Source organism: Ralstonia sp. SA306, assembly GCF_054792405.1.
This window is the reverse complement of the sequence record NZ_CP096452.1, coordinates 919149-976819: the sequence shown is the minus strand read 5'-3', so window position 1 is coordinate 976819 and position 57671 is coordinate 919149. Positions and strand designations below refer to the sequence as shown.

Sequence of the window (57671 nt, the reverse complement as noted above, 5' to 3'; positions counted from 1 at the left end):
CGTTGTGCAGGCGCTGATTCCTCAAAGCGCCGAAGTCGTGCTGATGGGCTACCGCGATCAGGTCGCCCAGCTCGACAAGGTGGCGCAGCTGCATCACGCCGGGAAGAAATGCGTGGTCGTGTTCATGGGCGACATCCACTTCAGCGGCTTCCAATATCTGGAGCGGGTCGAGCGGGCGTGCGGCCATCCGGTCGATACCATCCCCGGCATCTCGTCGGCGCAAATCCTGGCGTCGCGCGCCAAGGTGTGCTTTGACGAGACAACCTTCATCACCTTCCACCGCCGTGGTGATCTGACACCGTTCAAACGCCATCTGGTGCATGTGCTTGAAGACCAGCGCAACGCCATCGTGATCCCCTGCCCCTGGGACGAGGCACGTTCGTTCATGCCCTGGCACATCGCCGCGTACCTGCTCGAAAACGGCATCCCCGCGCAGCAGCCGGTGGAGGTATGGGAGCATCTCACGCAAGCCGAGGCCCAATGGCGCGGCACCTTGGCCGAGTGCGCGCATCAGCGCTTCTCCGACATGAGCATCATGCTGATCCGCACCATGAACCCCATCCCCAGTCAGATCGAGCCACCGCCGGAGACGCAATGAGCGCGACCACTAACACCGCCACTGACTACGCCATCGTCCTGGCTGGACACGGCAGCCGCGACCCCGACGGCGTGGGCGAATTCGAGGCGCTGGTCGCGCTCCTGCGCGAGCGTGCCGGTGGCCGCATGGTTGCGCATGGCTTTCTGGAATTCGCTACGCCAACCATCGACCAAGCAGTCAACGCCGTCATCGCCAATGGCGCACGGCGCGTGGTGATGGTGCCCGGCGTGCTGCTTGCGGCCACGCACGCCAAGAACGACATGCCTAGCGAACTGCTCGCACTCAAGCAGGCGCACCCCGGTGTCGACTTCCATTTCGGGGCAGCGATGGACCTGCACCCCAAACTGCTGCAGCTCTGCCGGGAGCGCATCATCCAGGCCGAAGCGCTCTCGGGGCACACCGTGGCGCGCGCCGATACCTGTCTGGTTGTTGTCGGACGCGGCACCTCGGACCCCGATGCGAATTCGGAGATATCCAAGGTTGCGCGCATGATCGAGGAAGGGCTCGGCTTCGGTACCTCGTTCGTCTGCTATTCAGGCACTGCCCGGCCGCTGGTGGCCGATGGCCTCAAAGCAGCCGCGCTGCTTGGGCACAAGCGCGTCGTGGTACTGCCCTACTTTCTGTTTGATGGCGTACTGGTCAAGCGCATCTACGCCGCGGCCGACGATCTGGCAACCCGCCACCCGGAACTCGAGGTGGTCAAGGCGGGCTATCTCGGTGCGCACCCGCATGTGGCCGATGTGTTTCTGGAGCGCGCAGCAGAGGGCATCGAAGGCCGGGCCACGATGAACTGCGCGCTCTGCAAATACCGTGTGCAGATCGTCGGCTTTGAAGAGCAGGTCGGCACGCCGCAGCAGGCTCACCACGGCCTGGTACGCGGACTGCTCGGGCGGGACGAAACAGCGGGCGCCCCCGCTCCCGCTGCGGAATGGCCGCCCTACGTGCCGCACCCGATCGAAGCCGAGAGCATGCGCATCATCGACCAGGGACGCGACTGGTCCGACGTGCCGGACGATCACCAGATCGTGCTCAAGCGCCTGGTGCATACCAGCGGCGATTTCGACATCGTCGATGACCTGTATTTCTCCCCCGGCGCAGTGACGACCGGCATCCGGGCGCTGCTGCGCTGCCGCCGCATCGTCGCCGACGTGACCATGGTGCAGACGGGGCTCAAACGTGCGGTGCTCGACCAACTTGGCATGCAGACATGGTGCGGCGTGCACGACGAGGAAACCCGGTTGCTGGCCGAGGCGCATGGCATTACGCGGTCCGCAGCGGGCATTCGGCGTGCCTGGCAGAAGTTCGGCAACGATGTCGTCGTGGCGATCGGCGATGCGCCCACGGCGATCATGGAACTGGTGCGGCTGGTGCGCGAGCACGGCTGGCGCCCGCAGCTTGTGGTCGGACTGCCTGTGGGCTTTGTCGGCACGCGCGAATGCAAGGACGAGTTACGCCGCCTGCTGCAGGTGCCGCGCATCACCAACCGTGGCACGCGCGGCGGATCGCCGTGGGCAGCGTCGGCCATCAACGCACTGATGATCGCGGCAATCGATCAGGTCCACCGCCAGAATCAGATGCCGTGACCAGCGAAGCGCACCGCCGCCCCTTCGATCTCGCCACGCTGGCCCCCAATGGCCTGCGCCGCGGCCGCACGACCGGCAGTTGCGCCACGGCCGCGGTCAAGGCTGCGCTGTTGATGCTGTTGCGCGGCGAGGTCGCCAGCGAAGTCGAGGTCAGCCTGCCCGACCCCGACTATTACCTGCTGGTGCCGGTGGAGAACGTGGAGCGGCTGGCAGACGGCTCGGTGCGCGCAGACGTGAAGAAGTACGGCGGCGATGATCCCGACAACACCGACGGCGCAACAATCTTCGCCAGGGTGACGGTCAATCACCAAGGCGCGGTGCGCTTTCTTGCGGCCGAGGGCGTCGGCATGGTCACCCAGCCGGGCCTGCGCGTGCCGCCGGGGGAGGCGGCCATCAACCCCGTGCCACGCCAAATGATGCAGATGGCGGTTGACGAGGTGCTCAACGGGGCAGCCAACCCAGGCTTCGATCTAGCCATCGGCTGCGTCGACGGAGAGAAGATCGCCAAGCGTACGTTCAACCCCATGCTCGGGATCGTGGGCGGTATCTCGATCCTCGGCACCAGCGGCATCGTTGAGCCGATGTCGCTCGCTGCGTGGATGGCGTCGATCGAGGTGTACATCCGCGTCGCCCTGGGTGAGCAGCCAGAGGCCATCGCGTTCACCCCCGGCAAGATCGGCCGGCGATTTGCAACCGACACGCTGGCCCTGCAAAAGAAGCAGGTGGTGCAGATCGCCAACTTCGTCGGCGCGTCCCTCGACTATGCCCAGCAAGCGCTGGAAGAGTCGCAGGCGCGTCTGGGAACGCTGTGGGTGCTCGGGCATCCGGGCAAGCTTGCCAAGCTGCTTGATGAGCGAATGGGGGACGCGTGGGACACGCATTCGAGCAAGAGCCGCATGGCCATGCATTCCGTGGCGGCCGTGGCGGCCGACCTGGGCTTTGCCAGCGGACTCACCCAACAGATAGAGAAAGCCAACACCGTGGAAAACATCGTGGAAATCATGCGAAATGAACCGGGCGCGCAAGCGTTCTGGACCGACATCGAACGGCGGCTGGCCGCCCTGATGCAGCCCCGGGTCCCGAGGGTCGACCGCGTGGCGGTCCGCCTGTTTGCCATGGACGGCACACCGCTCGGAGCGGCCGCGTGAGCGCGCTCGGTCATTTCGTTGGCGTGGGCGTCGGGCCGGGCCCGGCAGGGCTGATTCCGGTCGCGGCCCTGGCCGCATTGCAGGATGCCGAGCGCATCTACCTGCCGCGCGCGCGTGGCAGTGAAACCTCGGTCGCGCGCCAGTGCCTGGCAGGCCTGCCCATTCCGGAAGCCAAATTTTGCGAGATCGAGTTCCAGATGGACCCCGACCGCAGCGTGCTGTCGGAGCACTACGGCGAATTGGCAGACGCGATTGCCGGCGAGCTGCGCCAGGGGCGCAACGTCGCCTACCTGACCATCGGCGACTCGATGACATATTCGACCTACGGCTACCTGCTGGCCGCGCTGCGCGACAAGGTACCCGGCTTGCGCCACACCACCTTTCCGGGGGTCACGAGCTTTGCGGCCACCGCATCGGCGCTGTCCTGGCCACTTGGCGAGGGCAAGGAACGGATCCTGATCCTGCCGTGCCCCGACGACATGGCGGCCTTGCGCACGGACATCGAAAGCCATGACATCGTCGTGCTGATGAAGATCGGCGCACGCCTGCCGGCCGTACTGCAACTGCTGAACGCGCTCGGCATTGCCGGGCACTGCGCATTCGCGCGCCGCATCGGGCTGCCCGGCGAGGTGCTGTGTGAGAACGTATCGCGCTTGGATTCCAGCGCCAGCGGCTACCTCGCAACAATGCTGATCCGCAGTACCGCCAGAGAGAAACGTCACGCATGAAAGTCTATTTCATCGGCGCCGGCCCTGGCGCTGCCGACCTGATTACGCTGCGCGGAAGCCGCATCCTCGGCAACGTGCCGATGGTGTTGTATGCCGGCTCGCTCGTGCCGACCGAGATGCTGCAGCACTGCCGACCGGACGCCGAAAAATTCGATACCGCCGAGTTGTCGCTCGACGCACAGGAAGCGCTTTATCGGCGCGCCCAACTCGAAGGCAAGGACGTGGCGCGGCTGCATTCGGGCGACCCGTCCATCTACGGCGCCACGGCAGAGCAGATGCGCCGCCTGGAGAAGCTCGGCATCGCCTACGAGATCATCCCTGGCGTCTCGTCGTTCACTGCTGCTGCGGCGGCGCTCGGCAGTGAACTGACCCGCCCCCTGGTATCGCAGTCGGTCATTCTGACGCGGGTGTCGGGTCGCGCATCGGCCGTGCCGGAACTGGAGTCCGTCCTCCGCTTCGCGGAGCACCAGGCGACGATGTGCATCTTCCTCTCCGGCCAGCGCTTGAAGCAAACCGTGGCCGACCTGCTGGTGCACTACCCGGCCGACACGCCAGCCGCGCTGGTGCGGCGTGCAAGCTGGCCAGACCAGGCGATTCATCGCAGCACGCTTGGCACGCTGATGAGCGAGGTGCAAAACAAGGATTGGCTGCTCACCACGCTACTGCTGGTCGGCCGCGCACTTGCACACGAGGACGGTGTTGAATCCAGTCTCTACGCTGCGGGATTCACCCATATCTTCCGCGACGGCACCGACCGCAAGACGCGGCGCCCGCGCAAGGCTCGTGTAGCCCCAGTCACGCAAGCCGCCGGAGATCCGACATGAAGCCGGTCGCCGTCTGGTTGACGCGCAGCGACGCCCTCCCGCTCGGACACCGGCTGTCGGCCGGGTTGGATGCAGACGTGTATCAGCCCTGGCTGCATGCCGATGAAAGTCCGCGCGAGCACTTCCGTCGGCACTTCCGCCTGCACCGGCAGTGGGTCATGGTGAGCGCAAGCGGCATTGTCGTGCGCTACCTCGACGGCCTGCCGCAAAACAAGTACGAAGACCCCGCCGTGGTGGTGCTCGACGAAGCCGCACGCTTCGCGATCCCCCTACTGAGCGGGCACGAGGGCGGCGCGAATGCACTCGCCTACGCAGTCGCCAGGCTCACCGGTGCGAGCCCGGCCGTGACCACTGCAACCGAGGCGCTCAAACCGCTCACGCTCGGCATCGGCTGCCGGCGCGGCAAATCGGCCGAGGCGATCGAGCAGGCGATCGTGCACGCGTTGGGCGGCCGGAGCCTGACTGAAGTACGGGAGATCGCAACGATTGACCTGAAGGCCGACGAGGTTGGGCTGCTGGCGTTCTGCATGCACCACCAATTGCCCTTGCGCGTGATTGCGCGCGCCGACGTGGCCGCGCGCGCGTGGGTGGGACATTCGTCCGACTGGGTGCAGCAGCAAATTGGCGTGGACGGTGTATGCGAGCCGTGCGCGCTCATCGCCAGCCCGCGTGGCCAACTGATCGTGCCCAAGACCGCACTCGATGGCGTTACCGTCGCCATCGTCGAAGACCACATACTGCCCATTGAACACAACTGACCCATCCATGACCGGCAAACTTTATTTGGTGTCCGTCGGCCCAGGAACGCGCGAGCTGATTCCCCCGATGGTTGAAGCCGCGCTGCAGGCCAGCGAGGTGATCGTCGCCTACGACCTTTACCTCACCTGGATCCAACCCTGGATTGCGGGCAAGACCATCCACACCTTGCCGCTGACCCAGGAGCGCGACCGCGCACAACTTGCCATCGCGCAGGCACGCGCAGGCAAGACCGTGGCCCTGATCTCCAGCGGCGATATCGGCATCTACGCCATGGCGGCGTTGGCATTCGAAGAGATGGCGGAGGACGACCGCTATGACGTGCAACTGATCCCCGGCATCACCTCGGCCAACGCCTGTGCATCGCTGCTCGGTTCTCCGCTGTCGCATGACTTCGCCACCCTGAGCCTGTCCGACCTGCTCTGTCCGTGGGCATGGATCGAAACACGCGCCCGCCACATCGCCCAGGCCGACCTCGCTGCAGTGTTCTACAACGTGCAGAGCAAGCAGCGCCAGGAGGGGGTCTACCGCATCCTCGACATCATGCTCGAACATAAGCGTGCGGAGACCCTGTGCGGTATCGTGCGCAATGCTTACCGCCAAGACCAGACCGTAGAAATCCTCACGCTGGCCGAGCTGCGCACGCGGCGCTTCGACATGCTCACCACCCTCGTGATCGGCAACCGCTTCACCAAACGCAAGCGCGGCTGGATCTATACCCCGCGCGGTTACGGCAACTGGGACGACACACCGGACACGGTTACCGCTGCCAACCTGCCTGTCGGCGCGACCTGGGTCTTCTCCGGCACAAGCGACGGCAACGCGCTGGCGCGGGAGATCGTTGCGGCGGGCCACTGCACCGTGGTCTCGAGCGCCAGCGAATACGGCGCCGAACTGGCCGGACAAGCGTGCCCCGGGGCCACCCCGATCGCGGGCCGGCTAGGCATCGAGCGCCGGCGCGAACTGCTGCGGGGAAGCCGTGCGCGCGCGATTGTCGATGCCACGCACCCCTACGCCACGGAGATCTCGCAGCAATTGATCGCGCTCGCCAAGGAGCTCGATCTGCCCTACCTGCGTTACGAACGGCCGCGCGCCATGAGCCTGCACAGTGCGCAGCGCGCAGCGTCGATCGAAGACGCAGCGCAACTGGCCATGCAACACGGAAAACGCATCTTCCTTGCCACCGGCTCCAAGGACGTCGCGCGCTTCGTGCAGGCGCCAGGCGCGGTGGACCACCAATGGTTCGTGCGCCTGGCGCCGGACCCGCAGCACCTTCAGCGTGCAATCGATGCTGGTATTCCGCGTTCTCACATCGTCGCCATGCAGGGCCCCTTCTCCCAAACGGCCAACGAAACGCTGTGGCGCGACTGGGCGATCGACTGCGTGGTCACCAAAGACTCCGGAGACGCCGGCGGGGTCCGCACCAAGGCGGCAGCGGCGGCAGCGCTCGGTATTGCGCTGATCGTCGTCGACCGGCCCAGCCTCGACACTCCGGCCACGGCCTCTGACTTTGCGTCGGTGCTGGCCATGCTGCGAGGGCTGCACGCATGAGCCAGCCACGCATTCCCGTGACCGTCATCACCGGCTTTCTTGGCGCCGGCAAGACCACGCTGCTGTCAAATCTGATGCGCGACTGCAAGCAGCGCCGCCTCGCGATCCTGGTCAATGAATTTGGCGAAGTATCCATCGACGGTGCGCTTCTTCGCGGTGAGGGCGGCGAGGGCAAGGAAGGCAGTGGGGTTGAAATCCACGACCTGTCCAATGGCCTGGTGGCCTACGACGACGACGCGGATTTCCTGCCGACCATGCTGGCGCTCTGGCAACGCCGCAGCCTGATCGACCACGTGCTGATCGAAACCTCGGGACTCGCCCTGCCGACCGCCGTGATGGAGCAACTGCAGAGCGAAGCGCTGGCCCCCTACTTTGTTCTCGACGCCACGCTGGCAGTGGTCGACACACCGTTGCTGCTGGCGGGCGAATTCCGTCAGGCCACCGCCGGTGCGAACCAGGACCTCGATCAATCCGTGGCCGGTCTGTTCGACATGCAATTGGCCAACGCCGATATCGTGGTCTTGAACAAGATCGACGCGCTGGGCGAGCCAGCCTTGCTCGATGCCGAGGCACGCGTGCGTGCGCTTGCGCCGTCCATCCGCTTCATTGAATTGGCCCAGAAGGCGAAACTCGATACTCGCTTGACGCTGGGCCTGCATCTGCACGAGCCGGCCAACACAGAGCATCGGCACTATGGGCCGATGGCCAGCATACCCGGCCTGAAAATGCGCCCCCTTGCAAACCAACGCCTGCTCGACGGCCACAGCCACGGCAGCCTCGGCGCACACAGCCACGGCCTCAGCACGCACAAGCATTTTCACGAGCAGGACCCGGGGTGGCTGTCATTCCTGCTTCGCAGCACCCAGGCGCAGGACGCCGACACGCTGCGTGAGGCCATCGCCGCCATTGCGCGCAGCGAACCCCTGCTGCGCATCAAGGGCTTCGCGCCCACGACCAGCGGTGAAGGCCGATTGCTTGTCCAAGGCGTACGCAGCCGGATTGAACTGCGGCACGAAGCCGATGCGGCACCGGCGCGGCACGCACAATTGGTCTTCATCGGCTATCACCCAAGCCGCGCGCGCGTCATGGAAAAACTGAACGCGTTGACAGGCACCACGTGGCGGTAAGCGGACGAACCCAAGGAAGATCGCACCATGCAGACAGACCCGACCGCGCACCAGCGCATGACCGAACGGCGAAAGGCCGGCTTCGAAAAAAAGAAGGCCGCGGCAACGCATGAAAAGGGATTGCTGATCGTCAATACCGGCACTGGCAAGGGCAAGAGCAGCGCCGCCTTCGGCATGGGGCTGCGCGTGGTCGGCCACGGCATGCGCCTAGGTGTTGTGCAATTCATCAAGGGCGCGCTGCATACCGCCGAGCGTGACCTCTTGGGCGGCTTTCCCAACTGTGATTTTCTGACGAGCGGCGACGGCTACACCTGGAACACGCAGGACCGCGACGCGGATATCGCAACCGCCCGCAAGGGCTGGGCAGAGGCGTGCCGCATGATCCAAAGCGGCGAGTACGACATGGTGATCCTGGACGAGCTGAACATCGTGCTCAAGTACGACTATCTGCCGTTGGCAGAGGTGCTGGCCGTCTTCGCAGCGCGCCCGCCCGCGCTGCACGTGGTCGTGACCGGTCGGCACGCGCCCGAGGCCCTGATCGAGGCGGCCGACCTCGTCACCGAGATGCGCCTGGTCAAGCACCCTTATCGCGAGCAGGGTGTGAAGGCACAGCAAGGGGTTGAATACTAGAACCGAGCCATGCCTACGCAAACCGCACCCCGCTCCTGTCCCGCGTTGTTCCTGACGGCGCCGGCCTCTCACCAGGGCAAGACCACGCTCACGGCCGGTCTCGCGCGCCATCACCGTAACCTCGGTCGCTCCGTCCATGTGTTCAAGACGGGGCCTGACTTTCTTGATCCCTTCATCCTGGAACGCGCATCTGGCAATCCGGTGTATTCGCTCGACCTGTGGATGACCGGCGAAGCCGAGTGCCGCCGCCGGCTCTACGATGCCGCCGCCAGCGCAGACCTGATCCTCATCGAGGGCAGCATGGGGCTGTTCGACGGTACGCCATCGAGCGCTGACCTGGCGGCGGTGTTCAACGTGCCCGTTCTCCCGATCATTGATGTCAGCGGCATGGCACAGACGTTTGCCGCGGTAGCGCACGGCTTGGCGACGTTTCGGCCCGGCCTGCCGTTTCACGGCGTCGTGGCCAATGGTGTCGCCAGCGCCCGCCATGCCGAGATGCTGCTTGAGATGCTGCCGCCATCGCTACCCTGCGCCGGTGCGGTGATGCGCGACCCGGCGATGGCGCTGCCCGAGCGTCATCTCGGCCTCGTGCAGGCGCAGGAGATCGACGATCTCGAATCGCGCATAGCCACCGCGGCAGCACGCATTGCCGAGACCGGGCTGGCCGAACTGCCCCCGCCCGTGGCGTTTGCGCCGGCAGCGGCTGTGGCAGTGCCACGACTGCTGGCCGGCGTGCGCATTGCCGTGGCCCGAGACCTGGCGTTTTCGTTCCTCTACCCGGCCAACCTGGAATTGCTCAGCGCGTTGGGTGCAGAAGTCGCGTATTTCTCGCCACTGGCCGATGAACCGCTACCTGCCGCCGATGCGGTCTACCTGCCCGGTGGATACCCCGAACTGCACCTGAAAGCGCTCGGTGCCCACGGGGCCACCCGGGCTACGCTGCGCGCACACGTCGCTGCCGGCAAGCCCCTGTTTGCCGAGTGCGGGGGCATGCTTTACCTGCTTGACGCGCTTACTGAGCGAACCGGCACCACGGGCCCGATGCTCGGGCTCCTGCCGGGCCACGCCACGCTGCACAACCGGCTTGCCGCGCTCGGCCTGCAATCGGTCGAGCTCGGTGGCGAGACGCTGCGTGGTCATGCCTTCCACTATTCAAGCGTGCAGACTCCGCTTGCACCCTATACCCATGCGCGCCGGGCCAATGGGGCAGCGCCTGGCGAGGCCATCTATCGCCACGGCAGCATCCTGGCGAGCTATCTGCACTGCTACTTCCCCTCCAGCCCGAGTGCCACCGCCGCGCTCTTCAAGCCATGAACCGACATCGTTATAGCGACAGTGAAATCGATGCAGTCTATCGGGTCATCCGCGAGCGTCGTGATATGCGGCATTTCCGGCCGGACCCGATTGGTCCCGATGTGCTGCGGCGCTTGCTGCATGCTGCACATCTCGCCCCCAGTGTGGGGTTCATGCAGCCGTGGCGCTTCATCCGCATTACCGACCGGCAACTGAGAACGCAAATGCATGCTCAGGTTGATGCCGAGCGCAGACGCACGGCCAGCGCGCTGGGCGAGCGCGAAGACGAGTTCATGCGGCTGAAAGTCGAGGGCATTCTGGACTGCGGCGAAGTTCTGATCGCCGCCCTTATGGACGGACGCGAGCGACATATCTTCGGCCGTCGCACCATGCCCGAGATGGATCTCGCCTCGGTCGCCTGCGCGATCCAGAACCTGTGGCTGGCTTCCCGCGCCGAAGGAATCGGCATGGGCTGGGTGTCGCTGTTCGATCCACAACTGCTTGGCCGATTGCTGAAGTTGCCAGCCGGTGCCCGGCCCGTTGCCATCCTCTGTCTAGGCCATGTCGACAGTTTCTATGACAAGCCGATGCTCGAACAGGAAGGCTGGGCAGAACGGCAATCACTGTCCGACATGCTGCTCGAAAACTACTGGAGCACGGATTGAAGGGATCGGCATCGACGCATGGCCTGATCCTCCGGGATGCCTTCTCTGAGCGCATAACCGGCCAAGCGGGCGAGAAAATCGCTCTCGAATTCCGCCCGGACCCAGCACAGACACGGCTCGTCGCATGTCTCTGGTCACACTGGGCGAAGCCAGGCGAACCGGATCTGCTACTGGGACTACATCGCTGGTGAGGCGTGGCTAGCCGTCACGCTAGGCCGATCCAAAGAGGAGTTTCCATAGGAAGAGTGGCCGATAACCGCTGCCGGCAAAGACGAATAGGCCGTCTTAACAGCAGTCAGTACCTGCGTATATCAAGCTAAGCGCCGCGTGCCCACTTCGCCCGTCTCGTGGGCGCACCTCAATCAATGGGGATTAACGTTGCGTCAAAGCGCGGCCGCCCGACCTGCCCGCTCTTGCGATGCTGAAACGGCTGCGCGTGGCGTCGGCCACTGGCGACGGCACGGTACTGGCAAAAGCATCCGCCCAATGGCCGGGTATCACCGAAACTTGACGCTTACGATGAGCCTGAGCTCGGCTTCGGTGGTATCCAACGCGATGCGTCGCTTCGGGGCCGCGCAAGTATCCCCCCGGTACGCAGCGGGCGTTCAGAGGCTTATTTCAGGGGGCGCACGCTCATGCCGTTACTTAGTGTCGTTGGGGGATACGTGACCACAGTGTCGTGGTCCTGAAGCCCATCGAGTATCTGGGCTTCTTCCGCGTTGCGCTGCCCGATCTGAATGATTCGCTGGGCAGCTTTTCCATTCTTGACGATGAACGTGCACCAGTGGTCGCCGCAGCGGAATAACGCGCCGATCGGCAGCTTGAGCACATCAGGCTGGTCCGAGATGATGATGCGGCCTTGTACGCGGTAGCCATCATTCAATCTTCCCGGTGGGTCCACAAGGTCCGCGACAACATGGACGCGCTGCTCTTCGACCCCCAGCGCCGACACCTTGGTAAACGCCCCCGGACCGACTGTCCGTACCGTGGCGTTGACCGCCAATGGGCCACCCCACTCCACGACCGATACACGCATGCCGGCGCTGATCTTGACAGCATCGGTCGACAGCACGTCGACCACCAGTTCATAGCGCGAAGGGTCAGCTAAGACCATGAGGACCGTACCTGCGAGCACGACGCGCTCACTTTGCTGTTCGATGCGTAGCAGCACTGAGTTGGCCGGTGCCCGGACTTCAACAGGCTGCCCTGCTTCCAACGCCTTCAGATTCGCCATCGCGACACGAACGTCGGCTGCGGCCGACGTCTCCCTCGCGCGTGCTGCGGACAGATCGCTGGCACTGGAGGCAGACATGGTCCGCATCTGCTCCACTTCCTGCCTTGACATGGCACCGCTGCTCAGAAGCGTTTCGCCCCGGGCCAGGTCTCGGCGAGCCTGTTCGTAGTCCGCCCTGGCATGAGCGGCGCGCGCCTGAGCCTCTCGGAAAATTGCCTCTGCCGCATCAACCCGTGCGCGTTGCGATGCCCCCTCGCCAGGCGTCATCGGCACCGGCACCAGAGCGGCGATCACCTGCCCGCCTTTAATCTGATCGCCTTCATGCAGTTCAACGCGAAGCAGTCGGCCTGTGATCGGTGCCGTGATGACGTAACGATCATGCGCACGAATTTCGCCGTCTTCGTCGATCGTGACTTGAAGCGGCCCACGTGTGACGCGCCCTGTGTCCACTGTCGCAGGCGTTGGCCAGAGCGCGTAAGCGAGCGTCAATGCCAACGCAAGCGCGGCACCAGCAAGAGCAAGGGACTTTCGCAGAGCGCCGCGCTTCATGATTCTCTGGCCTTAAGCACTGCGACGATATCCAGCCGTCTGATCTTGCCCGCCACCAGCAGCCCCGAACACACAACCGCCCCACCCGCTACAAGGAATGCGTAAGCGAAGGTCGCGGCATGAACCACGAGCGGAAGGCGGTATAAATCTGTTGCCAGCCGAGTCGAGAGGAGCCCGCACACGCCATAGCCAAGCAGGAGCCCGGCTGGGAGCGCAATGGCGGTGAGCACAAACTGCTCCCCAAGCAGAATCCAAGCGACCTCGGTCTGCGTGAACCCGAGCACGCGCAGGGAAGCCAACTGCTGAACGCGCTCCGAGTAAGCGATTCGCATGCCATTGAACGCCACACCAAACGCAATCACACAGGCAAAGGCGAAGTTGATGGACGTGGACAGACGAACGCTTTCGTCCATGATCTTACGGAAGCTGGCGATGACGGACTGGCGAACTGCCACCGCATTCACCGTTGGCAGCCGCTTGAGCGTCGCATACAGATGCGCAGCCGCATGCTGATCGACGGACAACCTTGCCCCTGACCAGTTTCCGCTCTCCCCCAGCAGTTTCGCCAGCGCTTTCTGGTCCATGTAGGCCGCAACGCCTACCAGATCGCCGGACAGCTGCATCAACGTGACCTGTCTGGTTTGACGCTCGCCTTCAAGCACTTCGATGGTGACCGGATCACCGGGTTTTATACCAAGAACGGCGGCAAGTCTTGCCGAAACCACCAAGCCATCCGGGGGAATATGCAGCGGTCTGCCCTCATCATCAACGAGCCTGTGCAGATCTGCCTTCTGAGCGATTCCGCTCAGCGACACGCGCCGAGACCGATACCCAGCGGATAGCTTGACCGGTACATCGCGAAACCCTTCGACCTTCAGCACGCCGGGCAGACGCTCGATCGCGTAGACGGCGCGGTGAGATAACGGCTGAGAAAAGGCCACCGTCACTTCCTGGCGCTCGATTTGCTGAAATTGCGTATCGAACAAGAAATCGATTGAATCGAAGAAGAACCCGCCGACGACAAGAATCGCGCTCGCGCATGCAATGGCTAAGGAACCAAGGAGCGACTTGACGGGTTGGCGCGCGATATTGCGCGCAATCATTCGCCACACCACGCTGAGTTGCCGATAGATGCCCGCCCGCTCCACCCAGCCCACTGAAAACGCCGGAGGAACGACTGCGCGAAGCGCCTCGACGGGCATCAACCTCATGGCCTTCGCAGTGCTCATGATGGCACCGCCAAGTGCCGTTCCGAAGCTGATGAAGAACGCCCAGGCCATCGTCGAAAGATCGGCGCGAAATTCGAGGTGAGCCAGCCGATAGTACCGGGCGTAGAGATCGGTCAGATACGTCCCTAATGCCAATCCGCCACCAATACCGATAGCAGTACCTGCCGCAGCAACGACGCACCCGAGCTGCAGGTAATGCAAACCTACTGAAAGATCACCGTATCCAAACGCCTTCATCAAGCCGATCTGCGAGCGTTGTGTATCGATCAGCCGGGTCAGGACGTTCTGCAAGAGAAACATCGCGACGAGAAAAAAGATGGCCGGCACATAGGTAGCAGTCACGCGATTCTGTGCGATTTCGTCGGTAATGAACCGATTCGATATCTGGTCGTCCCGGCTGATTGTTCCAAGTCCGCCGTACGGCAACAACATTCGATCAATCTGCGCCATGAGGTGCGGCGCGGGCACGCTTGCATCGAGAGACAACACGAGATCATTGAAAGCGCCGTCCATGCGGAACGCTGCTGAAACCGCATTCGTTCCCATCCACACCACGCCGTAGTGACGGTTGTCGGGAAAGATGGAGCCGGCGCCTGCCTCGTAGACATACTCCGGCGAGATTGCAAGGCCAACAATGTGCAGGCGCTTCCAGCGGCCGTTCAAGATGGCGCTGAAATATTGGCCGGGGCGCAGGCCATTGGCATCTGCAAAGGCCCCGCTGACCAGCACCTCGTCTTCGCGGCCCGGCGAAATGTATCGGCCGCTTTGAAGATGCAACAGGTTCAGCGCAGGCCAGCCGAGTTCCGGGATCGAAACAAGGCGCGCCGTGGCTGGCTCGGAAAGGCCGGGTATGTCGACCGTGACATCTGACACCACGCGTGCGTCCACATGTGACACCCCCGGTAATGCAGCAATGCGCGAAGCCGTCTCCAGTGGTGCGCGCTTCAGATGCACGAAAAGATCGGCAAAGCGGTATGACGCGTAGTAGTCCTGCTGGGCGTTCAACAAAGCCAGATAGGTGCTGCGCATCGCCACAAACGTGGCAACGCCGCATCCGACAACCAAGACCGCCGCCACCACCTGCGCCCGCATTTGCCAGAGGTCTCGCCAGAGTAGCCGGACAAGCATGGTCACCATGCCAGATCCCCCACGCGGGCACGCTGGGCGTTGCGGCGTTGCTCGACAATGGTGCCGCTGCTCATGCGAACGACACGATCCGCCATGTCGGCGATGACGGCGTTGTGCGTGACGATGACGATCAGGGTGCCGAACTCGCGGTTCACCTGTTCGAGCACCTCTAGCACCAGTTGCCCCGTCCGGAAATCCAATGCGCCTGTCGGCTCGTCGCACAGGAGGACATCTGGCCGCTTTGCGACAGCGCGGGCGATGGCAACACGTTGCTGCTCACCCCCCGACATCTGCGAGGGAAAGTGATCCGCCAGCGCCCCGATCCCGACCCGGTTCAGGGCCTCAGTGGGGTCCAGCGGGCGCTCTGCGATGTCCGTCACCAGTGCGACGTTCTCGCGAGCAGTCAGGCTTGGAATCAGGTTGTAGAACTGAAAGACGAATCCAACGTGTTCCCGGCGGAATCGCGTTAGACCTCGTTCCCCCGCGTGGGAAAGATCGTGGTCCCGATACACGATGGAACCGGTTGTTGGTGTATCCAGCCCGCCCATCAGGTTGAGTAACGTGGATTTGCCACTGCCCGATGCCCCGAGCAGCACAACGATCTCACCCGCGCCGAGTTCCAGATCGACGTGTTCCAGGGCGCGCACGCTCACGCTTCCCATTGGATAGACCTTGCTGACGGCCTGAATATTGAACACCGTTTCCACGACACACCAGTCGGCTAGGGCGGCTGGCGAATAAGCCGCTCAGATGTTCGGCGCTGCCCAGAAAGCGACGTCCAGCGTTCTGCGATTGCCCTTCCGACTTGCATGCCTGCCGCAATTGCAACATCCACAGAATCAAAGTCCGGAGAGACGTGGTGGAAGCGCTCCAATTTGGGATATTCCAGCGCGGCTGACTTGGGCGAGCAGACAAAGCCGGTGTAGGCGTACTTGAATTCATCGCACCGCCCAACGACCGCCAAGATATGAATAGAGCAGCCCCGGTACTGTTCAATTGCCCAGGCCGACATATCGATCTCCTGCAAAGCATACGGGGCTGTCATGCATGCCAGCCTCATCAAGCTCTGCCCCCGCATGTCTGGGCAGGGTTTTCCGGGCGAAGAAGAGAGGGCCAGCGCACGGGTTCTTTCAGGCTACTTGTATTTGCCCGCCAGACGTTGACTTACCTCAATCAGTACAGATGCCAGCGCTGACGGGCCAACGTATCGGTAATCCGCCGCGTATTCAGTGCGTTGATATCCCACTCCAAATGCGCACTGTCGATGACATGCGCGACGACCGGTCCGGAACCAGGCGCTGCCCATCGCATTCCCGACTCAAAGCATGTGGGTCTGCTCATCGCCCTGCCCTTGTCCGTGCGGCTTTGGCGGACGATGCGATTGAATCCGGTCGCCGCCAGCGCAGACGCTTCGCTTGCACAAGGTACTGCCAATCCAGTTTGGCAAACCCATAAACGAGCGCCAGAAACACGACCTGCGACACGACGAAGTACACACCCATATACGCGCCGTCGATCTCCGTTTCCACATCCAGATAACGGGCACCAATCTGGGCAATGCGCGTCCAGGTCAGGTAGCTTATCCAGCGGCCAACGAAGAACGGAAGCCCGATCAACCAAAGCCGCATCCCAGTCAAGCCGTAGGCTATGAAGATGTAATTGGACGGGAACGGGCTGAAGGCGTACGCGAGCATCAGCCCGACCGTCATACCTTTGCGGTCTTCGAGCCAGGCGCGTACAACGTCGATGTTCTGACGATCCGCCTCGCGCATCCAGCGATTGCGTACGAGCGAGCAGGATAGCCGCGCCAGAACCAGACGGCCGAGGGTTGCCGCGCAAGCGGCAATGCCCGCAAGAAGCACCGGGTTGGCATCAGGCCGTGAGAAGCCGATCCATGACATCACCATCCACGTCGGCGGTGCGAAGGCCGGCATCACATTCAGCAGCAGGACGGTCGCGAACAATGCGAGCAGGTTTGTCATGACGATCAAGCCTCTCCTCCGAGCACATGGAACAGTTCGTCTTCTTGTGCGCAATGCAGCCGCAGGATGGCATCGAGCCCATACAGCAAGCGTTGCAGCTCCTGTGTCACAGCGGCGTCAGGGCCGTCGGAGGAAACATCCGCCACGATCCGGCCCAACAGGTTTGTCACGCGGAATATCTCGCGATGCATGGCGCTCATGGCAGCCATCGGGTCATCCCCACCAAGCAGGCGGGCGACGTCCGGATAGAGCTGGGTATCGTCGCGGCGCTCATGCGGCACCAGTACGTCTGCCAAGGACTGGTTGAGCGATAGCAGCGCGGCTTTTGCCGCACCACCGGCCATATGGGGCAGCGAGTCCGCGACCACGCGGATCCGGCTCAGGATGGGTTCCAGCTCTGCGTGTTCGGCCGTGAGGCGCTCGACGTCTGCAGAGACGAGTGACCGGGTTGCCTCGTCTTCTGTTGGCCGCAGTGCTCGCAACGCGCTGGCGATCGCCAGTACATCAATGACCTCTTGCAGCATTGCGCCCGGCAAAGGCGCCAGATAACCGAGTGCAGCGACAACCATAGCGGCCAGCGATAACGACATGCCGATCATCACGCTCTGCAGCGCGACGCGGCGTGTGCGGTGCGCTATCCTGACCGCGTCAACGAGCCGATCCAGACGGTCCACCAACAAGACAATGTCTGCAGCTTCCGAAGAGGCCGCAGCGCCGCGCGCACCCATTGCCACGCCAATGTCCGCAGCAGCGAGCGCAGGCGCATCGTTGACGCCATCGCCAACCATGACCACCCTGCCGTCGGCGCGTGCACCCCGGATCACCGCAAGCTTGGCCGCCGGAGACAGGGCCGCATAGACCTCCGTCACCCCCAACATGGATGCGACGGATTCGGCAACGTCTGCCCGGTCCCCGGTCAACATCGCCTGCCGTGTGATGCCCTCTCGACGCAAGAGCCGCAGCGCGCGAGGTGCCTCAAGGCGAACGCGGTCAATCAACTGCAATGCGCCCACCAGTTCACCATCCACGCCGACAAAGACAGCCGACGCACCGGCATAGCTCACGCGCTTGACGAACGCTTCCACCCAGCGCGGCATATCAGACGAACCCAAGACATACGGCAACGCGCCGATGGAAACGACATGCCCTTCAACGCGGCCGCAAACGCCGGCTCCCGGACTCTCGACAACGGCACTCGGAAGTTTCAGCGTCGCGCCCTGTTCGCGCGCGGCCTTGGCGACGGCTTCTGCCGTGACGTGATTCGATGCCTGTGCGAGTGAACCGGCCAAGCCCAGCACAACATCGGATGCGTATTGCGGGGCGCATTCGACGTCGACCAATCGTGCATATCCGCTGGTCAGGGTGCCCGTTTTGTCGAAGAACAGCGTGTCGGCCAACGCCAGTCGCTCCAATGCGCCGCCGCCTTTGACCAGTACGCCTCGCTTGGCGCAACGCGATAGCCCTGAAACGATGGCGACAGGCACTGCCAGGATCAATGGGCACGGCGTGGCCACGACGAGCACGGCAAGGCAACGCGCCGAATCACCGGTAAGGATCCAGCTTGCCCCCGCCAGGAGAACGGCGACGCCCCCAAAGGCAAAGGCGTACCGGTCAGCCAACCTTACGGAGGGGCTACGTTCTGCCTGCGCTGCACTGACCAGCCGGACAACGCCCGCAAACGTGCTCTTTTCGGCAGACGCACTGGCGATCATTTCGAAAGCGGCGCCCACATTCAGCACGCCGCTGCAAATGGCATCTGCCGCCTGGCGATGGCGGGTGAGGGATTCTCCTGTCAACGTGGATTCATCCAGATCGGCAGGCTCGGACAAGGTGCCGTCCACCGGCACGACTTCGCCGTGCCGCACCAGCAACCGGTCACCCGCTTGAACCTTCTCCAGGCTGACCTGATGCCACTGCCCGTCGTCGAAGCGATTGGCCCGCTTGGGTGCATGGCCAAGCAGCGCAGTCATCTCGCGCTGCGCACGCGCTTGGGCAAAGTCTTCCAACGCGCGCCCGGTCGCGAGCATCAACGCAATGACCGAGGCGACCAGCACCTCGCCCGACAAGAGCGCAAAGGTAATCGACGTCACCGCCAGAACATCCACCCCGGCCTGGCGTCGCATCAGTGACTGAACAATCGTGACGACCAGGGCCACCCAGTTCGGCACGACGCCAATCAGCCAGAGTTGCCGCGCGAGCACATCGGCACCGAGGTACCGCGCCCATAACCCTGCCGCCAAGGTCAGCACCGACAAAGCAAGCAATGCAACGTTGGCAAGCAAGCGCGCGGAGTGCATCGCTGAGGCTCTTGTCGGCGCAGTTTTCATGTGGGCTAGATCATGCGGCGCAGCAGCCGATCCTTCAGGATGAACTCATGCCAGAGCGCCGCGGCGGCATGCAGCCCGACCACGATATAAACGACCGTCGCGCCCGACTCATGAATTTCCTTGGCCAAGTGGGCCAACGACTTGTCCAGCGCCAACGCCAGCGTCAGATTCAGTCCGAACGGTTGAATCGGCTTGCCTGCCAAAGCCAGCGCCAGCAAACCCAAAACGGGCATCCCCACCATCAGGACGTAGAGCACGCCGTGCGTGAGTCGCGCGACAAGCTGAACCAGCGGTGTGCCCGGCACGGGAGGCGGTGCCTGCGTGCCCACCCGGGCCAGCAAGCGCAACACCATCAGGGCGAGCACGGAGAGCCCTGCTGTCTGATGGACCATGAACAGAGCGGCACGCTCGGCGCTGCCTTTCGGAAAGAAATCCATGATTTCGATGGCCACGACGGCGATCAACACCGCCAGAACCACGAGCCAATGGAGCGAGCGCATGGTGAGGGAGTATTTCGGTTCAGATTGCATAGCGTTATCCAGAATGTGTTGAGTAAGGGGTGAGGCTGGAGCAGGTCAATCGTCAAAGTCCCACATCCGGTGCAGATCGAGCTGGAGGCGGCTGTCTGCCTCCAGCAGGTCGACGCGGGCGAGCCGCTCGGCAAGCAGAGCCTCAGCCAGACTACGGCGCGTTGCCAGTAGTTCAGTCAAGCCCGACTCACCTGCGCGATATGAACGGGTTGCCCTGTCTGATGCGCTTTTCTGCAGCGTAACCGCTTCCATCTGCGCTTGCGCGCTCGCTCGTTTGCCTTGCAGGTTGCCATAGAGCACGTCGAATTCGGCACCCAGCCGACGCTCAGAACCCAATCTACGCCGAGCTGCCGCTTCCGCATCGGCCGCCGCCGCAGCAGCCGTTGAGCGCCGATGCGCCGAACCGATCGGCATGGCAACGCTTACGCCCATGATGCGTTCCGCACCGCCGCGCTCCACCGTAACAAACATGCCGACGGTCGGGTCAGGCCGACGCTCCAGATCTGCACGCTTGGCCATTTGTTGTGCCTGGGCCTCTTCTGCCATCGCAAGACGGTATTCGTGGCTGTCTTGAATGTACTGTGTCCGTAATCGATCTGGTGGATCTTGCGGCAATGCGGGCAGCGCGGTGTCGGGGCCAGACGTGGGGTGGCCCAACCCCGGAAACCGGGCTTGCAGCTCCGCCTGCGCCGTCTGTTCCGTAGCAACGGCTGTCGCCAGCGCAGCTTGCGTGCGCGCCCGATCGGCGGCGGCCAATTCAGCATCCAGGCGAGAGGCATCGCCCAGTTGCACCCTCCGGGCAGTCAGCGCCGCCAGATCAGTGGCCGCTTTGGCATTCTCCTGCGCCGCCTGGCGTGCCTGCCCTGCACGCACGGCGGCAAACCAGAGGGCCAGAATCTGGCGCGATGCCTCGTGGCGCGCATCCTTGACGGCCAGCTGCCCAGCCTCGGCGGCGGCATCGGCAAGCTGCCCATCGGCCTGCGCTTTGCCCCAAAGCCGCAACGGCCGCTCCACAGCGATCTGCCCTTCGGCATGGCGCTCTGAGGGGTCGCGTACCTGGCGCCCTTGGCCAATTGCGCGCACCACAGTTTCCGCTGTGCCAGCGCGGATGCCTTCTGCCCGAGCCAGTACGGCATCGCGGCGGGCCTCTGCCGCAAGCACGTCGGGCGACTGCGCGACGGCCTCGCGCACTGCGCTCTCCGCCGGCAGATAGGTCGGCGGGATTTGCGCTTGCGCTGCGGCACTCCAAAGCAGCATCGCGCTAGCTCCCGCCAATACGATGCGAAACATGTCCAACCTCATTGTGAATCTCCCTGCCCGGCGGCCGCACGCGGCCGAGGCAACCCAAAACGTTCAAACAGCAGGGGCAGAAGAAGCAGCGTCAGCGCAGTCGAAGAGATCAGCCCGCCCGATACGACGATCGCCAGCGGCCGCTGAATCTCTGACCCCGGCCCGCTGGCCAGCAGCAGCGGAATCATCCCCAGTGCGGTAATGCAGGCCGTCATCAGGACGGGCCGCAGGCGGTCTCGCACGCCGTCGCGCACGGCTTGCGCCATGCTCAAGCCGGACTCCAGCAGCGTGTTGAAGTGCGAAACCAGCACCACGCCGTTGAGCACAGCAATACCGAGCAATGCGATAAAGCCAACGGAGGCCGGCACCGACAGGTATTCGCCTGATATCCGTAGCGCCGCAATGCCGCCGACGAGCGCGAACGGAATGTTGGCGACCACCAGCACTGCCTGCCGCACCGAGCGGAACGTCAACATCAGCAAGAGAAAGATTGCGCACAGGGCCAATGGGACAACCAACGCAAGGCGCGCTGCGGCGCGTTGCTGGTTCTCGAACTGGCCGCCCCACACCACCCGCAATCCTTTTGGCAACGTACCAATACCGCTGACTGCTGCCTGGGCTTCCTGCACGAAACCCGCCAGGTCACGACCATCGACATTGGCCTGGATCACGGCAAACCGGGCGCCGTCTTCGTGGTTGATGCGCACGGGCCCATCCACGCGTTCGATACGTGCCAGAGAGGTGAGCGGCCATGCTTTGCCATCAGGCGCCGTTACCAGAAGGTTGGTCAGGTTTTCGGGCGCCTGCCGCAAGCCTGCTCCGCCACGCAGGATCAACGGCGTGCGGACGATGCCCTCGGGCACCACGCCAATCCGGTCGCCCTCGATCAGGGCGCGCAGTTGCGCCTGGAGGGCGTCGCCGGAGAAGCCGGCCTGACCGACCGCAGCGCGGTTCAGTGACACTTTCAGGTATTGCACGCCGCTGTTGCTGGGCGCAATCACCTCTGCCGCGCCCGGGATGGTGCGGACCTTGGCAGCAATGGCCTGCGCGGCTGCGTCGATGGCAGCAAGGTCGCTGCCGAACAGCTTGATGGCAACGTCGCCACGTGTGCCGGTCAGCATCTCCGAGACACGCATCTCAATGGGCTGCGTGAAGCCGTAGATCACGCCCGGGAAGCGCTCCATCACGCGCCGGATCGCAATCGCGATGTCTTCCTTGCTGCCGCGCCACTGATCCTTGGGCTTGAGTACCAGGAAGGTATCGGTTTCGTTCAGCCCCATCGGGTCAAGGCCGAGATCATCCGAACCCGAGCGTGCGACGATCGAGCGTATTTCCGGCACCTCCTTGAGCAGCGCCTGCTGCACGCGTTGGTCCATGTCCAGCGAGGCCGTTAGCGAAACGGACGGTGCTTTCTGCAACTGCACGATCAGGTCGCCCTCGTCCATCGTCGGCATGAATGTCTTGCCGACCGACATGTACAACACCACGGCCAGCGCCAACGCCGCCCCGGCCAGGCCGAACACCATGCGGCGATGCGTTGTCGTCCATGCCTGGATGCGCGCAAAACCGCTCGCGACCTTTCGCATCAACCAGGGCGGCTCATCTGCATGCGCAAGCAAGAGCAAAGAAGCGAGCGCCGGGACCACCGTAAAGGCAATGACCACGGACGAGGCCAGCGCCAGCACGATGGTCAGCGCCACCGGCCCGAAGAGCTTGCCCTCCAGACCTTGCAGTGACAGCAGCGGCAAGAACACGATGGCAATAATCGACACGCCCGACAGCATCGGTACCGCTACCGTTGCCACTGCATGGCGGATGACCGCACCGCGCAGGGCAGGATCGGTCTTGTGGTCTTGTGCGCGCGCCATGGCCGTCTCGATGTTCTCGACCACGACTACGGCTGCATCCACGAGCATGCCCAGTGCAATGGCGAGCCCCCCAAGGCTCATCAGGTTGGCCGTCAGGCCCACATAGCGCATCAGGAGAAAGGTCGCCAGCATCGACAGCGGTAGTGTGGCCGCCACGACCAGGGCCGACCGCACCCCACCCAGGAACAGATACAAGGTGATGACGACCAGCACGCTGGCCTCAATCAAGGCGCGAACCACGGTATTGGCCGCCCGTGTTACCAGCTCACCGCGGTTGTAGAAGACGTGGGTCGACATGCCCTTCGGCAACTGGGGCCCTAGCACATCCAGCCGCTCCTGCACCGCCTCGACCAGCTTGCGGGCATCGCTGCCGCGCAGGCCCAGCACCAGCCCTTCAACCGCTTCACCGTTGCCGTCTTTGCTGACAGCGCCGTTGCGGGTGGCTTCACCCAGCCGCACGGTCGCAACATCACCAACCGTGACCGCAGGGGCGGAAGTCAGGCTCTGCGCCGGTACCACGACAATCGCACGCAGATCATCCAGCCCGCGTATGCCACCTTCCACGCGCACGACCCAGTGCTCGTCTCCGCGGTCCAGCCGCCCTGCCCCGTCGTTGCGATTATTGGCGTCCAGCGCCTGACGCAGTTGCTCAAGGGTGACGGAGCGTGCGCGCAACCGGGCCGGGTCGGGTGTTACCTCATAGCTGCGCACCTCGCCGCCCAAGGCGTTGACGTCGGCCACGCCTGCCACGGTGCGCAGCGCTGGCCGGATCACCCAGTCCAGCACGCGGCGCCGCTCGGCCAAGGAATAGCCATCGCCCTCCACCGTGAACATGAACATCTCGCCCAACGGCGTGGTGATAGGCGCCAGGCCGCCCACTGCGGTCGACGGCAGATCACGCGCCAAGCCGGCCAAGCGCTCCGATACTTGCTGGCGCGCCCAGTAGACGTCTACCCCCTCTTCAAAATCGACGGTCACGTCGCTGATGCCGTATTTGGATACCGAGCGCACGATCGTCTTGTGCGGCAGGCCGAGCAGCTCCTGCTCAATAGGCGTCGAGACCCGCTGTTCGACCTCCTCCGGGGTCATGCCCGGCACCTTCAGCACGACCTTGACCTGCGTCGGCGAGATATCGGGAAACGCGTCGATCGGCAGGTTCAGATACGCCCACACGCCGGCCACAGCGAGCACGCCAGCCGCGATCAGCACCAGCACGCGTTGGCGCAAAGAGAACTCAATCAGGCGGGGCAACATCACTGCTCTCCCGCCAGCAAGCCCTTGAGCGCGCCGACACCTGTCACCGCCACGCGTGTACCCGCTGGCAGGTTGGCACGGACGACGGCGATGGCGTCGTCTGTACTGGCGACTGCGACATCCTGGAAGCGGAAACCCTTGTCGGTCGCGACGAATACGCCGGGCACACCCCGCACGTAGACCAGCGCAGCCACAGGAACCCGCAGCAGGCCCGGCGCGTTTGCATTGGCCGCGCTGCGCAGCTTGAGCGTGACGTTGACGCTCTCTCCGGCACGCAGGTCCCCACGTCGCTCCAGCGACGCACGCACGCGCACACCAGCAGTGCCATCACCGGAAGGCGCAACACCGATGACGGTGCCGCCCGCGCCGCGTTGTGCGATCTCGACCCGGTCGCCTGGGGCCGGCACCGGTATGTCGCGGCCAACGAGCAGGTCCAGCTCCAGAGCCGCCGGATCAACGATCCTGAAAAGCGGTGCCGCCGCGTCTACTCGCGCCCCCGGAACGGCGTTGACTTCGGACACCACACCGCCACGGCTGGCAACCAATTGCGCCTCACCACCGGGGCCGCTGAATGCGATGCCGGAGGACGCCAGCTCTGCCCGGCGCGCCTTCACCATGGCGCTGGCTTCAGCGGCCCGCGCCTGCGTGGCCTGCCAGCGGCTTGCAGCGATGATGCCGTCGTCGTACAGCGCCTTGTCGCGCGCGAGCGACTGCTGCGCGAGCCGCGCCTGGGAGTTGGCTTCCGTCAGTGCGCGGCTGGTTTCGAAGAGCTGCGGGCTCAGAAAACCGGCCAGCGGCTGGCCCGCCCGGACGGTTTGCCCGACCGACACCAACACCCGGGGCACCATGCCCGCGTATGGGGCGGCCACCACATATTGTGCATCCGGCTTGAAGACGACACGCGCATGCGTGCCGACCTCCAGCCCTGACGAAGCGGCGACTGGGCTGAAGCGCACGCCGAGGGAGCGCGCCTGCTCAGCCGATAGCGGCACCACCTGGGGGCCTGCTTGGGCAGCGGCCTGCTCAAGGGGAAACGCGATCAGCGCAATACACGCACTGGCCGCGACGATTCGTTTGAAAGACATGCCTGACTCCAATCCTCGGAGGCAGCGCCACGGACGCCACCTCTGATTGCCGCGCATACGCGAGCGACCTCAAGATCAACCGTCGCTCTGCATTTCCATGCGACGCGAACGACAAACTCTTACGGTGGATGGCCGATGGAAAGTGGAGTTGCTACCACCGCGTAGCGTCAGGCGTGCGCCAAGAATCAGAAGACAACACTTCTGACACATTCATCATCGCCAATGCAGACACGAGAGGCTTGTTGCAAGTCAACAAGTTGCGGAGCAACCCGCCCGCCGGCCGTCAACCGGGTACGGATCAGAACTGCAGCGGAGGTGCCTGGGCAGGAGGCGGCCGATTGATGCGATCGCGCCAGCGCGCTCGAACGGGCGTTGGGCGATAGGCGGGACGAAATACTGCGGCGAAAGCAAGCGCCGCAAGCAGGAGGAACGTCAGCGCGGATACTCCCGGCGCCGCCGCTGCCCAAAGAAATGCACCCAGGTCCGCAGGGCCAAGGGCGGGCTCGACGTCCACCTCGAAGGGCTCGTGGTTCGTCAATGCCCAGTCATGAGGGGCGGCGTCGACCGATTCCTTGATGGAAGCGCGGTGGGCAAATGGTAAAGATTGGAAATGAGAATCAACCGCAGCAGGAAGCGCGGTGTGCACGTGCAGGCCAAATTGTTTCGGTGTTCCGAGATGGCCGTGCAGAAGCGGGCTTAGCAGCTGCATCAACACGATGGTCAACAACAGCATTGCCCGAAGCGAGATGCTTGCGGTCGCACGTGGCATTTCAAGATTGTAACGCAATGTGCCTTTCGTTTAGTGCTTGATATCAGCCCGCGTCCATCGGAGACAGACCCACCACAGCATGCGTCAACGCATATGCCGACGAATACTCCAGCTCACCGGACGCTTGCGCGTGAATCGTAAACAGCGGCTGCCCAACACTGACCTGATCGCGCAGTCGCACATGCATTTCCACCCCCGCGACTTGACGCATCGGTGCGCCCGCAAGTTTTGCGATGCGCGCAAGGTGGCGATTGTCGATGTTCGTGACGATGCCATTTTGCTCGGCAACGACGTCTCGGCGGAAGACGGCTTCTCCGGGGATGCGCAAGCCGCCCTGTGCCTCGCAAATCGCCTCGAACTTCCGCCATGCGGCGCCGCTATCCAGCAGGCCGGTTGCCATGTCGAGCCCCGTTCCGGCAACCGCTGCGCCGCAGAACTCCAGCAATGCGCTGGCGAGCAGTAAAGACCGTTCCCGCAAGTCGAAAGGCGCCGTAGGAGACCGCTCAAGTACAGCCAGAACGTCTCTGGCTTCCAGCGCGGGGCCAATTCCACGGCCAACGGGCTGCGCGCCGTCCGTGCGCACCATCAGCACCTGCACCCCAAATGCCTGGGCCACGCGCTTGAGCAGCATTTCAAGGCGCTCGAGGTCTTCGACACTGCGGACTTTGGCCGTCGGGCCCACGGGCACATCGATCAACACATGCGTGGACCCGGCTGCAATCTTCTTGGAAAGAATGGACGCCACGAGCTGTGCATCGCTGTCGACGTCGAGTGCCCTTTCCACGCGAATCAGCACATCGTCCGCAGGGCTGAGGCTCAACGCCCCGCCCCACGCAAGCGATGCCCCAACCTGCCCGACAACGCATCGCAGCTCGGCAGCGGTCAGGTTGACCCGGGTGAGCGTTTCCATCACGTCTGCGGTACCCGCCGGCGAGGTGATGGCGCGTGATGAGGTTTTGGGCAGCAGCAGCCCCGCCGCCGCACAGATGGCAACGACGATGGGGCTGGTGCGATTGCCGGGCAACCCGCCCACGCAGTGCTTGTCTGCCACGACGGCGCGATCCCACTGCAGGCGCTCGCCCGAGTCGACCATGGCTTGTGTGAGGTCGATGGTTTCCTTGATGGTCATGCGGCCCGATGCACAGGCACTCAGGAAGGCTGCGATATGGACATCGGCGTAGCGCTCGTTCGAAATGTCCGCGATGATCTCGTGCAACTGCTTGGCGTCCAGATGCCCACCATAGATCTTGGCCCGCAAGGCGCGCAGGGACTCGAGCGACGGCGCATGCCTGACACAGATCTCGTCACCCGGGCGCGCCATCAATGCATCGACCGCGCTGGCTGACAGGCTCACCTCATGCTTTTCCAGCAGCCCCGACCCGACCAGGTTCAGCGTGGCGATCGTCGATCGCTGCCCGATCTGGACTTCCACACGGGCCTGCGCGGTAAAGCCCTCCGACCGGCAGATCGCGCTGTCCGGGTGCATGTAGATGACATGCTCCTGCCACGTGTCAATGCCAAGCGCCTTGAACCGGAGGCACCCCTGCGGCACAACGGCTGCGTCAACCGCGAGCATGGAGAGGGTGCTCATGACACGCGCATCAACCGGCGAACCGGAAGTGCCCGCTGTGTAGCGTGATCTCCTTGGAACCGGTCTGCTCGAACAGCATGCGTGCGACTTCTTCGATATCACTGCGGTGCACTTTGAATGCACTGAGCAGATCGTCCGACTGGCAGGAGCGCGCGCCAAAATGGTCTTCAAGGGCCTCGGCCGTGATTGCATAGCTTGCGGAGCTGCCATCGACCGACGCGCTGCATTGCAGACGCGGACCCGCTGCGCAGTATGTCGGGTCGTCAGGCAGGAACCTGATCTGTTTCATGATGGCCTCCAGATACGAAAGCGCCCTCATCAAACAAGCATCTGCTTGCTCGAAGGCATGGGTAAATCAAAGATGCGTGAAATGGCGTCGACCAGCGGCTCTGTGAGTGCAATCTGGTTCGAGGGATGCGGGATGGTGTCGCACGTGACCACCTCTGCGCTGGCGGCACACAGTTGGCTATACGCGTTGTCGGCAAACACAGCGTGTACCCCAACGCAAACCGGCTTCGGCTGACCGGCGCGCCGCAGCAAGTCCGCTGCGGCGAGCATCGTGCGCCCGGTCGAGATGATGTCGTCGATCAGTACAGGCACACAGTGCGTTGGAATATTCGGCAATTCTGCGATTTCCACGTGCCACGCGCTGTGCCGCGTCTTGGTCAATGCTGCCCATGGGGCTTGGCAAATGCCGGCCACATGCGCGACCCACTGTCTGCTTTCTTCGTCTGGCCCGATCAGGAACGGCGCCTGTACATGGGTTTGGATCCATGCGGCAATGGCAGGCGCGGCTTCCACGGCGGCCGTCGGCATGCAATAGACATTCGACAAATGCGAAATGCGATGCAAATGCGGATCCACCGTGACAAGCCAGTCGAATACGGGATTCAACAAGGCAGCAAAGTGTTCTGCAGCGCGAATCTCGCCCGCTTTGAAGATGACGTCCTGCCGCATGTAGGGCAGGTATGGCGCAATCAATCCAACGCGGCGCGCGCCGCCCTCGCGTGCGGCAATCGCCAGCCACAGCAGCGGCAACAGTTTCTCGTCGGGATGATCGAGTGTGCACACAATGGCAACTTCGGCGCCGTGCACGGGCGTGCACAGGCGCACGTAGGATTCCCCGTCCGGAAAGTGGCTCACGGCGGCATGCCCCAGTTCCGCGCTCAGCGGGGTGGCAAGTCGCATGGTGGCGGCTTCGCAGCCGGGCATGGCAATCAGCACACGCTGCGAAGCCAGACCAACAGCCGGCGCGGTCATGAACCCTCCAGATCGTAGGACTGGCGATACTCCGGCATGCGGACTGGCCACTGTAGTTCGCGCTCGATGCGCTGACGCAACGCGTCGCTGGCGGACGGCTCGCCATGCACGATGAAGGTCTGCCGTGGCGGCCGCGTAAAGCCCCGTAACCAGGCCATCAGTTCATTGGCATCCGCATGGGCGGACAGATTCTGAATCTGCTCAACCGAGGCCCGGATGGCGACCTCACGTCCGTGCACGCGCAACGCCCGCTGACCGGCCAGCAGCGCCGCGCCCCGTGTGCCGGCCGCCTGGAACCCAGACATCAGGATGGCGTTGCGCTTGCCGCCGCCAAAGCTCTTGAGGTGATGCAGCACCCGGCCACCCGTCGCCATACCGCTTGCCGCAAGGATGATCTTAGGCGCGCGATCGCTCCCCAAATGCCTCGACTGTTCGGGGCTCTGCACCGGAACGGCCAACGCACAAGCTGCCTGGCAGTCGGCAGCCCCGATATGCAGATCGTCAACATGATGCGAAAACACCCCGGTCGCCAGTTCGGCCATCGGGCTGTCGAGGTAGATCGGCACGTGCGGAATCCGATGTTCGCGGATCAGCATGTAGAGGCAGTACAGCAGCTCTTGCGTACGCCCCACCGCAAAGGCAGGAATCAGCAGCGTGCCGCCCTGCCCGATTGTCCGCTGCACAACCTGCTGGAGTGCATCGAGCGGGTCACCCTCCGGATGCACGCGATCGCCATAGGTGGATTCGACCAGCAAGGTATCGGCCTCCGCAATGGGTTCGGGTGGCCGCATGACGGGATCGACCTGCCGCCCCAGATCGCCAGAAAAAACAATGCGACGGCCCTCGGCCAGCAATGTCGCCGTTGCGGCACCGATGATGTGTCCTGCACGGTGGAACTCCGCTTCCACGCCCTCGGCAACGGGAAAGCGCTCGCCGTAATCAACGGGATGCAGACGGCGTAATGCCCTGGCAGCGTCCTTTTCATCGTAGAGCGGCAAGGCGGGATGATGGCGGGAGAACCCCTCGGCATTGGCGTAGTGCGCATCCTCCTGCGCAAGCCGAGCGCTGTCAGGCAGCAGGATGTTGCACAGTTCCGCCGTGCCTTTCGTACAGTAGACCGGGCCATGGAACCCATTTCGGACCAGCAGCGGCAGGTAGCCGCTGTGGTCGATATGGGCATGCGTGAGTACGACCGCATCGATGTGGTGCGGATTGACGGCGAGCTTGTCCCAGTTCCGCAAGCGCAATGACTTGTAGCCCTGAAACAGCCCGCAATCGACCATGACACGGCGTGCGCCGGTCTCAAGCACGTACTTCGAGCCGGTCACCGTGTCGGTGGCGCCAAGAAATTGCAGCCGCATGCCACACCCCTCACGCTCAGCGAATCGTGACGCGCTGCTGTTGGGACGCTTCCTTCTTGGGCAGCGTCACGCGCAACAGTCCGTTCTCGTACGTTGCGTCGACCTTGGTTTCATCGACCGCCGCATCCAGCGTGAACATGCGCTGCATGGAGCCGCTGTAGCGCTCGCTGCGGATGATGCGCTCGCCTTCCTTCTCCTCGGAGTTGCGTTCCACCTTGGCCGAGATCATGACCGTGCCGCGATCGACCGTCACCTCGATGTCTTCCTTCTTCGCACCCGGGATTTCTGCGACAACGTTGTATGCCTTGTCGGACTCGGTCACGTCCACCTTGAACGGCAGCGCGCCATCCATGCCGCCGCGAAACGAGCGCAGGAGCCCTTGGAAAATGTCGCCAACCGGCTCGATGGCGAACGGGTCATAACGCTTGAGTTGACTCATGGCTGCCTCCTGATGATTGGGCCCCGGGGATCTTCGGGCTAACAGATTCATCGTGGCACGGCCGTGCCGGAGCGCCTTGCGGCAGATCAACGGCGGCGCACTGTGGCCGCCGCACAGGCGCCGTGGGATTCGTACCCAGCACATTGCTTCTGAGGCGCCGGCCACCTTGTCAGGCTTTTCTGACATGGAAACCCGCAGCTCCGACAGCATTCTCAGCACAGCCTGCATGACGACGGCGAGCACGCTGCCAATACTGGTGAAACGCCAACAAGCAACGCTGCGTCTTGTCGAATCGCCCCCGGGAACCCGACAACGAGCCAGTACAACGGAGCGCGCCATGAGCCAGAACATCGAATGCATTGCCCAGTGGATTGACTCGCGCGACTCCGCCGCTTTCGACACGGTGCTTCCTGTTGGCGCGCACCTTGTGGCGGAACGCGATGGATACGAACATCACGGCATCTATGTCGGAAACGGGCAGGTGATTCACTACGCCGGCTTCGCTCACCGTCAGCGCCGCGGGCCGGTCGAGTGCATCTCCATTGGCTGCTTTGCGTGCGGCTTTGCAGTGACCATCCAGCGCGACGCCAGTCCCTGCTACGACGGCGAAGAAGTCGCCCGCCGTGCCGGGTCACGCCTGGGGGAGCGCGACTATCGGCTGCTGACCAACAACTGCGAGCACTTCTGTTCGTGGTGCTTGTTTGGAGAGTGCCGCAGCGCACAGGTGGAGGCGTGCATGAAAAGCCCCGCGCGGGCTGCGCGCACGCTATTGAAGCTGATGCTGCTGGCACTTTTCGCCGAATGCCGCACTGCACAGCCACCGGCTCAGGCCGTATGACGCCGGAGAGCACCATGCCCCAATACGACACCTCGCTGCGCGGTCTGGTAGCCAAGTGGTTTGGCATAAGCGACACACCACATCTGCGAATCACGCGCCTGCATTGCCCCGGCGTTGATTGTGGCTGCGTGCAGGCAGAGTTGACGACATCCGCCCGCCCACTTGCGATCGTCTTCTTCCGTCACCAGGCGGGTTGCTGGAGGCTGTTTCCGCCATCGCACGTACGCCGCCACTAGCGGCAATGCGAGTCTTCCTGCTGGAAGGCAACGCCGACTTGCGGACTGGTTGATCCGCATCAACCGTCTTTCCGGCCCAAGCACGAACATCAAGGTTCGATCAGACGTTGGTTGACGCACGACCATGCGAAGGTGAAGAAGTGAAAGAGAGTATGCAGCCACGGCAGCAAAGGTTCTCGCTCTGGTACGCCGTCATCGTCGCGTTGACCGTGCTCGCGTTCCAAACGCTGTTCATGTCCGAGCAGGTCGACACCCTCCCCTATAGCGACTTCAAGCTCCTGCTGCATGCGGGCAAGATCAAAGACGTCGCCATTGGTGATCAGGACATCACCGGCACCTTCTCGACGGAAGGCGTCGAGGCGTTGCTGACTCAGCAGCAGATCGATGCCATCCGACGCACGGGCACGGGCAAGGGCGACCATCCTTTCCAGACCCTTCGCGTGAATGATCCGGCTCTGGTTCAGGAACTGGAGGCGGCCAAGGTGCGCTTTGTCGGTCGGCCGGACAACAAATGGTTGAGCACGCTCCTGTCATGGATTGTGCCTGCCCTGCTGTTCTTCGCTGTCTGGAACTTTCTGATCCGGCGCATGGGCGGCGCCGCAGCCGGTGGGCTGATGGAAATCGGAAAAAGCAAGGCAAAGGTCTACATGCAAAAGGAAACCGGCGTGACCTTTGCCGACGTTGCCGGCATCGACGAAGCCAAGGAGGAACTCTCAGAAATCGTGAGCTTTCTGAAAGAGCCACTGCGGTATCAGCTCCTGGGCGGCAGGATCCCAAAGGGCGTGTTGCTTGTGGGTGCGCCCGGCACGGGCAAGACCCTGCTTGCCAAGGCAGTTGCCGGTGAGGCGGCCGTGCCATTTTTCAGCATGAGCGGCTCGGAGTTTGTCGAGATGTTCGTCGGCGTAGGTGCGGCGCGCGTGCGGGATTTGTTCAGTCAGGCCGAATCCATGGCGCCGTGCATCATCTTCATCGATGAACTCGATGCCTTGGGCAAGACGCGCGCGTTCAACCTGGTCGGCGGCAATGAAGAGCGCGAGCAGACGCTGAACCAGCTTCTGGTCGAGATGGACGGCTTTGACAGCAACAAAGGCGTCATCATCATGGCCGCGACGAACCGGCCCGAAATACTCGACCCTGCCCTGCTTCGTCCCGGACGGTTCGACCGCCATGTCGCCCTGGACCGGCCGGACCTCAAGGGACGAGAACAGATACTCAAGGTCCACGCCAAGAACGTCACGCTGGGGGCCGACGTCGACCTGAGCAAGATCGCCGCGCGAACGCCGGGCTTTGCCGGTGCCGACCTGGCCAACCTGGTGAATGAGGCGGCGCTTCTTGCGGCGCGTGAAGGTAAATCCGCCGTGGAGACCGTCGACTTTGACGAGGCGCTTGACCGCATCGTGGGCGGCCTGCAGAAGAAGAACCGTGTGATGAACGCCAGGGAAAAGGAGACGATCGCCTACCACGAAGCAGGTCATGCCATCGTGGCCGAGCACCGGCCCCTGGCCGATCGCGTTTCGAAGGTTTCCATCATTCCAAGAGGTATCGCCGCCCTGGGCTACACACAACAGACCCCCACGGAGGACCGCTACCTCCTCAAGCACAGCGAATTGCTGGACCGGATCGATGTGCTGCTGGGCGGCTACGTTGCCGAGCAGATCGTGTATCACGACGTATCTACCGGTGCGCAGAACGACTTGCAACGGGCAACTGACATGGCCCGTCAGATGATCACCCAGTTCGGCATGAGCGAACAGCTGGGTCTGGCCACCTACGAACAGACACCCAACCCGCTGCTTGCCGGTGCCGGCTTGATGCAGCGCGAGCGCAAGGAATATAGCGAAAACACAGCTCAGTTGATCGATGCGGAAGTCCGCAAGGTGTTGTCCGATGCCAGCGCACGCGTGACCGCCACGCTGGAAGGCCAGCGTGCCAAACTGGAAGCGCTGTCGCGCATGCTGCTGGACAAAGAGGTGGTTGACCGCCACGACCTGGACATGATCCTGTCTGGCAATGTGACCCCGATGCCGCCTCCGAAATCAGAAGTGGGGTCCTCCGCCAGCGCTCCGGCACCGCTGCCCGCGCAACAGCCGCATTAGTCCACGGGACACGGGCAACGCTATCCGACAGACACGTGTGGTCAAGGTAGCAGCGCTGTGCTCAATGGTTCGATGGCAGAGGTTTCGTCCAGATGGAACAGCGCGTCAAACTGCGCGCCGATGGCCGCGTCGAAGTAATGCGAGGCGTACTCGGTCTTCGGCAGGTACAGCACACCGATTGCCCGTTCCAGCATTGGCTCGCGAAACACCTCTGCCGCCGTATCTCCAAGCGGCAGGAAGAAGCGATCCAGCCCGGTGCTATGGAACAGATGCTCCCAACTGTCTGGCCGCGCTGGCCGTACCCATTTCCGCTCGGCCTCGCCGTCCCACTCGGATGCGGCGCATACGTGGCCCGTATACGTAGTAAAGCCCACAAGCAATGCGGCACCGCCCACCTGCTCACGCACGAGTTGCCCAAGATTCCACTCACGCCGGTTGGCGGATTCCGTTGCCCGTGCATCGCCCACATGCGAGTTGTGCGCCCACACGACGATCCGCCCGTCACCGCCACGGCGCTGCCGATACGCAGCCAAACCAAACAGCGTTTGCGCCATGTGGGCATCGCGCAGGTTCCACGTATTGACGCGGTGCCCGAATGATTCGCGGTAGTACGCTTCTGCATTGACGACGACGACGGCGTTTTGCTCGGCAAAGAAATGCGAGTCGATGGCACCGAGGCCGTCCTGCTCGATCAACCTGGCCTCGCTCGCCCGAAGCCGTCGCAGTTGCTCGATCACCTCGCGTTGCGCAGGCAACCTCAAACCTGCAGCAGCTTCGTAGCCGTACGTCATGGGTTCACGCACGTGGTCCAACGCCGCATAGTGCATGCGTGCCACCGCTGCCTGCTCCGGGTCGGTCTTCTGCAGGTATTCGACGACAGCCTCGGCTGACCTGTACAGGCTGTACAGATCCAACCCATAGACGCCAACACGTTCCGAGGCGGCAAGGGCCGCGTTGTGCGCATGCAGCCAGCTGATGAAGTCGAGCATCTGCGGATTGCGCCACATCCACTCAGGAAACCGCTGGAAATCGCCCAGCGCCTCGGCGGCCGTGTCGGTGCCATCGCCCTGAACATAGCGGTTGATGCGCCACACATCCGGCCAATCTCCTTCGATGGCGACAGCGTCAAAGCCGCCTTGCGTAATCAACTGCTGTGTGATGTCTGCGCGTGTCTGATAGAACTCACGTGTTCCGTGCGTCGCCTCGCCAAGAAGAACGTAGCGCTTTCCACGTGCCATCTCCAGCAGCCGGTCGTAGTCGGCAGCGCTGCCGGTGAGGCGGCTGGCCACTTCACGTACACCAAGGAAAGGTGTGAGAGGTGTGGACATGGGCGATGCACTCCATGGACGTAACGGCAGTATCTGCAGTCTAGGCAGCCCCGCCGCACGCTGATTGCGCTATCGCAAACGACGGCCCCCCGGTAGGCGTACCGCCGTGCGCGCGTTCTGGCGCGGATGTTGCCCATGCGTTGACGCCCGTCAATCGCTGTCCTATCCAATCGCCCAATATGAATCGGGGCCCCGCCCAGTTTGCGACGTGTGGCCGCCATTCTTTGCGGAGGCAGCCAATGAAGGTGCAATGGGTAAAGCAGCTGGCCATTGCCCTGGCACTCCTGCTCTTGTTTGGCCGCCCGGCAGTGCCGCAGCCAGACGCATTGGAAAACGATCCGCAACCGGCTACCGCGGCACAGCTCGATCAAATGCTGGCGCCCATCGCGCTGTATCCGGATGCGTTGGTCGCGCAGATCCTCATGGCAGCCACGTATCCGCTTGAAGTGGTGCAGGCCGATCGCTGGGTGCGTGACCCCGCTCATGCTGCCCTTGGTGGCGACCAACTGGCCGAAGCCCTGGCGCCGCTGCCGTGGGATCCGAGCGTGAAGTCTCTGGTGCCGTTTCCCGGGCTCTTGCACATGATGAACAGCAACCTTGATTGGACAGAACACGTGGGCAATGCGCTTCTGGCCGACGAGGGCGCCGTCATGGACTCGATCCAGCGTTTGCGCAGCCGGGCTCAGGCCAACGGCACCCTGGGGTCGACAACGCAAGCCGTCGTGTCAACGCAGGATGGCGCCATCATCATCGAGCCTACCAACCCGAACGTGGTCTACGTTCCGGTCTATGACCCTTACCTCGTCTATGCACCGTGGCCATATCCCGCTTACCCGCCATACATCTTTCCCGACATCTGGGGCGGGGCGATCATTAGTGGCATCGGGTTTGGTTGGGTGGGTTTTTCGGTGGTCGTTCCGTTGTGGGGCTGGAGCCATTGGAACTGGCACGGTCGCCACATCGATATTGACCGGGGCCGCTTCGGCAGCATCGACCGCCATCGTCCCCCACCCAGCGGCATCTGGGCCCATGACCCGGGGCATCGCCATGGCGTGCCATATCCGCGAGCATCGCGGGGTCGGTTTGGCCCGGGCACTGCCATCTCGCCGGACGCGCGACGCGGTTTTCGCGGCTACCCAACGCCCCCGAGCCCGCCAGCGGGCTCCGTGATACGTCCCTCCCCAATTTCGCCTGCGCATCCGGCAATCCGGCCGCCGCCGGCCCGGCCGACGCCTGCTCCCGGTGCACGCTCCTCCCGGCGCCAGTCACCTGGCTACCCGCCCACGTTCGAGTCGTTCGGGCGCGGAGCCGATGTGCGCGGACAGGCCCAGCGTGGGCAAGCCAGCCGCATGTCGCCCGCAATGCCGCAACCGCAACCGGCTGGGCCGCGCTCTGGTGGCTTTGCACCCCATGGCGCGGCGGGCGGCGGAACCAGGAGACGATGATGCGCACGATCTGTAGAACGCTGCGCCTGCGCCGCCTAGCCGTGCGACTCGCAATGCTGGCTGCCTTTGCGAGCACCCTTCCAGCCTGGGCCGACAAGCCCACACAGCAGGCATTCTCTTCGCCCGAGAACGCTGCCGAAGCATTGGCATCCGCATGGCGCTCGGGCAATGCGGATGCCCTGCTCGTCCTGTTCGGTCCGGCCGGGGCAACGCTCGTGAAATCCGGTGACCCCATCGGCGAACAGATTGCCCGAAGCAAGCTGGCCTCCGCGTACGACGAGGCGCATCGAATCGAACGAGACGCTGAGGGCCATGCCGTCATCCTCCTGGGCAAAGACGAATGGCCCTACCCGATCCCGCTGGCAATGCGGGGCACGCGCTGGCGCTTTGATACGAAAGCCGGCGCACAGCAGATCATCGATCGACGCGTTGGCCACCACGAGGCACACGCAATCCGCGTCTGCCGAGCGTATGTCGAAGCGCAACTGGCCTATGGCGTTTCGCACCGCACCGGAGATGGACGCGCCGAATTTGCCCAACGCCTTGGCAGTTCACCAGGCAAGCATGATGGCCTGTTCTGGGTGCCATCCGCCGGAGAAGAAGAGAGCCCGCTGGGGCCGCTTATCGCGCTCGCCGATGCACGGCGCCAAGACACGTCGGGCGCGGGCAAAGTCATCCCCTTTCATGGCTACCTCTTCCGGGTCCTGACCCAGCAAGGAAAACACGCACCGGGCGGCGCGCGTGGCTATGTCGATGGTGGGCAGATGACAGGCGGATTCGCGCTGGTCGCTTTTCCTGCAACGTTTGGGGCATCGGGCGTCATGACGTTTATCGTGAGCCAGGATGGCGTCGTGTACCAACGGAACCTCGGCCCGCATACCGCCGAGATCACGCGGCACATGCGCGCGTACGACCCCGACGAGAGCTGGAGCCCAGCATTACCGTGACGCTGCTGCCTGGCCGCCGGCAACTCTGAAGGTGACGACATCATGGAAGACGCGCCTTACTTGGCCGCCGCCGTAAACGCTGCTCGCCGTGTCGGCCGTGATGCTCGGTATCGCGGCGCATCTGTACGCAAGCCTGGCCCGACGCGCACTGCTACGCGCAGACTTGATTCAGCCCAAATCGTGTCGCGCTGCGGGGGGTACTCTGAGAATTGTCCACCGCGACTGCGTTGCAGGTTCTGGTCTGCAGCAGGCCGGAGGAATTCGCCCTCATAGGAGTCAACATGAAACAACGCTCTCAATCCGAACGAGTGCGGCCGGCACGCTGGAGCCCATTTGCCGTCGAGCCGATCCACAACCGGTATCGGCAACCCGACAAGGCACCGGCTGTAAGCTGCTGCCCCGTTTGCGGCGCCGTCTATCTCAAGGGCCGCTGGCTGTGGCGCAGTCCACCGCCCGGGGCCACCTCATTGATCTGCTCGGCATGCCAACGTGCCGCCGACCAGATGCCTGCGGCCCGAATCCACCTCTCAGGGGAGTTCGAGACGGCCCATCGGGAAGAGATCCTGACACTCGCCCGCCACCGCGAGGCAGATCTGCGCGCGGATCATCCGATGGAGCGCATCATGGCCGTCGAAAGCACGAGCAGCGGCACTGACATCCTGACGACCGGGTTTCATCTGGCGCGCGACATCGGCCACGCAATCCACCATGCATTCCACGGACACCTGACGTTTGACTATGGCAATGCAGAAACCGAACTGCACGTGAAATGGAGTCGGTAAAACTCCGGAGGCGTTCCGCAACGCCTCCTGCTGCCTTTCACACAGATTGGTCATCCAGCCAAGAGATCATGGAGCCGCCCTTGCAAGCCAAGCGGCGGTCACCCCGGTCCAATCCCGCCCAGGCAGGCGCGTATCAAGACACTGAGACCTCTGCGTAGCGCTGCTCGATCTCGGCGGCGCTGCCAAGTTCGGTACCGGCATGGCTCAACGCTGCTGCTGCGGCGGCCATGCCGTATCGAAATGCCTCCTGCATCCCCACATTCCGGTTAAGCGCCCAGACCATTCCGCCCACGAAGCTGTCACCCGCCCCAATGGTGCTGAGGAATGACGTTGCGACAGCCCCTGCGCGTACAACCTCTTCCTGCGTGACGAGCATGGCCCCGCCTGCGCCCAGTGTGAGCGCAACGGCATGCGCATGCCCATTGCGGACAATCTCCTGGGCGGCCTGCAGGCAATCCGCTTCTGTCTCCAACGCGCGCCCAGTCAGTTGCCGAAGCTCGCTCAGGCTGGGCTTGATCAGGTATGGCGCATGTAGCAACGCAGCACGCAATGCCGGACCTGAGGCATCCAGTACGACGCGGCTGCCATGAACCTTGGCCTGATCAATGACGCGCGCGTAGAAGTCTTCTGCTACCCCGAGGGGCAGGCTTCCGCTTAGCACGAGGTAGCGCGGCGCAGGGTGCAGCGCACCCAGGTAGTCCAGGCAGCGCTGCCATTCCGCTTCCGAGACGACCGGCCCGGGCATCACGAACCGGAATTCCCGGTGGCTGCACAGTTCCGTCACGGAAAAGTTCTCACGCGTCTCCCCTTCGATCCCGAGGGCGACGAACGGCAGGCCCTCTGCCGACAGGAGACGCCCCAATCGCTCGGCCACCGGGCCGCCGGCAAGGTAAATGGCCAGGCAATCCCCGCCCAGCCGATGGACAACGCGGGCGACGTTGATTCCACCTCCTCCGGGGTCACTGCGGGCCGGGGCGCAGCGCATCTTGTGTGTGTCCGTCAAGCACTCCACCGACGTGGCGATATCGATTGCGGGATTGACCGTGAGCGTGACGATTTCCGGCATTGCGTACCTCCAGGGGGCACGACGGGCAGCATGACAAGGCCAACGTGTCCGGGCGATTTTTCGCGGCGCGGAGTAATCAGCCCTCGTTTGATACGGCACAAAATCAGTGCCATCCATCATGCCAGTATTTATTGGACTGGCCGAATCACCCTTGCTGCCTGTTGAAAACATAGGAGACGCAACCGCCATGAAAACCGCTTCCCAAAACCACGACCACCTGACCGCGAAGGAGATCAGAGAGGTCATCGGCCCGTTCGAGATGGAGGTGCTGACTCGCATTCTCGCAATCGAACCCAGCATCCAGGACGTGCAGCTCGCCTATAAGTGGCTCCGTTCGGACGAGCATCTCATCCGCGGCATGGATATCGAGCTGACCGGCAAGGCCAAAATGATCTATGAGCTCCTTGACGCCGAGTTTCCCGACTTCGACGCATCGGGGCGTGGCGTCTAGTTTCTTTTCCAAAGATCCCCGAACCCCGCCGCTAGGGAGGCTCACATGGTCAACGACACTGCACACGTTGTCTGGTTCGAAAACCTGCGACGGACCGACGTTCCACGGGTCGGCGGCAAGAATGCGTCGCTCGGCGAGATGGTGGCCAACCTGGCTGGCAAGGGCGTCAATGTTCCACCGGGCTTTGCACTCACTGCCGATGCTTTCAGGCACTTTGTCGAGGCAAATGACTTGCAGCCGATCATGTGCTCCGCGCTCACTGACTTCGATGACGGCAAGCTTCCCCTGGCCGAGGCGGGGCTCATCATCCGACGGGCCATGCTTCGCGGTGAGTGGCCAAGTGAGCTTGCTAAGGCAATCCGCCTTGCTTACGGCGAACTGAACCGCCGAACGGGACAAATCGACCTGGACGTTGCCGTGCGATCCAGCGCCACCGCCGAGGATCTGCCCGATGCCAGCTTCGCCGGCCAGCAGGAGACGTATCTCAATATCAAGGGCGAGCGCGTCTTGCTTGACGCTTGCCGGCGCTGCTACGCGTCGCTTTTCACCGACCGCGCGATCAGCTATCGCCAAGCGAAGGGGATCGATCATCTGAAGGTCGCGCTATCGGTGGGTGTCCAGCGCATGGTGCGATCAGATCTGGGCGGCGCAGGCGTCATGTTCTCCATCGATACCGAGACGGGCTTTGACAAATCCATCCTGATCAATGCGGCCTGGGGGCTGGGCGAAAACGTGGTGCAAGGAGAAGTTGATCCCGACGAATATGAGGTGTTCAAGCCACTCCTGTCGGAACCATCGCTATCCCCGATCGTCGCGAAAAAGCTTGGCGGAAAAGGTCTCAAAATGATCTACACAAGCGATAGCGAACAGCCGACGAAGAACGTTCCAACATCGAAAGCCGAGCGTGCGGCTTTCGTCCTGAGTGACCAAGAGATTTTGACTTTGTCGCGCTGGGCCTGCGTGATCGAACAGCACTATGGCCAACCGATGGATATTGAATGGGCAAAGGACGGGCTCACCAACGAGGTGTTCGTCGTGCAGGCTCGGCCCGAAACGGTGGAGTCACGTCGTGAAGCCGGTGCGGTAAAGACCTGGCACATGAAGAGTGCGGGGCGCAAGATCCTGTCCGGTGTCAGCATCGGAGAAGCCATCGCTGCCGGCAAGGTCTGCATCATCGAAAGCCCCCGAGACATGGGGCGTTTCATCGACGGCGCCATCCTCGTCGCCCAGACGACGGATCCGGACTGGGTGCCTGTCATGCGACGGGCGGCAGCGATCATCACTGATCAGGGTGGCCGCACATCGCACGCGGCGATCGTCAGCCGCGAGCTTGGGCTTCCCGCCATCGTCGGGGCCGGTAACGCGACGCATCTGCTGCATGACGAGCAGGAGATCACCGTGTCTTGCGCAGAGGGCCGAGAAGGGTTCGTCTACGAAGGCATTGCGGACTTTGTGGTCGACGAGATCGACTTTGGCGATATCCCCGCGACGCGCACCAAGGTCATGCTGAACCTCGCCAATCCGGCGGCGGCGTTTCGCTGGTGGCGGATCCCTGCCGACGGGGTCGGGCTCGCACGAATGGAGTTCGTCGTGAGCAACCATATCAAGATCCATCCGATGGCCCTTGCCCGCTTCGATACGCTCAAGGACGAAGGCGCCAAGCAGACGATTGCAGCATTGACGACGGGCTACAAAGACAGGACGGAGTATTTCGTCGATCGCCTTGCGCGTGGGCTGGGGCGGATCGCGGCGGTCCAGTATCCGCACCCTGTCATTGTCCGCATGAGCGACTTCAAGACCAACGAGTACGCGCATCTGATCGGCGGAGCCGAATTCGAGCCGAAGGAAGAAAATCCCATGCTCGGATTCCGTGGTGCGTCGCGGTACTACTCCCCCCGCTATCGGGAAGGCTTCGCGCTCGAGTGCCGGGCCATCCGTCGTTTGCGCAATGAGATGGGCTTCAAGAACGTCGTTGTGATGATCCCTTTCTGCCGTTCAACAAGCGAAGCGGACCACGTGCTTGAGGTGATGGCTGACAACGGTATCCATCGCGGAGAAGCCGGTCTTCAGATTTACGTGATGTGTGAGATCCCATCGAACGTGATCCTGGCGAAGGCCTTCGCGCAACGTTTCGACGGCTTCTCCATTGGCAGCAACGATCTGACGCAACTGACGCTGGGCGTTGACCGTGACTCTGCCGATCTTGCCGCGCTTTTCGATGAACAGGACGACGCCGTAAAGTGGATGATCCGCAGTGTCATTGCGAGTGCGCACGAGGCCGGTGCCCATGTCGGCCTGTGCGGTCAAGCACCGAGCGACCACCCTGAGTTTGCTGCCTTCCTTGTCGAGTGCGGCATTGATTCCATATCGGTGAGCCCCGATAGCTTCATCGCGGTCAAGCGCAGTGTGGCGGCTGCGGAGAGCACTGCAACGAAAGCCTCGTGATACGGATGGTGCTCAACACGGCCCTGATCCGTCGCCGCGCTTTTTCACCCGTACCGCCGTCACCTTATATTCGGGCGCGTGCACCAAGCGGTCGCGTACGGGGGATGTCAATCGGTTGATCAATAGATCGGCGCGGTGGAAGCTGCAGAACAGTTGTCCAATTTGCATCGCACGGCTGATATGCAACGGCAGGATCGCAGATCCATACCTGCTTGACACCTCGACCACGTCGCCTTCCATCAAGCCATGGCGTGCTGCATCCGCTGGTGCCATATCCAGTGTGTCCGATGGCCTCAGCGCCGCGTTGGGGGTGCGGTAGCTCATCGTGCCGGCGTTGAAGTGCTGCAACACGCGGCCTGTGGTCAGAAGGAAGGGATAGTCGTCGTCTGGTTGCTCGGGCGTGGGCACGTATGCGATAGGGGCCAGCGTGGCGGTCTTGTTACCGAAAAAACGGTCCTGATGGAGTACGGGTGTTCCGGGATGCGTTTCATCCGGGCATGGCCAGTGCAGATCTTCGCCATCGAGGCGCGAGTATGCCAAGCCGGCCCCTAGCGGCCAGACCGAACGCACTTCGTCCCAGATCTGCTGAGCGCCCTCGAATTCGAAACCCTTCGACTTGCCCATGCGGGCAGCGAGCGCCTGGATGATCCACCAGTCAGAACGTGCCTGCCCGGGAGCCGCAGTGACGGCGCGAACACGCTGTACGCGTCGATCCGAGTTCATGAAGGTGCCTTCTTTCTCGAAGGCCGATGCCGCCGGCAGAAACACCGTGCCGAACGTTGCAGCAGTCTGGTTGATGAACAGGTCTTGCACGATCACCAGATCCAGGGCGCCAAGTGCGGCTGCCGTTGTGGACGCATTAGCCAGGGAGAGATAGATGTCGTAGCCCATTACCCACAGCGCCTTGAGTCGGCCCGCGCGGGCAGCGTCCATCATTTCCAGAACATCCAGCCCCCGTGTTGCAGGCAGTTGGGTTCCCCACACTTGTTCGAATCGAGCGCCCGCCTGGCCAATTGACTGGGCGCCCGTGAGCGTGGCGGGGTCGCATCCCATCTGTGCCGCGCCTTGTACGTTGTTCTGTCCGCGCAATGGATTGATGCCGCTGCCAGGCCGACCAAGGTTGCCCGTCAGCAACGCCAGGTTGATGAGCGCCATCACTCCTTCGCTGCCTTGCAGGTGCTCGGTTACGCCCAGGCCATGAAAACACATGGCGGGCCGCCCTTTGGCGTAGATTCGGGCGGCGGCGCGAATGGCCGGCGCCGAGACCCCACACAACCCGGCAACGCTCTCCGGAGAATAGGCAGCGACATGCGCGGCGAAGGTATCGAAGCCGCTGACCCGCTCGGACAGAAACACGCGATCAACCCACCCTTCCTCGATGATCACGGCGGCCAACGCATTGAACAGCGGCACGTTGCAGCCCATGCGCACAGGCAGGTGCACGTCAGCCAACTCTGCCAGCTCTGTACGGCGCGGGTCGATGACCACGAGCTGCGCGCCCGCCAATACAGCCTGTTTGATGCGCGCACCGACCACCGGATGGTTCTCGGTCGGATTCGCACCGCAGATCAGGAACGTGCTCGCATGCTCAATATCATCGAAGGTGTTGGTGGCTGCGCCAATGCCAAGCATCGTCTTCAGCGCTTTCGCACTTGGGGTATGGCAAACGCGCGCGCAACAATCGACGTTGTGGGTGCCCAGTACCACGCGAGCAAACTTCTGGGCCAGATAGTTCTCCTCATTGGTCGCACGCGACGATCCGAGTACGCCAATGGCATCTGGCCCGTTCGCGGCGATGATTTCCTGCAGCCGCGCCGCCGTGAAGCCAAGCGCCTCATTCCAGCCCACCGCTTGCCACCTCCCATTACGCCGCAGCATCGGTTGGGTAACACGGTCCGGGGCGTGGTTGTACTCAAACGCATACCGGCCCTTGAGGCACAGATGCCCGCGATTGACAGGGCGATCGGCAGGTCGCACGGCGACGACCTGACCATTGGCCGTCCCCGCCTCCATTTGGCAGCCGACGCCGCAGTATGCGCAGGTTGTACGAGTCCAAGCCGTTGGCTTGACGCCGGACCGTTTGTCGAACAAGGCACCGCTCGGACAAGTGTCTACGCAGGCGCCGCAACTGACACAGCCTGCGGTGAGTAACGTCGGCCCTTTGCCGACCGCGATGTGCATCGCATCGCCGCGCCCGGTTGTCTCCCAGATGAACTGCCCCTGGACCTCCTCGCAGATGCGCACACAGCGCTCGCAATAGACACAGCGCTCCATGCCGACGCCAAGGTAGGGATGGCTGTCATCCTTGAAGAAGAGTCCGTCCTCCTGCTTACCGCCAGGGGGTACCCCGTATTCGGCCAACAGGCGGTGAAACGGGTGTTTCGGGTCTGCTGCATACGCCGTTCGCGGATAGCGTGCGGCGATGAGTTCCAAGTTGGTGCGGCACAGTGCGTCGAGTGCATTGCTGCGGGTCTGCACGACCATGCCCTCAGCCACTTCTGCGGTGCAGCTTGCAACAGGCCGCGGTTGGCCTTGCACCTGCACAAGACACAGACGGCACGCGCCAGAAGGCGTCAGACGTTTATCGTGGCACACGTGCGGAACGGCCTTCCCCGCCGCCGACAGCGCGTCGATCAACAGGGAGCCGTCCGCCGCTTCCAATGGAATACCGTCGACCGTCAGTCGCACCATGCTTGTAGCTCCGACGGATAGTGGCGTCGCACAGACTGGACAAACTCGGCCAGCCCTCGGCCATGCCCGCAAAGGCTGGTCGCTTCCAAGGCCTCAATCAAGCGGCGGAAGCGGTCCGCATCGATTGGTAGACGGTTGGCCGCCGCATCTGCCATGGCTGCCAGAACGGGCACACCAAGATGACAGGGCGTGCACTTGCCACAAGACTCGCGAGCGCCAAAGCGCAAGACCTGCGCAACGATGCGTGGGATGGATGAGTCGTCGGCAAACGCGATGACGCCGCCGTGCCCCACGGCACAGTCGATGGACTGCATCTCTTCGTAGCCAAGCCGGATGTCGAGCAATGTCGGCGGGACAATGCCGGCCAGAGGCCCCCCGACCATCAACCCCTTCAGCTTGCCACGCCGCAACCCTTGACCGAGCCGCTCGACCACATCCGCCAGACTGATGCCGAACTCGACTTCGTAGAGCCCGGGGCGGCGAAACAGAGAGTTCAGAGACAACAACTTGGTCCCTCGGCTGTTTGAGAAACCGAGGGCGGCATAGGCGGCCGCGCCATGGGTCACGATCCAGGGAATCGCGCACAAGGTCTCAACGTTGTGCACGAGAGTGGGAGCGCCAAACAGTCCGCGCTCGCTGATCTGTGGTGGTCGTGGCCGCACTTCCGGGCGTCGACCTTCCAGCGCGTTCAGCAGTGAAGTTTCTTCTCCGCAGATGTAGGCACCCTGCCCCACGACCAGTTCAAGCTCGAGTGTCGGGCCGAGCCAGCCGGCCGCGCGCGCCTGTTCCAACGCATGCGACACGACGCGCACCGCTTCCGGATACTCTTTGCGGATGTAGATGTAACCGCGTCGCGCGCCTACGGCGTGTGCGGCAATCGCGGTGGCCTCAATGACGCGAAACGGGTCATCTTCCAGCAAGAACCGATCAGAGAACGCCCCGGGGTCACCTTCGTCCGCGTTGACGACCACATACTTGGTTTGGGCGCGTGCGTTGGCAACGGCTTGCCATTTGATGCCAGCGGGGAATGCGGCGCCGCCTCGCCCTCGCAATCGGGACGCCTCCACCATGTTCACCAAAGCTTGCGGCGCCATCTGCCGAGCCTTTTCGAGCGCGGCCCCGTCGCCGCGATAGGTCGGCAGATCACGCACACCGCCGCGCAGCACGTTGCCCAGCAGAACCGGCTGGCTGGCATGTTGGCCGACGTGCGGTCGAATATCGTGCATGCCGTCACTTGGTGCGTCATAGCACTTGCCAAGGCAGTAGAGCGCAGGTGTCTGTGTGGCCGCGATCTGCCAGAGGTCCGGCCTATCAGCGCGAGCAGCGAAGCACGCCAACCCCGCACAAGCGCACTCGCTGATCGCAGTGTGCTCAAGGTGATAAAAGCCGCTCGGGGCCAGATGCCGTTGCCGTGGCATCTTCATGGCCTGGCTGGAATCTCGGTTCGTGAGCGACGTCGGCGTGGCCTCTGGGGTAGACACGACGTCGCTGCCGTTAGCCTGGTTCGCGCCTCCCCGCCGTTTATGCCGGTGCAGGCGCCTGCGCAGCACGTCTCGCATAACTGGCTTCATCTTCGTGGCCGAACAATGGAAGGACAGAATCATTGTTCGCCAGCCTAGCGCGCGCAGCTTGATGCCGGTCAAGCCGCCGGTTGATACCGAGTCATTACGGTGCTGCCGAAAGGTCGGATTGGTGTTTTGCGAGGCACATTTTTTCGAGAAATTCCCGCTGGCCATGCGACGCCCTGGCCGCCGTAAATGCACGGCCTTTCTCTGACAGAAACGTCCGGGCTGCCCGTGTCCGTGCGGAGTCTCTCAGCGCTTTCATGATCTGCCGCGCGACTTCCGCACCTGTGTGCTGCTTATGCCCGTTGAATGGGCACCATCCCGCTTTCCGTTATGTGCCTGCAAGCCTATATTTGGCCTCAGGGGGGCACGATGGACACGTCACCGATCATCCACAAAACCGCTGACGACTGGCGTGTCGAACCAAACCTTGTCGACTATGAAGCCGAGTGCCGCAGCTTTTCTTGGGACGCCATCGGTCGTGAGTTGACGGGACTGCCTTCCGGGGTGGTCAACATTGCGTGGCATGCAGTGGACCGCCACGCAGTCGATGGTGCCGACGAGCGAATTGCGTTCCGCTTCCTCGCTGCTGACACGCCCGGCCGCCCGGTCAGCTACGCACAATTGCGCGCGCAGACCAACCGCTTTTGCAACGCACTGCGCGCGCTGGGCGTTGGCAAGGGCGATCGGCTCTTCATCCTCTCGGGGCGTATTCCGGAACTCTATATCGGCCTGTTGGGCGCCCTGAAGAATGGCACGGTGGTCTGCCCTCTGTTTTCCGCTTTTGGCCCCGAGCCTATTGCCACCCGCGTCAACCTCGGTACGGGCACCGTGCTACTGACAACCGATGCCCTCTATGCACGCAAGATTGCCAAATGGCGCGACCGCATGCCAAGTCTCAAACATGTGCTGCTGGTGGCGGAGGACGGCGGCACGACGGCTGAGCCTGGCACGCTTGATGTCGCTTCTCTGCTGCGCAGCGCATCGGACCTGTGCGAGATCACGCCGACGACGGCCGAGGACATTGCGCTGCTGCATTTCACTAGCGGCACCACCGGCACCCCGAAGGGCGCGGTCCATGTGCATGGTGCAGTCGCGACGCACTGGGCAACGGGCAAGTACGCGCTGGACCTGCACGCCACCGATATCTACTGGTGTACCGCCGATCCTGGCTGGGTGACCGGCACCTCTTACGGCACCATTGCCCCGCTGCTGCATGGCGTGACCTCGGTCGTGGACCAGGAGGAATTTGATGCTGAACGCTGGTACGGCATCCTGCGCAACGAACGTGTCAGCGTCTGGTACACCGCGCCAACCGCGATCCGCATGCTGATGAAAGCGGGCGCGGACACGGCAAAGCGATACCCGCTCACACAGCTTCGCTTCATCGCCAGCGTCGGTGAGCCATTGAACCCGGAGGCTGTCTGGTGGGGCAAGGAGGTGCTGGGGCTGCCAATCCACGATAACTGGTGGCAAACCGAGACGGGCGGCATCATGATCGCCAACACGCCAGCGTTCGACATCAAACCAGGATCGATGGGCCGGCCCCTGCCCGGCATTGAAGCCGCGATTGTGCGGCACCGTGAAGATGGCGGTGTAGAGGTCATCAATGAGCCCAACATGCAAGGGGAGCTCGCGCTCAAGCGAGGGTGGCCGTCCATGTTCCGAGGCTATCTCAACAATGAAGAGCGCTATCGAAAGTGTTTTGTCGGCGAGTGGTATCTGACTGGTGATCTAGCTGAGCGCGATGCAGACGGCTATTACTGGTTCGTTGGCCGCGCCGACGATGTCATCAAGTCCGCCGGGCACCTGATCGGCCCCTTTGAGGTCGAAAGCGCACTGATGGAGCATCCGGCTGTGGCCGAAGCCGGCGTGATCGGCATGCCGGACCCGATCATTGGGGAGCGGGTTAAGGCCTTTGTCTCGCTCAACCAAGGGTTCGAGCCCACCGAAGCACTGCGCATGGAATTGCTTGCGCACGCCAGGACGCGCCTGGGTGCTGCGGTCGCCCCTAAAGAGATCGCCTTTCAGGAACAACTCCCACGCACACGCAGCGGCAAGATCATGCGGCGCTTGCTGAAAGCCCGAGAGCTCGGCCTTCCCGAGGGCGATACATCAACGCTGGAGGGTGGAACATGACCGTCATCGACCATCCGCCACCGCCGCCGCCTACAGGGCCTGTCCCCTACGACCGAGCCTTCGCACAGGCGCTGCTGCGCGACATGATGCGCATTCGCCGTTTTGAGGAGAAATGCGCGGAGCTTTATGGGGCGGGCAAGATACGCGGCTTCCTGCACCTATACATCGGCGAGGAGGCCGTTGGCGTGGGTGCCTTGCGTGCGTTATGCGCGGAGGACAACGTCGTTGCGACCTACCGTGAACATGGCCATGCCCTGGTGCGTGGCATGGACATGGGTGTGCTGATGGCCGAAATGTACGGCAAGTGCGAGGGCTGCGCCCGCGGACGCGGTGGGTCCATGCACCTGTTTGACCGCAAGACCCGACTGTTTGGTGGCAACGCCATTGTTGGCGGGGGGCTGCCCATCTCGGTGGGTCTGGCGTTGGCGGAGAAGATGCAAGGCGCCAACCGTATCACCGCCTGCTTCTTCGGTGACGGTGCGGTGGCTGAAGGCGCGTTTCATGAGTCGATGAATCTGGCCGCGCTGTGGAGGCTCCCCTTGCTTTTCTGCTGTGAGAACAACCTCTATGCCATGGGCACCGCCTTGGAACACCATCAGGCGCAGACCGACCTGTGCGCTAAGGCCGCTTCCTACGCCATGCCTGCGAAGTTTGTGGACGGCATGGATATCGTCGCCGTTCATGAGGCCGCGAAAGACGCCGTCGCGTATGTCAGAAGCGGTGCCGGGCCAGCCTTCCTGGAGTTTCGTACGTACCGCTTTCGGGCTCACTCGATGTACGACCCTGACCTCTACAGGCAAGCGGCGGAGGTTGAAGCCTGGAAGGCACTCGGTCCAATCCACACGTTCACGGAGCGCCTGAAGGCCGAGGGGAAATTGGCTGAAGACGAGTTTCTTGCCCTCGATGCCGAGATCAATGCCGAAGTGGCCAAAGCTGAGGCCTTCGCGGACGCTGGCACCTGGGAAGCCGAAGATGACTTGCTGAAGGACCTCTACACGCCTGCCGGAGCCGCGCCATGAGCCGCCGCCTCAGTTACCGCGACGCGTTGCGTGAAGCCTTGCGGGAAGCGCTCCTAGGTGATCCGCGCGTGTTCCTCATGGGCGAGGATGTCGGCCGGTATGGCGGCTCCTACGCAGTTTCCAAAGGGCTGCTGGCCGAGTTTGGTCCCGAGCGCATCCGCGATACACCGCTCTCGGAACTCGGATTCACTGGTGCCGGCATCGGTGCGGCACTGGGCGGCATGCGACCCATCGTCGAGGTGATGACTGTCAATTTCAGCCTGCTGGCACTCGATCAGATCGTGAACACAGCTGCGCTATACCGGCACATGTCGGGCGGACAGTTCTCGGTGCCGCTGGTCATTCGCATGGCCACGGGCGCTGGTCGCCAAGTGGCCGCACAACACTCGCACAGCTTCGAAGGCTGGTATGCCGGAATTCCAGGGCTCAAGGTGGTGGCCCCCGCCACAATCGAGGACGCACGCGGCATGCTTGCACCCGCCTTGGCCGATCCTGACCCCGTACTGATCTTCGAACATGCCGCGCTTTACAACATGGAAGACGAACTTCCCGATGTCAGTGCGGTTGACATCCGCTCTGCCTGCATCCGGCGACCCGGAAAGGACGTGTCGATCATCACTTACGGTGGTTCACTCCACAAGGCGCTGCAAGCAGCCGAAACGCTTGCTGCCGGTGGCATTTCCGCCGAGGTGATTGACCTGCGCTCGTTGCGCCCGCTGGACGATGCCACGATCATGATGTCGGTCGCCAAATGCCGCCGTGCGGTCATCGTTGACGAAGGATGGCGCAGCGTCAGCCTGGCCTCCGAAATCATGGCGCGCATTGGCGAGCAGGTGTTCTACGAGTTGGACGCGCCGGTGGCCCGGGTCTGTACTGCCGAGGTGCCGATTCCTTACGCAAAGCACATGGAAGAAGCCGCACTACCGCAGCCAAACCGGATCGTCGATGCGGTCAAGCAGATGCTGGCATGACGGTCCCTTCAAGCGTTGCGACCTCCGTGGAGACCGCATGATCGAATTTACGCTGCCCGCTCTGGGCGCCGACATGGACGAGGGCACGCTGCTCGAATGGCTGATCAAGCCCGGCGACACCGTGAAGAAAGGCCAGATCGTTGCCGTGGTCGACACAAGCAAGGCGGCGATCGACATCGAGAGCTGGCACGAAGGCACCGTTGCCGAATTACTGGTCGAGCCTGGCACGAAGATTCCGGTCGGGACGTTGATGGCAACATTCCTGGAACCGGGCGAAGCGCCTGCTGCCGTCGTGCATTCGCGCAAGATTCCGGTGACTACGGGCTCACAACCATCCTCGGGGCGGCGCCAAATGGTCTCGCCCGCTGCTCGCCAGGCGGCGCGCCAGCGCGGCATCGACATCGGCTCCATTGCCGGCACCGGCCGCGAAGGCGCCGTCACGCTGGCCGACGTTGAGCATGCCGCGCGAGAAAGCGGCACCGCCGGCACCGCCTCAAGCGACAAATCAGCCGACATACGCAAGACCATTGCTGCCGCAATGACGCGATCCAAACGCGAGATCCCGCACTACTACGTCGCCGAAACCATTCCCTTGGCGACCATGTTGGCTTGGCTTGCAAAGGAGAACAGTGAGCGCCCCTTGGCGGAACGTCTATTGCCTGCCATCGCTCTCATCAAGGCCGTTGCCCTGTCACTCAAGCAGTTTCCCGAGTTCAATGGCTTCTTTCGCGATGGTGCCTTCCAAGCGGCAACTGCCGTCCACGTTGGGGTGGCAATCTCGTTGCGGCAAGGCGGGCTGGTAGCGCCAGCGCTATTGGACGCTCATGCGAAACCTCTCACACAGTTGATGCAAGAGCTGACCGATCTGGTTAGGCGCTGCCGGGCCGGATCATTGAAAAGCTCCGAGATATCCGAACCCACAATCACCGTGACCAACCTGGGCGACCAGGGTGTCGCGCAGGTGTTCGGCATCATCTACCCACCGCAGGTGGCGTTGGTAGGTTTTGGCCGCATAGCCGAGCAGCCGTGGGCAGAAAACGGCAAGTTGAAGGTCATGCCTGCTGTTACGGCAAGCCTATCGGCAGATCACAGGGTGTCTGACGGGCATCGCGGCGCCCTATTCCTGACCGAATTACGCGAACGGTTGCAGCATCCGGAGGCATTTGATCAATGAGCGACGCTGAAATTCGCGCGATCGTGCTTGCGGCACTCCTTGCAATCGCCCCCGAAATCGACACCGCCGAACTCCGCCCCGACCGGCCATTGCGCAGACAGGTGGATCTCGACTCCATGGATTGGCTGAATTTCCTGTTGGGATTGCACGACAAACTCAAGGTTGAGATTCCCGAATCCGACTATGCGCGCCTGGTAACGCTGGATGATGTCGTCGCATATCTCGTCAGGGCACGAGAAAACTTGCATGGCCAGTAGACCTTGCCTGTTACCAACAACCGCAGGCGCTGCCACCGCCGGTTGTCATGCAGCGCATCGGCGTTTCGATCCCGCTGCTCTGACCATTTCATGCATGTCCCGAAGGGCATTGAGAAGCGCGACATACACGTCCACATCAGATGCCTGGTCGATTGCAAGCTCCTGCCCTTGCATCTTCACCTCGACGTGAACGAAATAGGGACCGCCGCAAAGCGGTTCGGCTCTTTCGGAAGCCAACCTCACGCTGCACCTTTCGACGCTGCATGGCAGACCATTGAGCTTGTTGAAAAATCGCCTCACGGCTTCCTTGATGGCATCGGAGGGAGGCAGATGCCGGAACTGAATCTCGACTCGTCGAGTGTCCATGATCTAGACGAATATAAAACCGAAGTTCAACAGCGAAGCGGAACCAATCGGGGGGTTCTCTTGCGGATGAACCAGTTGATCAGGCAGCGATCGCGCGCTCGACTTCATGCCTCGCTTCAGGCTAACCAGCGGAATATCTGCGCTGCCTCATATTGATACGCTTGCTTGCAAGCTAAGGTTGAAGCCTACAGAGGTGAGTCAACGCGAGTAAGCAGCCTGGGATGAAATACACATCAGCCCGATGGCGCTCTGCATGTCAGGAAAACCTGACAAGGTCCGAAGCCAGCGCGCGCGGTCAAGCCCCACATTTCGGAAAAGCGTGCCGCGTGCGCCGGTTCTAGTTATCGGAGAGTGATTTTGAGCGACCCCGGGAGCAATCCCCGCATCTTCCTGTCGACCGTCGTGCCGCGACCGAATCAGAAGCGGTTGGTCATGGCGGCAATGCTGGCGTCTGTCGTGGTCTTTGTGGCCGTATTGCCGTTCGCTCAGTGGCAACTGGCGCAAGTTTGGGGGTTCATTCCCGTCTATGAATCCGCGGTCGTCATCAACGATCTTGTCACCGCTGCGATGCTGGTCGGGCAGTTCACCCTGCTCCGCTCGCCGGGGTTGCTGGCGCTTTCATCCGGCTACTTCTTCACCGCCACGGTTGCGGCGGTGCACATGCTCAGTTTCCCCGGGCTGTTCTCGGCATCGGGGCTTCTGAATGCAGGCCCGCAAACGACAGCGTGGCTCTATATGTTCTGGCACGGCGGGTTTCCGCTCTCGCTGATCGCCTATGCCCTTCTGCAGGAAAACGAGCGCACGCGGCATATCCGGTTGCGGCACGCACTCTCCCCCGTTCTATGGGCGGCCGGCGTCGTACTGCTTTTGACTTACGGGCTGACTGCGCTGGCTACGCACCCGTCGCTCTTGGCAGCCATCATGAGCGGGCATGGATATACCGGTGCAATGTCAACGACAGTCGGCATTGTGTGGATGCTCAATGTGCTGGCCGCTGCGATTCTGTGGCGGCACCGCGGCCACTCGCTGCTGAATCTATGGTGTGCAGTTGTCGCCGTCACATCGGCATTTGAAGTGGCACTGTCTGCCGTGTTCAACCACGGTCGGTTCGACCTCGGCTTCTACGCCGGCCGCGCCTACGGCCTTGTCGCGTCCAGTTTTGTCCTTGTCGCGCTGATCATCGAACATGCCAGGCTCTACGCCATGCTGGTGAAAGCACTGGATAACGAGAGCGCAGCGCGCGCACGCGCGTTGGAGAAGACGCAACAATTGAACGAAGCGAACGAGCATCTCGAACAGCGCGTCAAGGACCGCACCGCTCAACTCAGCGTCACGAACGGCGAGCTTCGACAGGAAATCATCGAGCGTAAGCGCGCCGAACAGGCGCTTGAGCGCTCGAGAGAGGAACTGCGTGAGTTGGCAACGATCAGTTCACGGGCCGGCGAAGAAGAGCGGCGGCGCATTTCCCGCGAGCTTCACGACGAGCTTGCCCAATCGCTGGCAGCGCTTAAGGTCGACATGCAGATGTTGGAGCACAAGCTTGACGCCACGAACAAGCCGGCTGCCGAACGCTTGAGTTCAATGGAGCAAGCTGTGGACGACATGATCGGTGCGACACGGCGGCTCGCTTCCGATTTGCGCCCGTCCATGCTCGACGATCTAGGTCTTGTACCTGCGTGCAGATGGCTCGTTGATTCGTTTCAACGGCGGCACCGTATTCGGTGCGAGCTGACGATTGCGCCCGAGCACTTTGAGCTACCCGAGCCTTTCGCATCCACTGTGTATCGCGTGCTGCAGGAGTGTCTGGTCAATGTGGCACGCCATGCTGGTGCGTCGGTTGTACAGGTGCGGCTGATCTATGAGGCCCCCACCGTCCAGCTTTCCGTGCGGGACGATGGCATCGGCTTCGACCCTGCGCATCCGAGAAAAGACCTGTCTTTCGGGCTTGTTGGCTTGCGTGAGCGCGCCTATCTCGTACAAGGGAGCTTAAGCATCGACTCATCGCCCGAAACCGGAACATTGATCGAACTGACCATTCCACAAACGATAGCCGCAACTCCGCAAACACGGCTGCCAGCAGCCGATGACCAACCCAGGGCAATGTAGTTCGGCATTGCGGCACTGCTCGCTGCGGCCAGCTCATGCCAACCCATGGCTGAGCGCGTACCGGACCAAGGCGACATCATTCTGCAAGTGCATTCTTTCCAGAATGCGCGCTTTATATGTGCTGACAGTTTTTTTGCTGATGCAGAGATCGTGCGCAATCGTCGCCAGCGACTCGCCTTTCGATAAGCGCAGGAAAATATCGAACTCGCGGTCACTGAGCCGCTGATGAAGCTGCCTGTCGTCTGGGTCGCCGAGATTGTGCACGAGTAGCTCTGCCACGGCCTGCGTCATGTATGTACCGCCCGAGGCGGCCTTGCGGATAGCCTTCTCTAGCTCCTTGACCGCCCCCTCTTTCGTCAGATAGCCGACGGCCCCTGCTCGGAATGCGCGTAGCGCGTACTGGTCCTCAGCGTGCATGGTCAAGACCAAGACTTTGAGCTGCGGAACATCCCTGCGAACCTGGGCGATCAGGTCAATGCCGCTGCGCCCTGGCATCGATAAGTCCAGCACGATGACGTCGGCCGGTGTACCGCGCACCAGATCGATGGTTGATGCACCGTCAATTGCCTCGCCAACAACTTCGATATCGCAGGCATCGCTCAGAATGCGGCCCAATCCCTCACGAAAGACGGCGTGGTCATCCGCTATCAGCACCTTGATCATCGCGTCTCCCTTAGATCTGCGCTCCCATCATTTCATGGTAGGTGGCGCGGCAATTCGCATACAACGCTTGCCATATGGCTTTCTGATCAATGTCAGGAACAGGAATGTGCGCTGCTTGTGGCAACGCGACGAGGCCTCAAAACGCTCGCCAATCCTGCTCGGGCAACAGCAAGATCGTTTGCGTGATCGCGAGGGGAACGCATGGATCCGACGGAAAATGGAGCACAACATCGCGGGCATAGGCCCGTTGATGTCCATCAAGATGCGGTTCGCATCCGCGTCCAGAATGGTTTCTCCCAGTCCCCCCATAGGAGAAAGCATCATGGCTGAATCCGACACCAAGCCCGCCGTGAAGACCGGAACGGAAGCTTCGCCCAAGCAACCGGGCTCCATGCAACCCTGGCGCGCGTTCGACAACCTACGGCATGAGGTTGCGCGTGTCTTCGATGATTTCGACCGCGGATTTCATCTCTTTCCATTTCATCGTGCTGCGCTCGATATCGCGCCATTCTGGCGTCGCGAATGGGCTTTGACGTCCGCACCTGCCGTAGACGTTGTCGAAACCGATACGGCTTACGAGATCAAAGCCGATCTGCCAGGCATGGAAGAGAAAGACGTCGAGGTCAAGCTGGCCAACGGCGGCTTGACGATCAAAGGCGAGAAGCAGGAAGAGAAGGAAGAGAAACAGAAAGACTATTACCTGCATGAACGCCACTTCGGGGCATTCGAGCGTTCATTCCGCATGCCCGATGGCGTCGACGCAGACAAGATCCAGGCCAGCTTCAAGAATGGGGTGTTAACGGTGACACTCCCCAAGACGGACGCAGCGCAAGCCGCTTCCAAGACGATCCCCGTCAACGGGGGCTGATGTCTCGGATGGCTTGCCGTAAGAACGGCGGGGGACGTAGAGCGGCAAATCGTTGCACTGTTCGCACTCGTACTCGCACTCGTACTCCGTCGCTTGCGGTCTTACTCGCGGCCCGAGCTCCTACGCTCCGGCCGCGCCATCCGGTTGACAGAAACCGACCTTGAAATTCTCTGCTGCGCATGATGGCGTGGTGGCGCCCAACATCGGGTCAAGGAGTTCAAGCGTGACCTTGCCATTGGATATTTCATTCCAGGACTTTCCGCACTCCAAAGCGATCGAGGCGGCTGTCATCAAACAGGCGAACAGCCTGGGCGCCGTTCAGGCGGAGATCGCACGTTGCCGCGTCAAGTTGATTCAAGCCCCACGACAACAGACACATAACCGACCCGTCAGGGTGCACGTTGATGTGATGACACGCCACCACCGCCACCTCTCGGGCCAAGCCCTCAGTGACGACGCCCGTGAGGCACTTCGCGAAGCGTTCAGAGAAATCGAGTTCGCATTGCGAAGTGAAATGGTCCCCACGCAATCGAACGCGCTCCTCGAAGCCAAGGGGGGAATATGAGTTTGACCGTTCAAGCCGGGCGCGGTTGGGTGGACGTTCGTACAAAACGGCGAAGCGACAAGCGTTGGGATTGCGAATGCAGGTTCGTTTCGCCTAATGGGAAATGCTCGTCCTGGGTTTCCGCCGCCAGCGCTGAAGGCTATGTCTCCCGAGACCTCGCATTCAGTGCGGGTGTCCTGCTCGGCCGCGAACTCGCCGCGCGCTATGCGGCAAGGGTGCAGCCGGCTCCGCCAAGCATGTATCAATGAAATGGCATGGCAAGGACTGCGCACGTCCTGCCGCTCCACGCCGTTATAAGACGCGCTGACGTGGTACTTGCCACACTGCAGGGACGTAGAGCAGCGGGCCTTCCGATATCGCAGTCAGAGACACCGCGCCGTTTGCGGAACGAATACGTGTGTCGACATCTGAAACGTATGCCCCCCTGCTCGATCAACATCAAGCGCAGCTTGCAGTCAGCCGCGGGGGGGCGGGTCAAGCTTTGCTCACGATCAAATAGGCTTCCAAGCCGTCTTCTACAGTGATGACAAGACACCTCGACACGCAGGACTTGCCATGATCGTTCCCGCCTTCGTCCACCATCAGATCGCTACAGCGGCACCCATTCGGCACATCAACGAAGACGCATTGGAAACGGTCTTTCTTCCGGATGCCAGTTCCTGTCTGCTCCCGGATCCGGCGCTTGCCGTTCTGGCAAAAACAGCCGCTAACTGGTTTGCGCCGTCGTTGGCGAACAGGCTTCATGTTAGCGCCGAGCATGGGCGCATTCGCGTCGCTGGCCACGTGAACAACGCCCGCCCGCTGGCCTATTTGAAGATGACCCTGCTCCGCTTGCCTGGCGTCGGCGGGCTGGA

Annotated in this window: 49 protein-coding genes (2 of these 49 cut by a window edge); 27 read left to right on the top strand and 22 right to left on the bottom strand. The window is 62.7% G+C overall.

Going from position 1 to position 57671, the window contains the following annotated elements; translation table 11 throughout:
* The 11 genes in view from M1D44_RS20975 to bluB are tightly spaced (at most 27 nt apart) and all read left to right on the top strand, a layout consistent with a single transcriptional unit that may run on beyond the window.
* On the top strand, positions 1 to 598 hold the 3' portion of the coding sequence (locus M1D44_RS20975) for a cobalt-precorrin-7 (C(5))-methyltransferase (RefSeq protein ID WP_316852341.1). Its footprint begins 110 nt before the window's first position; only the last 598 of its 708 coding nucleotides appear in the window; its start codon lies beyond the left edge, outside the window; the stop codon is at positions 596 to 598.
* A complete protein-coding gene (locus M1D44_RS20970) occupies positions 595 to 2181 on the top strand; it encodes a precorrin-8X methylmutase (RefSeq protein WP_316852340.1) in 1587 nt (528 codons plus the stop codon). The genes M1D44_RS20975 and M1D44_RS20970 overlap by 4 nt, the downstream gene beginning before the upstream one ends.
* Positions 2178 to 3329: a cobalt-precorrin-5B (C(1))-methyltransferase CbiD gene (gene cbiD, locus M1D44_RS20965; RefSeq protein ID WP_024978867.1), complete on the top strand. Its 1152-nt coding sequence runs from the start codon at positions 2178 to 2180 to the stop codon at positions 3327 to 3329. Before M1D44_RS20970 ends, cbiD begins: the two co-directional genes overlap by 4 nt.
* Positions 3326 to 4057: a precorrin-2 C(20)-methyltransferase gene (gene cobI, locus M1D44_RS20960; RefSeq protein ID WP_316683064.1), complete on the top strand. Its 732-nt coding sequence runs from the start codon at positions 3326 to 3328 to the stop codon at positions 4055 to 4057. The genes cbiD and cobI overlap by 4 nt, the downstream gene beginning before the upstream one ends.
* Complete coding sequence (gene cobM, locus M1D44_RS20955) at positions 4054 to 4881, top strand: precorrin-4 C(11)-methyltransferase (protein ID WP_024978869.1); 828 nt, start codon at positions 4054 to 4056, stop codon at positions 4879 to 4881. The genes cobI and cobM overlap by 4 nt, the downstream gene beginning before the upstream one ends.
* Positions 4878 to 5639 (top strand): cobalamin biosynthesis protein, encoded by a 762-nt coding sequence (locus tag M1D44_RS20950; protein ID WP_112187896.1) that lies wholly within the window; start codon positions 4878 to 4880, stop codon positions 5637 to 5639. The genes cobM and M1D44_RS20950 overlap by 4 nt, the downstream gene beginning before the upstream one ends.
* A 7-nt stretch (positions 5640 to 5646) precedes the next feature.
* Positions 5647 to 7188 (top strand): precorrin-3B C(17)-methyltransferase, encoded by a 1542-nt coding sequence (gene cobJ, locus M1D44_RS20945; RefSeq protein ID WP_316852339.1) that lies wholly within the window; start codon positions 5647 to 5649, stop codon positions 7186 to 7188.
* Complete coding sequence (locus M1D44_RS20940; protein ID WP_316683061.1) at positions 7185 to 8315, top strand: CobW family GTP-binding protein; 1131 nt, start codon at positions 7185 to 7187, stop codon at positions 8313 to 8315. Before cobJ ends, M1D44_RS20940 begins: the two co-directional genes overlap by 4 nt.
* Positions 8316 to 8342: 27 nt before the next feature.
* Positions 8343 to 8945: a cob(I)yrinic acid a,c-diamide adenosyltransferase gene (gene cobO, locus M1D44_RS20935; protein WP_024978873.1), complete on the top strand. Its 603-nt coding sequence runs from the start codon at positions 8343 to 8345 to the stop codon at positions 8943 to 8945.
* 9 nt (positions 8946 to 8954) lie between these two features.
* A complete protein-coding gene (locus tag M1D44_RS20930; protein WP_316852338.1) occupies positions 8955 to 10259 on the top strand; it encodes a cobyrinate a,c-diamide synthase in 1305 nt (434 codons plus the stop codon).
* The gene (gene bluB / locus M1D44_RS20925; RefSeq protein ID WP_316852337.1) at positions 10256 to 10903 is read left to right on the top strand and encodes a 5,6-dimethylbenzimidazole synthase; all 648 of its coding nucleotides are present in this window, start codon (positions 10256 to 10258) and stop codon (positions 10901 to 10903) included. The genes M1D44_RS20930 and bluB overlap by 4 nt, the downstream gene beginning before the upstream one ends.
* 613 nt (positions 10904 to 11516) lie before the next feature.
* Here bluB and M1D44_RS20920 read toward each other — a convergent pair.
* The 16 genes from M1D44_RS20920 to M1D44_RS20845 all read right to left on the bottom strand — a co-directional run bounded on the left by M1D44_RS20920 (position 11517) and on the right by M1D44_RS20845 (position 30799).
* Positions 11517 to 12686 carry an efflux RND transporter periplasmic adaptor subunit gene (locus tag M1D44_RS20920; RefSeq protein ID WP_316852336.1) on the bottom strand — a complete coding sequence of 390 codons (1170 nt, stop codon included), beginning with the start codon at positions 12684 to 12686 and terminating at the stop codon, positions 11517 to 11519.
* Positions 12683 to 15052, bottom strand: coding sequence for an ABC transporter permease (locus M1D44_RS20915; protein ID WP_316852335.1), 2370 nt, complete (start codon positions 15050 to 15052; stop codon positions 12683 to 12685). Before M1D44_RS20915 ends, M1D44_RS20920 begins: the two co-directional genes overlap by 4 nt.
* Positions 15046 to 15750 carry an ABC transporter ATP-binding protein gene (locus M1D44_RS20910; RefSeq protein ID WP_112187879.1) on the bottom strand — a complete coding sequence of 235 codons (705 nt, stop codon included), beginning with the start codon at positions 15748 to 15750 and terminating at the stop codon, positions 15046 to 15048. Before M1D44_RS20910 ends, M1D44_RS20915 begins: the two co-directional genes overlap by 7 nt.
* A 14-nt stretch (positions 15751 to 15764) precedes the next feature.
* Positions 15765 to 16055, bottom strand: a complete 291-nt coding sequence (locus tag M1D44_RS20905) for a hypothetical protein (protein WP_316852691.1) — start codon at positions 16053 to 16055, stop codon at positions 15765 to 15767.
* A gap of 325 nt (positions 16056 to 16380) precedes the next feature.
* Positions 16381 to 17025, bottom strand: coding sequence for a hypothetical protein (locus M1D44_RS20900; RefSeq protein ID WP_316852334.1), 645 nt, complete (start codon positions 17023 to 17025; stop codon positions 16381 to 16383).
* Between the two features lie 5 nt (positions 17026 to 17030).
* Positions 17031 to 19322 (bottom strand): heavy metal translocating P-type ATPase, encoded by a 2292-nt coding sequence (locus M1D44_RS20895; protein WP_112187876.1) that lies wholly within the window; start codon positions 19320 to 19322, stop codon positions 17031 to 17033.
* Between the two features lie 35 nt (positions 19323 to 19357).
* On the bottom strand, positions 19358 to 19882 hold the full coding sequence (locus tag M1D44_RS20890) for a cytochrome b (RefSeq protein ID WP_024978882.1): 525 nt from the start codon (positions 19880 to 19882) through the stop codon (positions 19358 to 19360).
* A 45-nt stretch (positions 19883 to 19927) separates the two neighbouring features.
* Positions 19928 to 21184: a TolC family protein gene (locus tag M1D44_RS20885; protein ID WP_316683056.1), complete on the bottom strand. Its 1257-nt coding sequence runs from the start codon at positions 21182 to 21184 to the stop codon at positions 19928 to 19930.
* Entirely contained in the window at positions 21181 to 24294 is a 3114-nt protein-coding gene (locus M1D44_RS20880) for an efflux RND transporter permease subunit (RefSeq protein WP_316852333.1), read from the bottom strand. The genes M1D44_RS20885 and M1D44_RS20880 overlap by 4 nt, the downstream gene beginning before the upstream one ends.
* Positions 24294 to 25379, bottom strand: coding sequence for an efflux RND transporter periplasmic adaptor subunit (locus M1D44_RS20875; RefSeq protein ID WP_316852332.1), 1086 nt, complete (start codon positions 25377 to 25379; stop codon positions 24294 to 24296). The genes M1D44_RS20880 and M1D44_RS20875 overlap by 1 nt, the downstream gene beginning before the upstream one ends.
* Positions 25380 to 25677: 298 nt before the next feature.
* The gene (locus tag M1D44_RS20870) at positions 25678 to 26166 is read right to left on the bottom strand and encodes a hypothetical protein (protein WP_235193249.1); all 489 of its coding nucleotides are present in this window, start codon (positions 26164 to 26166) and stop codon (positions 25678 to 25680) included.
* Between the two features lie 25 nt (positions 26167 to 26191).
* On the bottom strand, positions 26192 to 27739 hold the full coding sequence (locus M1D44_RS20865) for a thymidine phosphorylase family protein (RefSeq protein WP_080693721.1): 1548 nt from the start codon (positions 27737 to 27739) through the stop codon (positions 26192 to 26194).
* Positions 27740 to 27749: 10 nt separating this feature from the next.
* Positions 27750 to 28028 (bottom strand): DUF1488 family protein, encoded by a 279-nt coding sequence (locus tag M1D44_RS20860; protein WP_024978888.1) that lies wholly within the window; start codon positions 28026 to 28028, stop codon positions 27750 to 27752.
* 29 nt (positions 28029 to 28057) lie between these two features.
* Entirely contained in the window at positions 28058 to 28999 is a 942-nt protein-coding gene (locus M1D44_RS20855) for a ribose-phosphate pyrophosphokinase (protein ID WP_112187864.1), read from the bottom strand.
* On the bottom strand, positions 28996 to 30360 hold the full coding sequence (locus tag M1D44_RS20850) for an MBL fold metallo-hydrolase (protein WP_316852331.1): 1365 nt from the start codon (positions 30358 to 30360) through the stop codon (positions 28996 to 28998). Before M1D44_RS20850 ends, M1D44_RS20855 begins: the two co-directional genes overlap by 4 nt.
* 16 nt (positions 30361 to 30376) lie before the next feature.
* Positions 30377 to 30799 carry an Hsp20/alpha crystallin family protein gene (locus M1D44_RS20845; protein WP_024978891.1) on the bottom strand — a complete coding sequence of 141 codons (423 nt, stop codon included), beginning with the start codon at positions 30797 to 30799 and terminating at the stop codon, positions 30377 to 30379.
* A gap of 337 nt (positions 30800 to 31136) precedes the next feature.
* Here M1D44_RS20845 and M1D44_RS20840 point away from each other — a divergent pair, with 337 nt between their 5' ends.
* Entirely contained in the window at positions 31137 to 31637 is a 501-nt protein-coding gene (locus M1D44_RS20840) for a lecithin retinol acyltransferase family protein (protein ID WP_112187862.1), read from the top strand.
* Positions 31638 to 32025: 388 nt separating this feature from the next.
* Complete coding sequence (ftsH, locus tag M1D44_RS20835) at positions 32026 to 33969, top strand: ATP-dependent zinc metalloprotease FtsH (protein ID WP_316852690.1); 1944 nt, start codon at positions 32026 to 32028, stop codon at positions 33967 to 33969.
* 41 nt (positions 33970 to 34010) lie between these two features.
* Here the strand turns inward: ftsH and M1D44_RS20830 are convergent, their stop codons facing one another.
* Entirely contained in the window at positions 34011 to 35297 is a 1287-nt protein-coding gene (locus tag M1D44_RS20830; RefSeq protein ID WP_316852330.1) for an erythromycin esterase family protein, read from the bottom strand.
* A 239-nt stretch (positions 35298 to 35536) separates the two neighbouring features.
* Here M1D44_RS20830 and M1D44_RS20825 point away from each other — a divergent pair, with 239 nt between their 5' ends.
* The 3 genes from M1D44_RS20825 (at position 35537) to M1D44_RS20815 (ending at position 38471) form a co-directional block, all read left to right on the top strand.
* Positions 35537 to 36742: a DUF3300 domain-containing protein gene (locus M1D44_RS20825; protein WP_439004453.1), complete on the top strand. Its 1206-nt coding sequence runs from the start codon at positions 35537 to 35539 to the stop codon at positions 36740 to 36742.
* Positions 36739 to 37689 carry a DUF2950 domain-containing protein gene (locus M1D44_RS20820; RefSeq protein ID WP_316852328.1) on the top strand — a complete coding sequence of 317 codons (951 nt, stop codon included), beginning with the start codon at positions 36739 to 36741 and terminating at the stop codon, positions 37687 to 37689. Before M1D44_RS20825 ends, M1D44_RS20820 begins: the two co-directional genes overlap by 4 nt.
* A gap of 281 nt (positions 37690 to 37970) precedes the next feature.
* Positions 37971 to 38471 (top strand): BCAM0308 family protein, encoded by a 501-nt coding sequence (locus M1D44_RS20815; RefSeq protein ID WP_316852327.1) that lies wholly within the window; start codon positions 37971 to 37973, stop codon positions 38469 to 38471.
* A gap of 133 nt (positions 38472 to 38604) precedes the next feature.
* Here the strand turns inward: M1D44_RS20815 and M1D44_RS20810 are convergent, their stop codons facing one another.
* Positions 38605 to 39537 (bottom strand): 1-phosphofructokinase family hexose kinase, encoded by a 933-nt coding sequence (locus M1D44_RS20810; protein WP_316852326.1) that lies wholly within the window; start codon positions 39535 to 39537, stop codon positions 38605 to 38607.
* A 187-nt stretch (positions 39538 to 39724) separates the two neighbouring features.
* Between M1D44_RS20810 and M1D44_RS20805 the strand changes: the two genes are divergently transcribed.
* Both M1D44_RS20805 and ppsA read left to right on the top strand, forming a co-directional pair.
* A complete protein-coding gene (locus tag M1D44_RS20805) occupies positions 39725 to 39988 on the top strand; it encodes a hypothetical protein (protein ID WP_024978900.1) in 264 nt (87 codons plus the stop codon).
* Between the two features lie 45 nt (positions 39989 to 40033).
* Positions 40034 to 42433 (top strand): phosphoenolpyruvate synthase, encoded by a 2400-nt coding sequence (gene ppsA / locus M1D44_RS20800; protein WP_316852325.1) that lies wholly within the window; start codon positions 40034 to 40036, stop codon positions 42431 to 42433.
* 12 nt (positions 42434 to 42445) lie between these two features.
* Here the strand turns inward: ppsA and fdhF are convergent, their stop codons facing one another.
* A complete protein-coding gene (fdhF, locus tag M1D44_RS20795) occupies positions 42446 to 45124 on the bottom strand; it encodes a formate dehydrogenase subunit alpha (RefSeq protein ID WP_316852324.1) in 2679 nt (892 codons plus the stop codon).
* Complete coding sequence (locus M1D44_RS20790) at positions 45112 to 46860, bottom strand: complex I 51 kDa subunit family protein (protein WP_316852323.1); 1749 nt, start codon at positions 46858 to 46860, stop codon at positions 45112 to 45114. The genes fdhF and M1D44_RS20790 overlap by 13 nt, the downstream gene beginning before the upstream one ends.
* 201 nt (positions 46861 to 47061) lie before the next feature.
* Here M1D44_RS20790 and acsA point away from each other — a divergent pair, with 201 nt between their 5' ends.
* From acsA to M1D44_RS20765, 5 genes are read left to right on the top strand one after another with little or no spacing between them, the layout of a single operon-like run.
* The gene (gene acsA / locus M1D44_RS20785; RefSeq protein WP_316852322.1) at positions 47062 to 48828 is read left to right on the top strand and encodes an acetate--CoA ligase; all 1767 of its coding nucleotides are present in this window, start codon (positions 47062 to 47064) and stop codon (positions 48826 to 48828) included.
* Positions 48825 to 49847 (top strand): pyruvate dehydrogenase (acetyl-transferring) E1 component subunit alpha, encoded by a 1023-nt coding sequence (gene pdhA, locus M1D44_RS20780; protein ID WP_316852321.1) that lies wholly within the window; start codon positions 48825 to 48827, stop codon positions 49845 to 49847. The genes acsA and pdhA overlap by 4 nt, the downstream gene beginning before the upstream one ends.
* Entirely contained in the window at positions 49844 to 50818 is a 975-nt protein-coding gene (locus M1D44_RS20775) for an alpha-ketoacid dehydrogenase subunit beta (RefSeq protein WP_316683047.1), read from the top strand. The genes pdhA and M1D44_RS20775 overlap by 4 nt, the downstream gene beginning before the upstream one ends.
* A gap of 37 nt (positions 50819 to 50855) precedes the next feature.
* Positions 50856 to 51992: a dihydrolipoamide acetyltransferase family protein gene (locus M1D44_RS20770; RefSeq protein WP_316852320.1), complete on the top strand. Its 1137-nt coding sequence runs from the start codon at positions 50856 to 50858 to the stop codon at positions 51990 to 51992.
* On the top strand, positions 51989 to 52249 hold the full coding sequence (locus M1D44_RS20765) for an acyl carrier protein (protein ID WP_316852319.1): 261 nt from the start codon (positions 51989 to 51991) through the stop codon (positions 52247 to 52249). Before M1D44_RS20770 ends, M1D44_RS20765 begins: the two co-directional genes overlap by 4 nt.
* 45 nt (positions 52250 to 52294) lie before the next feature.
* Here the strand turns inward: M1D44_RS20765 and M1D44_RS20760 are convergent, their stop codons facing one another.
* On the bottom strand, positions 52295 to 52615 hold the full coding sequence (locus M1D44_RS20760) for an HPF/RaiA family ribosome-associated protein (RefSeq protein ID WP_080693724.1): 321 nt from the start codon (positions 52613 to 52615) through the stop codon (positions 52295 to 52297).
* A 357-nt stretch (positions 52616 to 52972) separates the two neighbouring features.
* On the opposite strand from M1D44_RS20760, the gene M1D44_RS20755 reads away from it, so the two are divergent.
* Complete coding sequence (locus tag M1D44_RS20755) at positions 52973 to 54721, top strand: sensor histidine kinase (protein ID WP_316852318.1); 1749 nt, start codon at positions 52973 to 52975, stop codon at positions 54719 to 54721.
* Positions 54722 to 54754: 33 nt separating this feature from the next.
* Here the strand turns inward: M1D44_RS20755 and M1D44_RS20750 are convergent, their stop codons facing one another.
* On the bottom strand, positions 54755 to 55384 hold the full coding sequence (locus M1D44_RS20750) for a response regulator (RefSeq protein ID WP_024978911.1): 630 nt from the start codon (positions 55382 to 55384) through the stop codon (positions 54755 to 54757).
* A 322-nt stretch (positions 55385 to 55706) separates the two neighbouring features.
* Here M1D44_RS20750 and M1D44_RS20745 point away from each other — a divergent pair, with 322 nt between their 5' ends.
* From M1D44_RS20745 to M1D44_RS20735, 3 genes are all read left to right on the top strand, one after another.
* A complete protein-coding gene (locus M1D44_RS20745; protein ID WP_112187834.1) occupies positions 55707 to 56252 on the top strand; it encodes an Hsp20/alpha crystallin family protein in 546 nt (181 codons plus the stop codon).
* Between the two features lie 160 nt (positions 56253 to 56412).
* The gene (locus tag M1D44_RS20740) at positions 56413 to 56817 is read left to right on the top strand and encodes an HPF/RaiA family ribosome-associated protein (RefSeq protein ID WP_316852316.1); all 405 of its coding nucleotides are present in this window, start codon (positions 56413 to 56415) and stop codon (positions 56815 to 56817) included.
* Between the two features lie 555 nt (positions 56818 to 57372).
* A protein-coding gene (locus M1D44_RS20735) for a hypothetical protein (protein ID WP_316852315.1) crosses the window boundary here: on the top strand, positions 57373 to 57671 show its 5' portion. The gene runs 79 nt beyond the window's last position; the window shows 299 of its 378 coding nt (coding positions 1-299); its start codon is at positions 57373 to 57375; its stop codon lies off the right edge, out of view.

What these genes read in the sequence shown, in the direction of transcription:
- M1D44_RS20970 (WP_316852340.1), top strand. Translation starts at nt 595, where the DNA reads ATGAGCGCGACCACTAACACCGCCACTGACTACGCCATCGTCCTGGCT.
- cobM (WP_024978869.1), top strand. Translation starts at nt 4,054, where the DNA reads ATGAAAGTCTATTTCATCGGCGCCGGCCCTGGCGCTGCCGACCTGATT.
- M1D44_RS20950 (WP_112187896.1), top strand. Translation starts at nt 4,878, where the DNA reads ATGAAGCCGGTCGCCGTCTGGTTGACGCGCAGCGACGCCCTCCCGCTC.
- cobJ (WP_316852339.1), top strand. Translation starts at nt 5,647, where the DNA reads ATGACCGGCAAACTTTATTTGGTGTCCGTCGGCCCAGGAACGCGCGAG.
- M1D44_RS20940 (WP_316683061.1), top strand. Translation starts at nt 7,185, where the DNA reads ATGAGCCAGCCACGCATTCCCGTGACCGTCATCACCGGCTTTCTTGGC.
- cobO (WP_024978873.1), top strand. Translation starts at nt 8,343, where the DNA reads ATGCAGACAGACCCGACCGCGCACCAGCGCATGACCGAACGGCGAAAG.
- M1D44_RS20930 (WP_316852338.1), top strand. Translation starts at nt 8,955, where the DNA reads ATGCCTACGCAAACCGCACCCCGCTCCTGTCCCGCGTTGTTCCTGACG.
- bluB (WP_316852337.1), top strand. Translation starts at nt 10,256, where the DNA reads ATGAACCGACATCGTTATAGCGACAGTGAAATCGATGCAGTCTATCGG.
- M1D44_RS20920 (WP_316852336.1), bottom strand. Translation starts at nt 12,686, where the DNA reads ATGAAGCGCGGCGCTCTGCGAAAGTCCCTTGCTCTTGCTGGTGCCGCG.
- M1D44_RS20915 (WP_316852335.1), bottom strand. Translation starts at nt 15,052, where the DNA reads ATGGTGACCATGCTTGTCCGGCTACTCTGGCGAGACCTCTGGCAAATG.
- M1D44_RS20905 (WP_316852691.1), bottom strand. Translation starts at nt 16,055, where the DNA reads ATGTCGGCCTGGGCAATTGAACAGTACCGGGGCTGCTCTATTCATATC.
- M1D44_RS20900 (WP_316852334.1), bottom strand. Translation starts at nt 17,025, where the DNA reads ATGACAAACCTGCTCGCATTGTTCGCGACCGTCCTGCTGCTGAATGTG.
- M1D44_RS20895 (WP_112187876.1), bottom strand. Translation starts at nt 19,322, where the DNA reads ATGCACTCCGCGCGCTTGCTTGCCAACGTTGCATTGCTTGCTTTGTCG.
- M1D44_RS20890 (WP_024978882.1), bottom strand. Translation starts at nt 19,882, where the DNA reads ATGCAATCTGAACCGAAATACTCCCTCACCATGCGCTCGCTCCATTGG.
- M1D44_RS20885 (WP_316683056.1), bottom strand. Translation starts at nt 21,184, where the DNA reads ATGAGGTTGGACATGTTTCGCATCGTATTGGCGGGAGCTAGCGCGATG.
- M1D44_RS20880 (WP_316852333.1), bottom strand. Translation starts at nt 24,294, where the DNA reads ATGTTGCCCCGCCTGATTGAGTTCTCTTTGCGCCAACGCGTGCTGGTG.
- M1D44_RS20875 (WP_316852332.1), bottom strand. Translation starts at nt 25,379, where the DNA reads ATGTCTTTCAAACGAATCGTCGCGGCCAGTGCGTGTATTGCGCTGATC.
- M1D44_RS20865 (WP_080693721.1), bottom strand. Translation starts at nt 27,739, where the DNA reads ATGAGCACCCTCTCCATGCTCGCGGTTGACGCAGCCGTTGTGCCGCAG.
- M1D44_RS20860 (WP_024978888.1), bottom strand. Translation starts at nt 28,028, where the DNA reads ATGAAACAGATCAGGTTCCTGCCTGACGACCCGACATACTGCGCAGCG.
- M1D44_RS20855 (WP_112187864.1), bottom strand. Translation starts at nt 28,999, where the DNA reads ATGACCGCGCCGGCTGTTGGTCTGGCTTCGCAGCGTGTGCTGATTGCC.
- M1D44_RS20850 (WP_316852331.1), bottom strand. Translation starts at nt 30,360, where the DNA reads ATGCGGCTGCAATTTCTTGGCGCCACCGACACGGTGACCGGCTCGAAG.
- M1D44_RS20845 (WP_024978891.1), bottom strand. Translation starts at nt 30,799, where the DNA reads ATGAGTCAACTCAAGCGTTATGACCCGTTCGCCATCGAGCCGGTTGGC.
- M1D44_RS20840 (WP_112187862.1), top strand. Translation starts at nt 31,137, where the DNA reads ATGAGCCAGAACATCGAATGCATTGCCCAGTGGATTGACTCGCGCGAC.
- ftsH (WP_316852690.1), top strand. Translation starts at nt 32,026, where the DNA reads ATGCAGCCACGGCAGCAAAGGTTCTCGCTCTGGTACGCCGTCATCGTC.
- M1D44_RS20830 (WP_316852330.1), bottom strand. Translation starts at nt 35,297, where the DNA reads ATGTCCACACCTCTCACACCTTTCCTTGGTGTACGTGAAGTGGCCAGC.
- M1D44_RS20825 (WP_439004453.1), top strand. Translation starts at nt 35,537, where the DNA reads ATGAAGGTGCAATGGGTAAAGCAGCTGGCCATTGCCCTGGCACTCCTG.
- M1D44_RS20820 (WP_316852328.1), top strand. Translation starts at nt 36,739, where the DNA reads ATGATGCGCACGATCTGTAGAACGCTGCGCCTGCGCCGCCTAGCCGTG.
- M1D44_RS20815 (WP_316852327.1), top strand. Translation starts at nt 37,971, where the DNA reads ATGAAACAACGCTCTCAATCCGAACGAGTGCGGCCGGCACGCTGGAGC.
- M1D44_RS20810 (WP_316852326.1), bottom strand. Translation starts at nt 39,537, where the DNA reads ATGCCGGAAATCGTCACGCTCACGGTCAATCCCGCAATCGATATCGCC.
- M1D44_RS20805 (WP_024978900.1), top strand. Translation starts at nt 39,725, where the DNA reads ATGAAAACCGCTTCCCAAAACCACGACCACCTGACCGCGAAGGAGATC.
- ppsA (WP_316852325.1), top strand. Translation starts at nt 40,034, where the DNA reads ATGGTCAACGACACTGCACACGTTGTCTGGTTCGAAAACCTGCGACGG.
- fdhF (WP_316852324.1), bottom strand. Translation starts at nt 45,124, where the DNA reads ATGGTGCGACTGACGGTCGACGGTATTCCATTGGAAGCGGCGGACGGC.
- M1D44_RS20790 (WP_316852323.1), bottom strand. Translation starts at nt 46,860, where the DNA reads ATGGCCAGCGGGAATTTCTCGAAAAAATGTGCCTCGCAAAACACCAAT.
- acsA (WP_316852322.1), top strand. Translation starts at nt 47,062, where the DNA reads ATGGACACGTCACCGATCATCCACAAAACCGCTGACGACTGGCGTGTC.
- pdhA (WP_316852321.1), top strand. Translation starts at nt 48,825, where the DNA reads ATGACCGTCATCGACCATCCGCCACCGCCGCCGCCTACAGGGCCTGTC.
- M1D44_RS20775 (WP_316683047.1), top strand. Translation starts at nt 49,844, where the DNA reads ATGAGCCGCCGCCTCAGTTACCGCGACGCGTTGCGTGAAGCCTTGCGG.
- M1D44_RS20770 (WP_316852320.1), top strand. Translation starts at nt 50,856, where the DNA reads ATGATCGAATTTACGCTGCCCGCTCTGGGCGCCGACATGGACGAGGGC.
- M1D44_RS20765 (WP_316852319.1), top strand. Translation starts at nt 51,989, where the DNA reads ATGAGCGACGCTGAAATTCGCGCGATCGTGCTTGCGGCACTCCTTGCA.
- M1D44_RS20760 (WP_080693724.1), bottom strand. Translation starts at nt 52,615, where the DNA reads ATGGACACTCGACGAGTCGAGATTCAGTTCCGGCATCTGCCTCCCTCC.
- M1D44_RS20750 (WP_024978911.1), bottom strand. Translation starts at nt 55,384, where the DNA reads ATGATCAAGGTGCTGATAGCGGATGACCACGCCGTCTTTCGTGAGGGA.
- M1D44_RS20745 (WP_112187834.1), top strand. Translation starts at nt 55,707, where the DNA reads ATGGCTGAATCCGACACCAAGCCCGCCGTGAAGACCGGAACGGAAGCT.